We start from the raw sequence: 48,280 nt of genomic DNA on the forward strand, positions 1-48,280 counted from the left end.
GGACGCCAAGCGCGCCGTGGCCATTGCCTTGCGCAACCGCTGGCGCCGCCAGCAGCTGGAAGGCCAGATGCGCGAAGAGGTAATGCCGAAGAACATCCTGATGATTGGCCCGACCGGCGTCGGCAAGACCGAGATCTCGCGCCGCCTGGCGCGGCTCGCCGGCGCGCCCTTCGTCAAGGTCGAAGCGACCAAGTTCACCGAGGTCGGCTATGTCGGCCGCGATGTCGAGCAGATCGTGCGCGACCTCGTCGAGGTCGCCATCGGCCTGACCCGCGAAAAGATGCGCGAGGACGTCGCGGCGCGCGCCCAGATCAACGCCGAGGAGCGTGTGCTGGAAGCCCTCGTCGGCAAGACGGCGAGCCCGGCCACGCGCGATAGCTTCCGCAAGAAGCTGCGCGACGGCGAGCTCGACGACAAGGAGATCGAGATCGAGGTGGCCGACACCGGCACCGGCGGCATGCCAGGCTTCGAGATCCCCGGCATGCCCGGCGGCAATGTCGGCGTGCTCAACATCAACGACATGCTGTCGAAGGCGATGGGCGGCCGCAGGACCAAGACCCGCAAGACCACGGTCCGCGATTCCTATGCGCTGCTCGTCAACGACGAATCCGACAAGCTGCTCGACCAGGACGAGGTCGTGCGCCGCGCGCTGGAATCGGCCGAGAATGACGGCATCGTCTTCCTCGACGAGATCGACAAGATCGCGGCCAGGAGCGACATTTCGGGCGGCCCGTCCCGCGAGGGCGTGCAGCGCGACCTGCTGCCGCTGGTCGAAGGCACCACGGTCGCGACCAAATACGGGCCGATCAAGACCGACCACATCCTGTTCATTGCTTCCGGCGCCTTCCATGTGTCGAAGCCGTCCGACCTGCTGCCCGAGCTGCAGGGCCGGCTGCCGATCCGCGTCGAGCTGCGCGCGCTGGAGAAGTCGGATTTCGTCCGCATACTGACCGAGACCGAGGCGAGTCTCATCAAGCAATATATCGCGCTGATGAAGACCGAGGGCGTCGAGCTGACCTTCACCGACGACGCCATCGATTCGCTGGCCGGCATCGCGGTCGACCTCAACGCCAGCGTCGAGAACATCGGCGCGAGGCGCCTGCAGACGGTGATGGAGCGCGTGCTGGACGAGATTTCCTATGACGCGCCGGACCGCAACGGCACGGCGGTCACCATCGACGCCGCCTATGTCGAGAAGCATGTCGGCGACCTGTCGCGCAACACCGACCTGTCGCGCTTCATCCTCTGATTTTTGAAGTCGGGCCGGCCTCAGTTCCGGCCCGACTTGTCCGGCCGACCAACTTCGGGTGTGGCCAAATGGAAGCATCTGGCCACCATTCTTGGGGGCAGTTGGTAGCCTTCTCTCGACTCTGCCGGTCGCTTTACCTAGGTTGCCGCGCGTTCTGGAAGCAATTTCAGGAAAAGTGTCCAGCGGTTTTCCGTCTGAAATTGCGTTCAACCAAATGGTTGGGGTGGAGCGGCGATAGCCGAGCCGCCCCAAAGCGGCGGCGGATGAAGAAGTATCTGTTTCTTTTTGTGTGTCTTGCACTGGCGGTGGCGGTGACGATCGCCGATGCCGCGACCATGGTGCCTCCGGGCAATCGCAACGCCGTGCAGCCGGACATTCCGGGCGCGTCCAGCCGGCGCACCCAGGCAACCAACACCACCTTCCAGGCCAAGTACCGGAAAGTCTACGCGTTGCTGCAGAACGATGCCGAGCTGCGCGGCAAGATCAGGAAAGTGGCGGCTGCCTATGGCATCGACCCGATGCACATCGTCGGCGCCATCGTCGGCGAGCACACCTACAATGTGGACGCCTATGATCGGCTGCAGACCTATTACGTCAAGGCGATGTCCTATCTGTCGAGCAAGCTTACCTTTGCCTATGAGGGCGAGGATGTCAGCGATTTCGTTCAGCGGCCGGAATTCAAGAAATGCGCCGGCATGGACGACAGCTACGATCTGTGGGAATGCCGCGAGCAGGTTTGGAACCATGCCTTCCGCGGCAGGTCCGTCGGCGGCACAAGCTTTCCCAACGATCGCTTCGGCGCCACCTTCTTCCAGCCCTATTATGCTGGCCAGACTTTTGGCCTCGGCCAGTTGAACCCGCTGACCGCGCTGCAGATGAGCGACCTGGTGCACAAGGTCTCCGGCCTGCCGAAGCTCGATGTCGATGACCCGAACACGGTCTACAAGACCATCATGGACCCGGACCTGACGCTGCCTTACGTCGCCGCGACGATCAGGAAGTCGATCGACGCTTACCGCAGCATCGCCGGCTTCGACATCTCCCACAATCCGGGGCTTACCGCGACGCTCTACAATGTCGGCAACCCCGAGCAGCGCGCCTATGCGCTGAAGGCCGAGAACGACAGGCGCCGCGCCGCCGGCGAACCGGAAAAGCTGCCCGAGGAGAACTATTACGGCTGGCTGGTCAACGACAAGCTCGATGAGCTGAAGGCGCTGTTCTAGGGCGCCAGGCTTCGAGACCGGAGCCAGTTGAAGCTCAATCCTGGGGCGTTTGCGCCGCCCCTCATTGCCCTGCCGGGCATTTCCCCCGTGAACGGGAGAAAGAAGCCGTGACGACGCTTTCGCCAATCTCAAGCGTTGCAGAATGGGCGCCGATGGCCGCGAAAGCCTCTTCTCCCCACGAAGGTGGCTACGCCATGCACACATTTGCGAGCTGCTGGTCTTTGGCGATAACGTGCATGGCTGCGGGCGCGTGCATTGTCTAATCGTGCATTGACTAATGTAGCGCTGGTCGACCCCCACTCCGTCTCGGCTTCGCCGAGCCACCTCTCCCCGATCGACGGGGAAGAGGAAAGGCGCCGGGCTTTTGGCCGTCGACGCTCGTCCAGCAAGGCTCCCTTCCTTTCCCTCCGGAGGGGGAAAGGTGGCGCTGCGAAGCAGCGACGGATTGGGGGAACCACGTGGCAATCAAGCCTCGGCCTGATCAGTCACGCCAGTCACAGAAGATGCGTACATGCCGTAGCCCGTTCGCGGGGAGAATGCCGGCAGGCAGATGAGGGGCAGCGCCGAGATCAACAATTGGCGCAACAGCTCAAGCAGCCAGCAGCGATTTCAGCTTGACTGCTTGCGATCCCAGCGCTTCCGGCGCCGGCTTCGCCCGTTTGGCGATCAGCATTTCCGCCAGGCGGATGTCGCGCGCCACCGCATTGCCGGGGCCGATCCCGCTGGCGGCGACCAGCCTGCCGTCCTCGGCCAGATGGAACAGGATGAAGGCAGCGTCGTCGAGGTCGCGCCGCACGATGCTCCTGCCCTCGTCCGACAGCCCGGCGATCTGCAAAGTGAGCCCATACTGATCCGACCAGAACCAAGGCACGGCGGCATGCGCCTCGTCGGCGCCCAGCATGTTCCTGGCGGCCAAAGCGCCCTGTTCCTGCGCGTTGCGCCAGGCCTCCAGACGCACGCGCCGTCCGCCATAGACGGCGAGCGGGAACGAGCAGCAATCGCCGGCGGCGAAGACATCAGGATCGGTGGTGCGCAAATGCTCGTCCACGGCGATGCCGTTGTCGATCGCCAGACCCGCTTCGGCGGCAAGCGCCGTCACCGGCACGGCGCCGATGCCGATCACCACCAGGTCGGCGACGACCTTCTGCCCGTCTGCCAGCGTGATAGCGACTTCCTTCTCGTCATCGGCAATTGCGGCGAGCCCCTGGCCGGTGCGGATCGCAACGCCTTCAGCCTCATGCGCCTTGTGGATGATCTCGGCGATCTCGGCCGGCACGCCGCGCATCAGGATGCGCGGTTGCGCCTCGATGACCGTGACGCCCGCGCCCAGCTTGCGCGCCGAGGCCGCCAATTCAAGCCCGATGAAGCCGCCGCCGATGATGGCGATACGATTTCCCGCGCCGAGATGAGCGCGGATGGCGAGCGCGTCGCTGAACGTCCTCAGATAGACGCAGCGCGACCCGAGGCCCGGCATCGGCAACTGGCGGGGCACGGAGCCGGTCGCCAGCAGCAGCTTATCGTAGGGAAGGGAAGAGCCGTCGGACAGGTGCACCACATGCGCGGCGCGGTCGATCGCGACGGCGCGGACGGAATGGATGTGCCGGATCGCGCTTTCGGCGAAGAGCGCGTCGGTGGCGATCGCCTTGACGGCCGGAGCCTCGCCGGTCATCGCGTCCTTCGACAGCGGCGGCCGCTCATAGGGCAGATGCGGTTCGTCGCCGACCAGCGTCACCGGCCCGTCATAACCGAGATCGCGGAGCGCAAGCGCCGCCCGCCCGCCGCACTCGCCCGCACCGATGATCACCATCCCCGCCATTGTCTCACCCGATCTGGATCAGGATTTTTCCGGCGTCGACCTTGACCGGATAGGTCCTGAGGTTGACGCAGACCGGCGCGCCGCGGGCGTCACCGGTCTTGTAGTTGAAGCGGCCATTGTGCTTCGGGCATTCGATGATGTCGTCCATCACCAGCCCGTCGGCCAGATGCACCTTTTCATGCGTGCACAGGCCGTCGGTCGCGAAATACTGGTCGTCCGGGCTGCGGTAGATGGCGAAGGTGCGGCCGGCATGGTCGAACCGCATCACGTCCTCTTCATCGATATCCCCGGCCGCGCAGGCCTCGACCCAGTCGCTCATCTCGTCCTCCGCGAAAATCGGTTGATTAAGCCCTACGGCAGATTACTCGGCCGCCACCGCCACCGGTTTGTCGTTGTGCAGGTCTTCCCGGTAGGGCTTCGCCGTCGGCGGCAGCGCGCGCTTGAGGAAATAATCCTCGTTGCGCAGCTGGCGCAGGAAGGCCGGGATCATCTCTCGATAGCCGGCGAGGATCGACGGCGTGGGCGCCGGCAGGTCGTGCTTGATCATCTCGTGCAGCTTGGGCAGTGCGTGATAGGGCACCATCGGGAACATGTGATGCTCCACATGATAGTTCATGTTCCAGTAGATGAACCGGCTGATCGGGTTCATCAGCACCGTGCGGCTGTTGAGGCGGTGGTCGATCACGTTGTCGGCGAGGCCGCCATGCTGCAGCAGCCCGGTCATCACGTGATGCCATGCGCCGTAGAGGCGAGGCAGGCCGACAAGCATCAGCGGCAGCCATGAATGCAGATAAAACGCCAGCGCGATGGTCGCGAAGTAGATGGCGAGCCAGATGCGTGCCACACGGATCGCCTTCGGCTGCTCCTGTTCGGGAATGAAGGTCTTTTCCGCGGCGCTGATGACGCCGGCGGCATTGCGCAGCATGTCGACCATTGCGTGCCAGGCGTCGAAAATACCGAAGAAGTTCAGGACGACGCGCAAAAGGTCCGGCGGCCGCATGACGGCGATCTCCGGATCGCGGCCGACGATGATGGTGTCGGTGTGGTGGCGCGTATGGCTCCAGCGCCAGGTCACCGGATTGCGCATGATCATGAAGCAGGCGAGCTGGTAGATGGCATCGTTCATCCACTGCGTGCGGAAGGCCGTGCCATGGCCGCATTCGTGCCAGCGGGAATCGGTCGAGGAACCGTAAAGCGTGCCGTACACGAAGAAGAAAGGCACGCACCACCAGCTACCCCAGAACCAGATGCCGCCCGCGGCGCTGACGACGAAAGCGGCGAGCCAGATGACGGTGTCGCGGATCGCCGGCTGATCCGAGCGCTGCATCAGCTCCTTCATCTGCTTGCGCGGGATATCGGTGTGATACCACTCCGCCGCCGCGAGACCGTTCTCGACCGCCAGCCTGGTGTCTCGTCCGGTCAGGCTGTAGTCGCGCGGCGACGCCGCCGAAGACGTGATTGCCGTCATTGGGGTTCCTCCGCCAGCGCCTTGGCGAACCGCCCCGACCATGCGGGGCTCGCGCATCGCTGACTTTCGATTTCAGCATAGCCGCAAGCTCTGATAGTCTCAACATCACAAAGATAGTTTCTATCATTTCCTATCATAATGATATATCTTGGGCCGGATATTCAGAGTGGGACACAAGCGAGGAAGCATCCATGGCAAAGCGGCCGACCATTACCGATCTGGCGCGCGTCTCGGGCGTCAGCGTCGCCACCGTCGACCGGGTGCTGAACAGCCGTCTGCCGGTGCGCGAGGAGACGGCGCGCCGGGTCCACGACGCCGCCACCGAGATCGGCTATCACGCCGCCGGGCTGATCAAGCAGCGCATGCGCCAGGAATTGCCGGAATATAGGCTCGGCTTCCTGTTGCTGAGGGGCAATGACGTTTTCTATGGCGATTTCGCCCGGGAACTGGAGCTGGCGGTCGCGCAGTCGCAGCGTTTCCGCGGCGTTGCAACCGTCGAGTTCGCCGCTTCCCTGGCGCCGGATGAAATCGCCGGCCAGATGCGCAGGCTGGCGGCCAAGTCGAGAGCCATTGCCGTCGTCGGCCCGGACCATCCCAACCTCACGGCGGTCGTGGAAGCGCTGAAGGCGAGGGGCCAGCCGGTCTTCTCGCTGCTGTCGGATTTTGCCGCCGGCATCCGCGAGGGCTATGTCGGGCTCGACAATCGCAAGGTCGGGCGCAGCGCGGCGTGGATGATCGCCAAGGCCGCCCGGAAGCCGGGCAAGGTGGCGCTCTTCGTCGGCAGCCATCGCTTCCACGGCCATGAATTGCGCGAGATCGGCTTTCGTTCTTTCTTCCGCGAGCACGCGCCGGACTTCACCGTGCTGGAGACGCTGGTCAACCTCGAGGCCAATGACGTGACGCATGACGCGATGCTCGATCTCCTGGCGCGCCATCCGGATCTCGCCGGCTGCTATGTCGCCGGCGGCGGCATGGAGGGCGCGGTCTCGGCGCTGCGGGCGGCAAACCCGGCCGAGATGCCGGTCGTCATCTGCAACGAGATCAACGCGGCCTCGCGCGCGGCACTTGCCGACAACATCCTCACCATGGTGATCTCGACGCCGCTTGCCGCGCTGTGCCGCGAACTCGTCGGGCTGATGGCGCATGCCATCGAAAGCGGCGCCGCCAATGCGCCCGGGCAGACCTTCCTGCCCTTCGACATCTATCTGCCGGAAAACATCTAGACCTGCCCAGCACAGGGATTTTGGCGGTTTGCATCAGCGTTTGCGATGATTTCGCGGATCCGAACGGAAAATCTAGCACCGTGACAAACGCCAGCCTTTCAAAAATCCCGGTGTCGCGGAGCTGACCCCGAAGCGATGGGGTCATCGTGAAAGAACCCATCAGGCTGATAGATTCTTTCATAGTGGTTCACCCAGGCTACGACGCAAATTTCGACGATTTCGGTCCCCGCCCCGCCTATGGTGATCGAAAAACCGGCCGCCCCGGTCGGAATCGCCCTTGACGTTTCCCAAACGAAATGGAATAAATATTTCACTAACTAGGCTTTTTGGTTCTTTCGTTCCGGAGTGTCTGTTCGAACGGAGGAAGAGGCGTCCCAATCGAATTGGCGGCGCCGCATGGCCGCAGGGAGAGATTCCCCGGGCAAACCGGGGATTCCGGTTCAATGGGTGCAGCCGGACACCAAGTGGAGGAGAATAAAATGAAGAAACTTCTTTTGGGCGTCGCGCTTTCGGCGCTGATGTGTTCATCCGCCTTCGCCGCCAAGATCGGCGTTTCGATGGCCCTTTTCGACGACAACTTCCTCACCGTGCTGCGCAACGGCATGATTGCGCAGGCCAAGGGCATGAGCGGCGTCGAGCTGCAGGTCGAGGACGCGCAGAACGACGTGGCCAAGCAGCTCGACCAGATCAAGAACTTCGCCGCCTCGGGCGTCGACGCCATCATCGTCAACCCGGTCGATACCTCGGCCACCCAGGCGATGTCGGATGCGGCCGCCGCGGCCAAGATCCCGCTGGTCTATGTCAACCGCGAGCCGGTCAATGTCGACAAGCTGCCCGACAACCAGGCCTTCGTCGCTTCCAACGAGGCCGAATCCGGCACGCTCGAAACCAAGGAAGCCTGCCGCCTGTTCAAGGAAGCCGGCAAGAAGGAAGCCAATGTCTATGTGATCATGGGCGAGCTCTCGAACCAGGCCGCGGTGCAGCGCACCAAGGACATCGAGGAAGTGATCGCCACGCCGGACTGCAATTTCATCAAGATCATCGACAAGCAGACCTCGAACTGGAAGCGTGACGAAGCGCAGAACCTGATGACCAACTGGCTGTCATCCGGCAAGGCGTTCGACGGCGTCATCGCCAACAACGACGAAAGCGCCATTGGCGCCATCCAGGCGATGAAGGCCGCCAACATCGATATGAAGTCGGTCGTCGTCGGCGGCGTCGACGCCACCCAGGATGCGCTGGCCGCGATGCAGGCGGGCGATCTCGACGTCACCGTCTTCCAGGATGCCGCCGGTCAGGGCGCCGGCGCGCTCGACGCCGCGCTGAAGCTCGCCAAGGGCGAAAAGGTGGAACACAAGGTCTACATCCCGTTCCAGCTCGTCACCCCGGCGAACATCGACAAGTTCTTGAAGAAGAACTGAGACGCGCCTGCGCAAGCCCGGAAAACCTTGCCTCGGTTTCCGTATGGACTTGCGTGAAGACGAACCGCGGAGTGGCGCCGCCACGCATCGGACTGGCTGAAACCGGCTGCTGACGAAGCGGCGCCGCTCCACTCCCTCCCGCCCGGCCAGGCGGGAGAACGGGCGCGGTCATTCGGAGGAAGAAGACGTGTCACAGACATCGCATGGCATTGGCGGGCTGAGCTATGACGCCAAGAAGCGCCCATGGCCGGCAGAGTTCAACGTGTTCCTTGCGCTGGTCATCCTGGTCGGCGCCTTCGAGCTGATCGGCCGCGTCTTCCTCGGCGACAGCTTCCTGTTCAACACCCGCGAGAACGTCTCCGGGCTCTTCAACGAGCAGCGCCTGCAGATCATCATCCTGCAGGTGTCGATTGTCGGCATCATCGCCATCGGCGTCACGCAGGTCATCATCTGCGGCGGCATCGACCTGTCCTCCGGCTCGATCGTCGGCGCTACCGCCATGATCGCCATGAGCTTCGCCCAGGTCGCGACCGTCAACGGCAATCCCAATCCCAAGGCGATGTTCATCGACTATGGCTGGACCGACCTGCCGGTGATCGTGCCGCTGCTGGTCGCGATCGGCTGCGGCCTGATCGCCGGCCTGATCAACGGCCTCTTGATTGCCTACACGCGTATCCCGCCCTTCATCGCCACGCTGGGCATGATGGTCACCGCTCGCGGCATCGCCAAATGGTGGTCGAAGGGCCAGCCCATCTCGTTCCCGACCGACAGTTTCGCGGCCATTGGCAAGGGCCTGATGCCGGTCGTCATCTTCATCTCGCTGGCGATCCTGTTCCAGCTGATCCTGACCTACACGAAATACGGCAAGCACTGCTACGCCATCGGCTCCAACGAGGATGCCGCCCGCATGTCCGGCATCAAGATCGCCAACCACAAGGTGCTGGTCTATGCCATCGCCGGCATCCTGGCCGCGATCGCCGCGGTGGTGCTGTCGTCCAAGAACCTCACCGCCCAGGCCGGCATGGGCGTCATGTACGAGCTCGACGCCATCGCCATGGCCGTCATCGGCGGCGTTTCGCTGTCAGGCGGCCGCGGCTCGATCATCGGCACGGTGATCGGCTCGCTGATCTTCGGCGTCATCATTTCCGGCTTCACCTTCCTGCGCCTCGACGCCTACTATCAGGAGATGGTCAAAGGCGTAATCATCGTCGGCGCGGTCGTTCTCGATCAATGGCGCCAGCGCCGCCGCGCGATAGGAGCTTGACCATGTCCGATATCGTTCTGAAGACCGAAAACCTCACCAAGCACTATGGCGGCGTGCACGCGTTGCAGGAGGCGAATTTCGAGCTGCGCAAGGGCGAGCATGTCGCCATCATGGGCGACAACGGCGCCGGCAAGTCGACCTTCGTGCGCCAGATCACCGGCGTCGAGCAGCGCACCAGTGGCAAGATCTGGTTCGACGGCAAGGAGGTGAACTTCACCGGCCCGATCGAGGCCCGCGAGGCGGGCATCGAGACCGTGTTCCAGAACCTTGCCCTCGCCGACGATCTCGACGTCCCGTCGAACCTGTTCCTCGGCCGCGAGAAGGTGCTGTTCAATCTCGGACCTTTCTCGATCCTCGATCGCAAGGCGATGCGCAAGGCGACCGAAGCAGCACTTGTCCGCACGGCGGTGAAGATACCCAACCTCTCCAGCACCATCCGCCACATGTCGGGCGGCCAGCGCCAGTGCGTGGCGATCGCCCGGACGGCGACCTTCGCCTCCAAGCTGATCATCATGGACGAGCCGACCGCGGCGCTCGGCGTGCAGGAGACGGCGCAGGTCGAAAACATCATCCGCACGCTGAAGGAGAACGGCGAGCCGCTGATCCTGGTCAGCCACAACATGCGCCAGGTGTTCGACCTGGTCGACCGCATCGTCGTCTTCCGCCGCGGCCGCATCGTCGCCAATTTGCGCAAGCAGGACACGGACGGCAACGATATCGTCGCCTACATCACCGGCGCCAAGACCGGACAGGCGGAGCTTCAAGCCGCCTGACGAGGCATCACGACGGGATTAAACAATCATACGCGCCGTCAGGCGCGGACAGCTTTCTGAACCACCTCGAAGGACATTCCATGACACTCCGCTTCGCTCTCCTCGGCGCCGGTCGCATCGGCAAGGTGCATGCCCGCGCCGTCGCCTCCAATTCCCAGGCCAAACTGGTGGCCGTGGCTGACGCCTTCGAGAAAGCGGCGACGGAATTGGCCTCCGCCTATGGCGCTGAAGTGCGCACGATCGACGCCATCGAGAAGGCCAAGGACATCGACGCCGTGATCATCTGTACGCCGACCGACACCCACGCCGACCTGATCGAGCGTTTCGCCAAGGCCGGCAAGGCGATCTTCTGCGAGAAGCCGATCGACCTCTCCGTCGAGCGCGTCGAAAAATGCCTGGCGGTGGTCGAGAAGACCGGCGCCACGCTGATGGTCGGCTTCAACCGCCGCTTCGACCCGCATTTCGCCGCCGTGCGCAAGGCGATCGACGATGGCGCGATCGGCACGGTCGAGATGGTCACCATCACGTCCCGCGATCCCGGCGCCCCGCCGCTCGACTACATCGCCAGGTCCGGCGGCATTTTCCGCGACATGACCATCCATGATTTCGACATGGCCCGCTTCCTGCTCGGCGAGGAGCCGGTTGCCGTCAGCGCCCACGCCTCGGTGCTGGTCGACAAGAAGATCGGCGAAGCCGGCGACTTCGATTCGGTCAGCGTCATCCTCGAGACCGCGTCCGGCAAGCAGGCCGTCATCTCCAACTCGCGCCGCGCCACCTATGGCTACGACCAGCGCATCGAGGTGCATGGCTCCAAGGGCATGGTCGCGGCCGAGAACCAGCGACCGGTCTCGATCGAGCTTGCCAACGACAAGGGCTACACGCGTCCACCGCTGCACGACTTCTTCATGACCCGTTACATCGACGCCTACGCCAACGAGATCGCCTCCTTCATCGCCGCCGCGACTGCCGGCAAGAAGGCGGCCCCGAGCGGCAAGGACGGGCTGATCGCGCTGAAGCTGGCGGATGCGGCGCTGCAATCGGCCAAGACGGGCAAGACCGTCCGCATCGATTGACCGTTTGAACGTAGATTACAGGAGCACGGCGATGAGCGGTTTGGCCGGTCGCAATTCAGAAACGCGCGCCGTCGTTACAGGCGGCGCGCAGGGCATCGGCTTCGCGGTTGCCGAGGCGCTTGCCGATGAAGGCTGCCGCGCGCTGGCGTTGATCGGCCGTTCGCAGGAGAAGGGCGACAAGGCGGTGGCAGTGCTGAAGAAAAACGGCGTCGACGCCATCTTCATCAGCGCCGATGTCGCCAAGGTCGCCGACTGCAAGCGCGCGGTGGCGACGGCCATCACTCATTTCGGAACCTTGAACGCCCTGGTCAACGCCGCCGCCACTTCGGCGCGCGGCTCGCTGGTGGAGACCACCGAGGAGCTGTTCGACCAGATCTTCGACACCAATGTGCGCGGCCCCTTCTTCCTGATGCAGGGCCTTGTCGCGCATCTGCTCGAACGCAAGGCGCCGGGCTCGATCGTCAACGTGCTGTCGATGTCGGCGCATGCCGGCCAGTCCTTCCTCACGCCCTATTCGACCAGCAAGGGCGCGCTGATGACGCTGACCAAGAATGTCGCCAGCGCCTATCGGAAGAACCGCATCCGCTGCAACGCCGTGCTGCCGGGATGGATGGACACCGAGGGCGAGGCGATCGTGCAGAAGAAGTGGCACGGAGCGTCGGATGACTGGCTGGAAAAAGCAGAGGCCGCGCAGCCAATGGGCCAGCTGGTGAAGCCGGCGCAGCTTGCGCGGCTGATCACCTACATGCTGAGCCCGCAGGCCGGCGTCATGACCGGATCTCTGGTCGACTACGATCAGAACATAGCCGGCGTGATCGGGGAGTAGTGACAACCGCCCTCGCATCGACTATATGAGCCGCATGATCCACCTGACCGCCTCGTTTTGGTACTTTAGCTACGGTAGCTCGCTGGCGGCGGGAGGATTGCGCTCGATCTGAAAACTCCAGATCAAAATCCGACAAGCCGCCAGACCTGGCGGCTTTTTTGTTTCAGCCGGCAGGTCTCCTAAACCAGGAGCAGAAAGCCGTGTTGACCACCACAGACGACCTTAGGGTCACCGAAATCAGAGCCTTGAGCACGCCCGACGAGGTGATGCGCGAGATACCGCGCTCGCTCACTGCGACGCGCACCGTTGCTGCTTCGCGCAACGCCATCCATTCGATCCTCACGGGGGCCGACGATCGACTGCTTGTCATCGTCGGCCCTTGCTCCATCCACGATCCGGTCGCAGCCGTTGACTATGCCAGCCGTCTGGCGGCGCTGCGCGAGACCCTGGCCGACCGGCTCGAGATCGTCATGCGCGTCTATTTTGAGAAGCCGCGCACAACGGTCGGCTGGAAGGGCCTGATCAACGATCCCGACCTCGACGGCAGCTTCAACATCGAGAAGGGCCTGCGCATGGCGCGCAATGTGCTCTCGGCGGTCAACAATCTCGGCCTGCCGGCGGCAACCGAATTCCTCGACATGACGATCCCGCAATACATCGCCGATCTCGTCGCCTGGGGCGCCATCGGTGCGCGCACCACCGAAAGCCAGATCCATCGCGAGCTGGCGTCCGGCCTGTCCTGCCCGGTCGGCTTCAAGAACGGCACCGACGGCAATCTCCGGATCGCCGGCGAGGCAGTGAAGTCCGCCGCCCAGCCGCATCATTTCATGGCGGTGACCAAGGGCGGCCGCAGCGCCATCGCGGCGACCACCGGCAATGAGGATTGCCATGTCATCCTGCGCGGCGGCATTCAGCCGAACTACGATGCCGCAAGCGTCGATGCCGCTGCTGCCGAGCTAGGCCGCATCGGTGTCGCGCCGCGGCTGATGATCGACGTCAGCCATGCCAACAGCGGCAAGAAGCCGGAGAACCAGCCCAAGGTAGCGCATGATGTAGCGGGCCAGGTCGCGGCGGGCGACGAGCGCATCATCGGCGTCATGATCGAGAGCAATCTCGTCGCCGGCCGCCAGGATGTCATGCCCGGCAAGCCGCTTACCTATGGTCAGAGCATCACCGATGGCTGCATCGATTGGGCGACCACAGAGACCGTGCTGCACGGCCTCGCCGGCGCCGTCGAATGGCGCCGGTCGGTGAAGCGCGAGATGCTCGCCAGCCGTCAGGGCGCGGCATAAGCCGAATGGAGAGGGCGGCGGTCACGCTGCCCTCAACCCTTCCCAGGCTGTGAACAGCGAAACTGCAAACAGCAGCAGCCCCGCGGCTCGCCCGGCGAGGATGGTCGCGCCTGGATTGTCGACCAGCAGTCCCCGGCTGCGGCCGGCGGTGACGGCGAGCCCGCCATAGATGGCCGCCTGCGTGGCGACCGTCAGCAATCCCATGATCATCGCCTGCATCCAGATCGGGCCGTAAGCCGGCTTCAGGAATTGCGGATAGACGGCGAGGATGAAGAGATAGGCCTTCGGATTGATCAGGCAGGTGACCAGGCCTTGGCGAAACGCCTTCCAGGCCGAGCGGCTGCCGGCCGGGCCGTCATCGCCGACGGTGATCGAGCTGCGCATCAGCGAAATGCCGATATAGGCCATGTAGGCGGCGCCGGCGACCAGCAGCGGCGTGAACAGGATCGGCACGAAATGCATGAGCAGGCCGACGCCGATCGCGCCGTTCAGCGTGTGCACGGCGCCGCCGAGCATGATGCCTGCGGTCGCGGCCAAGCCCCTGTTGCTGCCGCCGGTGAGCGCATTGGCCAGCACGAACAGCATGTCCATGCCCGGAACGGCTATGATGCCGAACAGAAGCACGAAGAACAGCCAGAGATTTTCGGTGTAGTTCATGTCAGTTGCCTGTCGCCTCGTTCGCTTGGGTGCAAAGGAATCTATTGATTTTCAAGCGGGTAGGCGGCCCTATAGGTCACGCCAACTGACGGGGATGTGTCAGTTGCGTTTCCGTCGGGTGGAAAAATGCGCAAGGCCTCGCGCCTGTTCGAGATCATCCAGATCCTGCGGCTGGCCAGGAAGCCGGTGACGGCTGCGACGATCGCCGAGCGGCTGGAGGTGACGGTGCGCTCGGTCTATCGCGACATTGCCGCCCTGCAGGCGATGCGCGTGCCGATCGAGGGCGGGCGCGGCATCGGCTACATATTGCGCCCCGGCTTCGACCTGCCGCCGCTGATGTTTTCCATCGAGGAGATGGAAGCGATCGTGCTGTCGTTGGCGCTGCTCGAGCGCACCGGCGACGACGAGTTGAAGCAAGCGGCGAAACGCGTCGGCGCCAAGATCGCCGGCGCCGTGCCGCCGCCCTTGCGGCAGACGCTCGATGCCAACGCGCTTCACGCCTGGGGTTTTGCCGCCCCTTCCGCTTCGGCCGTCGACCTCGCGCTGGTCCGCCGCGCCATTCGCGACGAGGAGAAGCTCAGCCTCTCCTACCGCGACGAGGCGGGACGGCCGACGGAGCGCATCATCCGTCCGGTCGCGCTGATCTATTATGCCGAAACCGCCAACATCGTCGCCTGGTGCGAGTTGCGCCAGGCGATACGCAACTTCCGAAGCGACCGCATCGAGGACTGCCGGCCGGCAGGCCTATGGTTCAAGGGCGAGGGCGACCGCCTGCGGCAGGTCTGGGTCGACGGCTGGGAGATCAATGCCGCAGCCACCGTCAATTGACGCATTGCCCGACTTTCAGGGCACGATGCCGCGACAGGCCCAGGCGACATTGGCGAAGGATCGCGGGCCGTCGGGCCGGCCGGCCTGGTAGGCATCGCGCACGGCGGCCTCGACGCGTCCCCGCTCGGCCGCGTCCAGCGTGGTCATGTATTTGCCGAGCGGCCCTTCGCCCGCGCCGATCGGCGCCCAGAAGTCGTCGAAATTCGCGTAGTCCATGCGGATCATCAACTCGGCCTCGCCGACATCGGCCAGGCCTTGCTCGACAAAGGTCCGCTTCATCTCGCCCGGCTGCATCATCGGCTGGAAACAATAGCGGCTGCGCATCTGGCGCCCGCTTTCGCTGAGCGCCGCGACCGTATCGATCATCATGCGCATGCCGGTCATGCCGCCGTAATGGTCCCAGACGACGGCCGCGACCACGCCACCCGGCCGCACCACCCGGCGCATCTCGGCTACCGCCTTGCCGGCCTCTGGCACGAAATGCAGCACCAGCAGCGCCAGCGCGCGGTCGAACGCATTGTCGGCGAATGGCAGCGCCGTGGCGTCAGCTTGACTGATCGTAACGCGCGGATCGGTGTTTCTCTCCTTCACCGCCGCAACGAAGACCGGGGAAAAATCGATGGCCTGGATTTCCGCGAGATCGGCCGATTTCGCCAGCTCGAAAGTCAGGCTCCCGGTGCCGCAGCCGACATCGAGGATTGTCTCGCCGGCGGCCAGACCGGCGAAGTCGATGAACTTGGGCGCGAGCCTGCGGCTCCAGCGCCCCATCAGCTGCTCATAGCCGGACGCAGCATGGACGGTGAAGGTGGACGTCATCTGAGCCTCCCATTCATGAGCTTAAGCTAAACGACGGCGCAACTGCTGCATAGGCGCGGGGCTATCCCGTTGTCGGAATAAGGATAGCGTAGTGAACACCAGCGTTTATGTGGGCGACCTCACAGCTGCGCCACACTTAGTTCGGGGTTGGATTTCTGCGGGTGAGTGACGGAATTCGTGCGGCCCAACCAGCCGATACTAAATTAGTTCCCCGACATAGGGATTTTGAAAGGTTGCCGTTTGTCTTGGTGCAGGATTTTCCGTTCATTTCCGTGAAATCAGCGCAAACGCCGGGGATAGGTTGAAGCCGCCCCAACCTCGTCATTCTATGGCGGAGCAAGGAGCGAAGCGACGCGCCGCAGACCATAGAATCCATGCCGTGACTTGTAAGCGCCGCCACGGTGCAGAATTCTGCTCCGTTGCACGCCTCGGCGAAGGTAACGGCATGGATTCTGGGGTCTTCGCGACTGAGCTTCGCTCCTGCTCCGCCCTAGAATGACGATCGCGATGGGCGTTTCGGCTAATCTCCAACGCATGCCGCCTGCCAAGGCAAACAGAGCCGGCCGGTCAAAATCCCCGTGCAGTGTGCAGCGCCACTAGCGCTCCCAGGCGGGCCTGCGGACCATGCGCCCGTGAAGTTCTTCGGATGGCGTATTCGGAGCATCAAGCAGATCAAGAAATTTTTGATGCGCATCGGCATCAAGGAGGAAGATGCGCTGATCGAGAATGGTTTCCTCGGCTTGTTTGCGGGCGCTGTCCAGCACGAACTCCGACAATCTCATCCCGCGTAAATTTGCGGCGCGGCCAAGCACGGCCTTCGTCCCCGCCGGTGCCCGAATCTGAATGACATCCTTTTGTGCTGCATCCTTACGGGGCTTCATCCTGCTCATCCCTTCACATCCGCCACGCTCTCCCGTTCCACCAGCGGGCATTCCAGCTTGGTGATGGGATAGCGGCCGCGGCCGGGCGTCGGCGGGGTTTCGAGCTGCTCGATCGCCCATTGGCCCATTGCCAGGTGCGGCAGGATCGAGGTGGTCAGCGGCGGGAAGAGATGGCGGGCGATCTCCTCGTCGTCATAGCCGACCACGGAAATGTCCTGCGGGATATGCAGGCCGGCTTCCTTCAGTGCCTCGTAGCAGCCGATCGCCGTACGGTCGTTCTGGCAGAAGATGGCGGTGGGACGCTCCTTCAAGGCGAGCAGCTTGACCGTCGCGGCGTAGCCGGCGCTGGCCGACCAGTCGCCCTCGACCACCAGCTCGGGGTCGAAGGGAATGTCGGCGGTGGCCAGGGCGCGGCGATAGCCTTTCAGCCGGTCCTGCGCGGCCTGCATCCACGGCTCGCCGGTGATGGTGGCGATACGGCGATGGCCATGCGCGATCAGGTGCCTGGTCGCGCTCTGGCCGCCGGCGATCTCGGAGGGAACCACGGCCGGGAAGGCATAGTCGGCGGTGTAGCAGTTGAGCAGGATGACCGGGATGTCGAGGCTGTAGAGGAAATCCGGCGCCGTGATCTCGCGGGTGAAGATGGTCATGTAGATCAGCGCCGAGATGCCGCGCCGCGTCAGCGCCTGGATGGCGCGCGGCTCCATCACCGAATCACCCATGGTCTGTGCCACCAGAAGCACATTGCCGGCGTTCCACGAGGCCTGTCGCGCGCCCTCGATGGCGACGACCGCCTCGGGGCTGGTGGCGAGCTGGTCGACCGCGAAGCCGATGACGCCGTCCAGGCCTTCGAACGGCGTCACCGGCGGCCTGAGCGCCGAGAACACGGGTGGCGAATAGCCCAGCGCTTTGGCCGCCTCGATAACCCGGTCGCGTGTCTGTTGCGACAGCCTGATGCCCGGCGAATTGTTGAGCACGAACGACACCGTCGCCTGCGAGCAGCCGGCGGCGCGGGCAATGTCGGTCATGGTGACGCGGCCCTTGGGCTTGGTGGCCGGCTTGCGGCGCCTGGAAGCCCCGGGAGGATCGCGCAGTTCCGTCGGTTCACTCATGGTCGTTTCCCAAACCCAGCCGGCTCTAAAGCAAAGGCGGCGGCAACGGCAAGATGGTCGAGGTCGATGCGTTTATCAAAAATACACATGGATAATAAGTATTAGCATATACGGCGCAGAGAGTCACTGGCGCGTCGCCTCACGACGAAAGTCTGGCGACAAGGTCAACGATGCTGACAAATCCCGAGTTTCCCGCGCCACCGCAGGCCCAAGCGCGCTGGCTCTCCTCACTCCCGGCGCGTCTTTCGATTAGCGTCCCCTCCGCGTCGAAAGCGCGCTTCATGAGCTCACAACTAATAGTCTTTACTAATAGTCGTAAGCGTTCTACTGTCAACTCGTCGTGACCGACCGGGCCTTCGTTCGGCGCGGTAGGTGCGACGGACGCTCGCTCGAAACCCGGCTTTGTCGCCGGTCTGGGCCTGCATCCATTCTCACGAAAATGTCAGACAAATCGGACTATTTACGAACGCCACATGAGTGTCTAGTGTCTCGACCGCGGCCCGATCGGCACCGTTCTTAAGTCGGCGGACCTTTGCGCCAGACCCTTGAGGAGGAGGGTTGTCCGGACCGCGGCCGAGACATCGGCGACGAGTTCTACAGTCAGGTTCTACAAGGGAGGTTGAACTATGAAATCCATGATTCGTAACGCATCTGTCGCCGCTGCGGCCCTGCTCATCGGGCTTGCGGCCACGGCGGTTACCCGCGCGGACGACAAGCCGACGCTGGCCTTCGTCGTCAACGGCGCGTCAGACTTCTGGAAGGCGGCGGAAGCCGGCGTGAAGAAGGCGCAGGGCGAATTGCCCGACTACAATCTCGAGCTCAAGTATCCGGAACAGTCCTCTGTCGCCATCCAGCAGCGCCTGATGGACGATCTGGTGACGGCAGGCGTCAAGGGCATCATGGTCTCGGCCGTCGATCCCAAGACCTCGACCGACGGGCTGAACAAGATCGCCTCGGAAACCGCGCTGTTCACCACCGACTCCGATGCGCCGCAGACCAAGCGCGTCGCCTATATCGGCTCGTCGAACGTCGATGCCGGCAAGCAGGCGGCCGAGATCGCCAAGAAGGCGATGCCGAACGGCGGCAAGTGCCTGGGCTTCGTCGGCCTGCTCGGCGCCGACAACGCCAAGGAACGCATCCAGGGCATGAAGGACGGGCTCGCCGGCAGCAAGATCGAGCTGGTCGACGTGCGCGGCGACGATATCGACCAGGCGCGCGCCAAGAAGAACGTCGAGGACGCGCTGGTCGCCAGCCCCGACATCACCTGCATGGTCGGCTTCTACTCCTACAACACGCCGCGCATCTATGAAGCGCTGCGTGACGCCGGCAAGCTCGGCCAGATCACCGTCGTCGGCTTCGACGACGATCCGATCACGCTGGGCGGCGTCAAGGAAGGCACCGTTGCGGCGACCGTGGTGCAGCAGCCCTTCGAATGGGCCTATCAGGGCATGAAGCTGATGGCCGCCTATCTGAAGGGCGACAAGTCGGGCATTCCGGCCAACGGCCTGATCATCATCCCGACCAAGATCATCGGCAAGGATGATGTCGACGCCTATGCCGCCAACCTCAAGGCGATGCAGGGCAAGTAAGCCCGGCACAGTTGCGCCGGCTCGAGGGGTTCCTTGAGCCGGCGTTCGTATTGACGGACCCGCCAAGGCCGGTCAGTCTGTGGCCCACCGGCTGCTATCAGGCGCGATGACCTCTACCGATACCACTCACCCAGACACCGCTCCGTTCCTGAGCCTTGAGGCCGTGCGCAAGACCTATCCGGGCGTCGTCGCGCTGGACAGGTTCTCGATGGAGGTCCGGCCGGGCGAGGTCATCGGCCTTGTCGGCGAGAACGGCGCCGGCAAATCGACGCTGATGAAGATCCTTGGCGGCGTGACGCGGCCGGACAGCGGCACCATCACCGTCGACGGCGTGGCGCATGACGGGCTGACCGTCGAGCAGAGTATCGGCTCCGGCATTGCTTTCGTGCACCAGGAATTGAACCTCTTCGAAAACCTCGACGTCGCCGCCAACATCTTCTTCGGCCGCGAGCCGCTGCGCGCCGGGCCGCTGAAGCTGGTCGACCGCGCCAGGCTGCGCGAAATGGTGGCGCCGCTTCTGAAGCGCGTCGGCGCCAATTTCTCGGCCGACGCGCCGGTCGCATCGCTGTCGCTCGCCCAGCAGCAGATGGTCGAGATCGCCAAGGCTCTGTCGATCAGGGCCCGCCTTGTGATCCTCGACGAGCCGACCTCCAGCCTGCCGATGGCGGAAACCGAAAAACTGCTCGACGTCATCAAGGGATTGAAGGCGCAAGGCATCAGCGTCATCTTCATCTCGCACCGGCTGCATGAGATCGAGCGCGTCGCCGACCGTGTCGTGGTGCTGCGCGACGGCACGCTCGCCGGCACGCTGGCGAAGGACCGGATCAACCACGACGAGATGGTCAGGCTGATGATCGGCCGCATGCTGAAGGAGCGCGAGAAGGCGGGCGAAGCCACGCGCGAGCCGGGCGGCGTCGCCCTGTCGGCCGAGGCGATCCGCACCAGCACCTATCCGGACCGGCCGGTCAGCATCGAGCTGAGGCGCGCGGAGATCCTCGGCCTTGCCGGCCTTGTCGGCTCCGGCCGCACCGAGCTCGCGCGCGTGCTGTTCGGCATCGACGAGCGGCTCGGCGGCAGCGTCGCGCTCGACGGCAAGCCGCTCAATGTCGGCTCGGCCGCCGATGCTGTGGCGAACGGTATTTTCCTCGTGCCGGAAGACCGCAAGCTCACCGGCATATTGCTCGATCTGTCGATCGCGCAGAACATTTCGCTGCCCAACCTGCCGGCCCATGCCAGGCGCTCGCTGGTCTCGGCCGGCGCCGAGCTTGCGACGGCGGAAAAGCAGAAGAAGAACCTCGGCATCAAGGCGCCGTCGGTCTTGACCCGCACCGGCACGCTTTCGGGCGGCAACCAGCAGAAGGTGGTTCTCGCCAAATGGCTGGCGATGAATCCCAAGGTGATGATCCTCGACGAGCCGACGCGCGGCATCGATATCGGTGCCAAGGCCGAGATCTACGGGCTGATGCGGGCGCTGGCCGATGCCGGCGTCGCCGTGCTGATGATCTCCAGCGACATGGAAGAGGTGATCGGCGTCTCGGACCGCATCGCGGTCATGCATGAGGGGCAGATTTCCGGCATCCTCGACAAGGACGATTTCAGCCAGGAGAACGTGCTCTTGCTGGCGGTCGGCAAGAAGCCGAAACTGCTGCAAGCGGCGGGAGGAGTCGAATGAGCAAGAAAGATCTCGGCCTGCTGATCCTGATCCTGGTGGTCGGCGCGGTGGTGACCGCCATCAATCCGCGCTTCCTGTCGGCGATCAATCTCGCCAACACCTCCAATCTCGTTGCCCTGTTCGGCATCCTGTCGATCGGCCAGGCTTTCGTCATCATCACCGGCGGCATCGAATTGTCGGTCGGCTCGCTGATCGCCCTGCTCGGCACGCTGTTCATCGACTTCATCGCGGTGCGCGAATTGGACTGGCCGCTGGCCTTCGTGGTGATCATCGTGCTCGGCGCAGTCATCGGCTTCGTGCATGGCTGGTTGATCACGCGGCTGAAACTGCAGCCTTTCGTGGTGACCCTGTGCGGCCTGCTCATTTATCGCGGCGTGGCGCGCTTCTACACCGCCGACGGCACGGCGGGCTTCGCCTTCGGGCAGAATTTCCCGACGCTCGAATTCCTGACCGCGGGGCGCTCCTACGGCCTGCCGAACTCCTTTATCGCACTGATCGTCATCGCCATCGTCATGTGGGTGGTGCTGCATCGCTCGGTGTTCGGCCGCTATCTCTACGCCATCGGCAAGAACGAGGAAGCGGCGAAATATTCAGGCATCCGCACCGGCCGGATCATCATCGCGGCCTATGTCATCTGCGGCGTGCTGACGGCGCTGTCGGCGATCTATTTCGCCATGTACACGCGTTCGATCTCGCCGGCGAGCCACGGCCAGTTCTACGAGCTCTATGCCATCGCGGCCGCCGTGCTCGGCGGCTTCTCGCTGCGCGGCGGCGAAGGCTCGCTGGTCGGCGTCATCCTCGGCACCGTGCTGCTGCAGGAGCTGCAGAACCTCGTCAATCTGCTCGGCATCCCCTCATCGCTCAACTTCGCGGTGATGGGCGGCGTGATCCTGATCGGCGTGCTGGTCGACCAGCAGTGGGGCGTCTTCCGAGCCCGGCGCCGCATGATCGAAGCGACGCGCCAGAACGTTGCGGGCGCGCCGGCGGAGTAGTCCCGCCGTTTGGCCTACGGCCCTGATTGAGCCGATGCTCGCGGTGGAAGCCGCGAGGCGCGTTTGGATTCACGAGCGGATTGCAACAACACGTGAACCGGAAAACTGCCCTTGTCGCAGAATTGGGGCTGGGCTAAGCAATTGGTATCTGAGGGTTCCAAGAACAAAAAATGGGAGACACACCTGTGACATCATCACGTTGGATCGCGCTGGCCGCGCTGGCATTGACCTGTTCGACGCCTGCAATGGCCAAGGACTGGAAGACCGTTTCGGTCGCCATGGAAGGCTCCTATGCCCCCTGGAATCAGACGGATGCCAGCGGCAAGATCGTCGGCTTCGAGGTGGACATTTTGAACGACGTCTGCGCCCGCGCGAAGCTCGAATGCAACATCGTCGCTCAGGACTGGGACGGCGTCATTCCCGGCCTCACGGCAGGCAAGTTCGACATCGTCATGGACGGCATGTCGATCACCGAAGAGCGCATGAAGACGATCGACTTCTCGATCCCCTACGCGTCCTCGCCGGTGGCTTTCCTGGCAGACAAGAACGGTCCGCTGGCCAATATGTCCAACAAAGGCAAGATGATCGACCTGTCGAAGGACGACGCCGAATCCAAAGCAGCGCTCGACACGCTGCGCAAGGAGCTCACCGGCAAGAATCTCGGCCTGCAGGTCTCGACCACCGAGGCGACCTTTGCCGACAAGTATCTCAAGGACGTCGCCAACGTTCATGAATACAAGACCACCGACGAGCACGACCTCGACCTGATGGCCGGCCGTATCGACGTCGCCTTCGCCGACACCACCTACTTCCTCGGCACGCTGGCCAAGCCCGATGCCAAGGACCTGGAATTCGTCGGCCCGCAGTTCAAGGGTGGCCCGATCCTCGGACCGGGCATTGGCGCTGCTTTCCGCAAGACCGACAAGGACCTGCAGGACATCTACAACAAGGCGCTCAAGGCCGCCATCGACGACGGCTCGGTGTCGAAATACAGCCTGCAATGGTTCAAGATCGACATTACCAAGTAATGTCGCGACGGGAGCAGCCAAGGCTGCTCCCGTTCTTGCATTGAGATAAGCAACCGTCGCCGGGAGGGAAGGCGTACGTGGAGTTTCTCAACGATCTCAAGGACCAGGTGTCGACGGCCTATGAGCTGCTGGCCGCCGGTTGGGGCGTGCAGCTGCTCTGGGGCATCGCCTGGACGCTCGCCGTCACCGTCGTCTCGATGCTGATCGGGGCCGTGCTGGGCTCGCTGGTGGCGGCGGCCAAGCTCTCGCATCGCGGCGGGTTGAGGTTCATCGGCGAAAGCTACACCACCGTGTTCCGCGGCGAACCGGAACTTCTGATCATCTACCTGTTCTACTATGGCGGTACGCAGGTGCTGACCGGCGTGGCGCGGTCCACCGGGTCGATCGGATCGACCGACATCTTGAACATGCCGAGCTTTCTGGGCGGCGTGCTCGCGGTCGGCATCATTTCCGGTGCCTACCAGGCCGAGGTTTTTCGCGGCTCGTTCCTGGCGATCCATCGCGGCGAGCTGGAGGCCGCCCGCGCCTACGGCATGTCGGCCTGGCTGCGGTTTCGCCTCGTGATCGTGCCGCAGGTGCTGCGTCTCGCAGTGCCGGGGCTGGGCAATGTCTGGCAATTGACCATCAAGGATTCGGCGCTGATCTCGGTCACCGGCGTCGCGGAGCTGATGCTCACCGCGAACAAGGCGGCGCGCTCGACGCATCATTCGCTGCTTTTCTACACGGTCGCCGGTATCCTTTATTTGGTGATGACCTCGGTCTCGACGCCGATTTTCGAGAAGGCCGAGCGTTATACCTCGCGCAGTTTCACGCGGCCGAAGTGAGAGGTGGCGGTGGCTTTCGACTTCTACCTTTCGACCATGTGGAGCGTGCTCAAGGCGCTGCCGCTGACGCTCGAGATCTGGTTCTTCGGCATCGCCTTCGGGCTCCTCATCGCCACCGGCCTGACCTGGCTGCGGGCTTCAGGTTACAAACTGGGCGAATATTTCACCCGCGCCTATGTCTTCATCTTCCGCGGCTCGCCGCTCTTGGTGCAGCTCTATTTGATTTATTTCGGCCTCTCCCAGTTCGACTTCGTTCGCCACAGCCCGATCCTGTGGCCGATCCTGCGCGATCCGATGTATTGCACGATCGTCGCCATGGCCTTGAACACGGCCGCCTATGAGAGCGAGATTTTCCGTGGCGCGCTGCGGGCGGTGCCGGTCGGCCAGATCGAAGCGGCCAAGGCGTTCGGCATGTCGGCCTTCACCCGTTTCCGCCTCGTCACGCTGCCGATCGCGCTGCGGCTCGCCTTGCCCGCCTATTCGACCGAGATCATCCTGATGACCAAGGCGACCGCGCTCGCTTCCGTGGTCACGATCATGGAGATGATGGGAACGGCGCAGAAGATCCAGCACGACACGTTCCGGCCGATCGAGGTGCTGACCTGCGCCGGCGTGATCTACCTGCTGCTCAATCTGTCGATCGCGCGGCTGTTCGCCTGGGTCGAATACCGGCTTTCGCCGCATCTGCGGCCGCCGCCCGAGCAGAGCCAGCAAATCAGACCCGTACCGGAGGTGTTGTGATGTCGGCAAATGTCGCTGCTGCCGCGCAAGCGGCATCGTCCCCGGAGGACAAGTCGGCCATCAGCGTCAAGGACATGCGCAAATGCTTCGGCGACCATGAGGTGCTCAAGGGCATTTCGCTCGAAGCTCACAAGGGCGATGTCATCTCGATCCTCGGTTCGTCGGGTTCCGGCAAGAGCACGATGCTGCGCTGCATCAACCTGCTCGAGACGCCGGACTCCGGCGAAGTGCGGGTCGACGGCGAGCTCATCCGGATGAAGCAGGGGCGGGATGGCCGTCAGATGCCGGCCGATATACGCCAGGTGGAGCGCATCCGCGCCAACCTTGCCATGGTTTTCCAGAGCTTCAATCTCTGGTCGCACATGACGGTGCTCGAAAACCTCGTCGCCGCGCCGACGCATGTTTTGAAGCGGCCGCGCGCGGAGTGCCTGGAGCAGGCCGAGGCATTGCTGAAGCGCGTCGGCATATGGGAGCGGCGCAACTACTACCCGCCGCATATGTCGGGCGGCCAGCAGCAGCGCGCCGCGATTGCCCGCGCCCTGGCGATGAACCCCAAGGTGATGCTGTTCGACGAGCCGACATCCGCGCTCGATCCGGAACTGGTCGGCGAAGTGCTGCGCGTCATGCGCTCGCTCGCCGAGGAAGGGCGCACCATGCTGGTCGTCACCCACGAAATGGGCTTTGCCCGCGACGTGTCCAGCAAGGTGATGTTCCTGCACAAGGGCGAGGTGGATTCGGTCGGCGAGCCGAAGGAGATGTTCGCCAGGCCGCCGACGCCTCAGTTCAAGCAGTTCATCGCCAACTTCAACAAGTGAAGACGGACATTGCTCGGCGCCAAGATGGGCTGAGATTCAGGTCAGGCCGAGCCGAAAGGGGTGGCTTCCGAGAACCGGAGCGGAGCGTACATTCAGTACGTGAGCACCGGAAGCGCAGAAAGCCGCCATTTGCAGGCCGGCCTCACCTGAATCTCAGCACATCTTAGATCATGTCCGACAGATCGGAAAACGCCATCGCCTTGCGCAGCACCTCGGCGAAGCGTTCGCCGGCGACCTGCTTGTCGCCGCTGTTATCGATCGAGGTGACGTCCGGTCCCGTCAGCTTGACGCTGGTGCTGCGCGCCAGGCGGGCAAGCACCTCGCCGCGCGATTCGCGGCCGCGGGCCGCCAGCCGTTCGGCGAGAATCTCCGGCGCCGCGGTGATCTCGACCACGGCCAGATTGGCGTAGCGTTCGCGCAGCGCCGGGATGACCGCGCGGGAGACATTCGCCACAGCAACATGGCCGTTCGCCACGGCCCAGTCGACATCGGCCGGCAGGCCGTAGCGCAGGCCGTGCGCGTCCCAGCATAGCGAGAAGGCGCCGTCGGCCTCCGCCTCGGCAAAGGCCGCGTCCGCCAGCGTGTCGTGGTCCTCGCTTGCCGTGTCGCTCGGCCTGGTGATGACGCGGCGCACGAATTCCAGCCGCGTCTCGCCGGCGAAGCGTGCCTTCGCGTAGCCGATCACCGTGTCCTTGCCGGCGCCGCTCGGGCCTACCACCGCGACAAAGACGCCGTTGCGGATCGGCAGGCTCTCGGCCAGCTCGCGCTCGATGAGGGCCGAGACCATCACGCGACCCGGCGGCCCTGGCGCCACACGGTGCGCACGACCGGCACATGGTCGTCGACGCGCACGCGCACCAGGTCGGCGCGGCGGCCGGGCTCGATGATGCCGCGGTCGGTGAGGCCGACCGCTTCGGCCGGGTTCTTGGAGACCATCGCCACGGCCTGGGGCAGCGTGATGCTTTCGACGACATCGCCGAGGAAGAAGGCCGACTGGATCAGGCTGAAGGGGATGTAGTCCGACGACAGGATGTCGAGCAGGCCGTCGGCGGCAAGCGTGCGCGCCGACACATTGCCGGAATGCGAGGCGCCGCGCATGACGTTGGGCGCGCCCATCAGCACGCCGAGGCCCGCCGCCTTCGAGGCCTTGGCCGCTTCTTCCGTCGTCGGGAACTCGGCGACGCGCACGCCTTGCTCGATCGCTTCGTCGACATGGCCCGCGGTCGCGTCGTCATGGCTGGCCAGCACGATGCCGCGTTCCCGGCAGGCGGCCGAGATGAAAACCCGATTTGGGCCGGAATTGCGGGCCGATTCCGCCATCCGCTTCTCGCAGAATTTCTGGAAGTCGCGGTCCGTCAGCTTCAGCTTGCGCTGGTAGTAATAGGCATAGGTCTCGAGATTGACGAACTGCCGCTGTCCAGGCGCATGGTCCATCAGCGAGGCGAGCTTCACCCGATCGTCGGTTTCGAAATTGGCGAAAGCCTCGAGGCAGTCCGGCGCCGAGACCTCGCAGCGCAAATGGATGAAATGGTCGGCCCTGAGCCGATCCTGGCGCACGCTGTCCTCGATCGCGTCGGCCAATTTGCGCACGTCGTCGGATTTCAGGTCGGCGTCCTCGTCCATGCCGACGCGCAAGGCGTCGAGCACGGTGGTGATGCCGGCGGTCGCCACCTGGGCGTCATGGGCAAGCACCGCGGCGATCGGGTTCCAGCGCACTTTCGGGCGCGGCGCGTAGTGGCCTTCGAGATGATCGGTGTGCAACTCGACCAAACCCGGAATGATATAGTCGCCGCCCATATCCTCGCCGGTGCGGGCAGCGCCCGGTTCGACGGCGGCGATCAGGCCGTCGCGCAACAGAAGCGAGCCCTCGACGATTTCGTCGGGCAGCACGATGCGGGCATTGGTGAGAACGGTTTCGGCGGTCATCTCGGGCGGTCCTGTCTCAAGCGGTCATTTCAGAGCAATTCCGGTGTTTTGCGGTTTTCCGTCCGGAATTGCGTAAAACAAAAAGATAGGGCGGGTCAGCGTTTCCGCTGACCCGCCCTATGCGGTCCTGCGGGCCTGGCCACGGCCAAGCGCATGGTGGGAAAGCACCATGAACGGCGCGCCGGGCTCGCTTTCGACGAACAGGGTCAGCGCATCCACCGGCACCGGCTGGCGCAGCACGTCGGCGAACAGGCCGTCGATTGCTGCGCGAAGGCGTGGGCTTTCTTCGGGCCCGACGCGCCCCGACAGCGTCATGTGGAAGCGGAACGTGTCGAAAACGTAAGGATAGCCCCATTGGCAGAGGTTGCGGAACTCATCCGGTTTCAGCGCATCGGGGCTGCGGCGCTCGATCTCGGCCTCGGTCAGCGGCGCGCGGAAATTGTCGAAGGCGCGCACCACCTCGCCGGCGAAGCTGTTGAGCGGCGCGAACTGCGTTTCCGGCACCAGCGCGAAGAAGCCGTCGATCTGCCCGACGACCAGGCGCGGTATGACGACGGGCGGCGTCACCTCGGCAAAAGCGTCGAGCGCGGCGCGCAGCGAAGCCTCCGTCTCGTTCGGCGCCAGCCGGAAAGGCGCCTTCAGCGTCGCGTGGAACCCGTAGCGTCGGGCGGACGCGGTGTGGAAGGCGACTTCCGCGGCCGACAGATCGCCCACCGCCTCGACCGACCGCGTCGCCGCGCCGAACGGGTCACGGCCCAGCCAGTTGGCGGCAATGCGCGCCAGCTTCTCGTCCTGCCCCGGTGTGTAGTAGATGGCGTAGCGCATCGGTGTTCCTCGTCAAGCGCGCCGCGCCCGAAGGATCATGCGACGCGCTTCAAGTCATTGTCCTGGCAAGTCGTGGGCCCAAAAACGCGGAAGCGCTTGCGGCGACATGCATCAGACCCGCTGCCATAGGTGATTTCCATGACGGATTGACGAAGCTTTCATGGGTTTTCGAAGGCAAGTCCAGCCGCAAGCTCGTTAGCCGACGATTTTTTCCCGGCTGGACCAACGGCTACTTAGGGTGCGTTGAGGTTCAGGTCAGGCCGAGCCGGAGTCGAAGACGGGCGCGAAGCGACCAAACTGGGCGGCTTCCGAGAACCGGAGCGGAGCGTACTTGAAGTACGTGAGCACCGGAAGCGCAAGAAGCCGCCATTTGCAGGCCGGCCTCAGCTGAATATCAACACATCCTGATCAGGTCTTCATCAGCCACTCGTGCTCGGCCGCGTTGTGGAATTTCCACGTCCGCTTCGGTCCGGCCATGACGTTGAGGTAATAGAGGTCGTAGCCGTGGCAGGCCGCGCAGGGGTGATAGCCCTTCGGCACCAGCACGACATCGCCGTCCTCGATCGCCATCGCTTCGTCCAGCTCGCGCACGCCATTGCGGTCGGCGTCGGTGTAGACGCGTTGGAAGGCGAAACCCTGCGGCGGGTTGAGGCGATGGTAATAGGTCTCCTCGAGATAGGATTCCGCCGGCAGATTGTCCTGGTCGTGCTTGTGCGGCGGATAGCTGGACGTGTGGCCGCCGGGCGTGATCACCTCGACCACCAGCAACGAATCTGCCGGCTTGCCCTCGGGCAGGATGTTGGTGACATAGCGCGTGTTGGTGCCCTTGCCGCGCACCTCCTGGCCGAGATCGTCGGGCCCGATGACGCGCACCGGCAGGCCGCCGTTCAAGCCCGGCGCCGAGCAGACGGCGAGTTCCAGCTCGGTGTCGGCGGTCACCGACCAGTCGGAGCCTTGCGGCACATAGACCGACCAGGGCTTTCCCTCGAAAGGCGACATGCGCTCGCCGAGCAGGCCGAGTTCCTTGCCGCCGGCCGAGGCCTTGCCCTTGCCCGTGACGAAGACCAGGCAAACCTCGCGATCACCCGTCTTGCCGGCCACCGTCTCGCCCGCTTTCAGCCGATGCAGATCGAAACCGACATAGGTCCAGCCGGCGCTTTGCGGCGTGACGTGAGCGACGTGGCCGTGGCCCTTGTCGGCCTTGACGATGAGTTTCGACATTTTTTGTCTCCTATCCCTATTCGCTCTGGCGGGTTGGCGACCCAGAGATTTCATCAGCTGAGGAGTCCGACGCGAACCTTCGCGATTGGCCGTGGCCTCCAAACTTCGTCATCCTAGGGCGAAGCAGGAGCGAAGCTCCGTCGCGAAGACCCTAGGATCCATGCCGTTCCCTCAATCGAAGGGCGCAGCGGAGCAGAATTCTGCACCGTCACACTACCTTCAAAGTCATGGCATGGATCCTAGGGTCTGCGCTGCGTCGCTGCGCTCCTTGCTCCGCCCTAGGATGACGAAGCGAGAGACGTTGCGGCCAATCGCCATCGTGTGCGATCCGCCAGGCACGCAGTATCCGATCGGTAGAAGCATCCGGGCCATGGAATCAGTCATTCCTTTGGTTCAGCGTTGGCCTTGTTCTCCTCGACCGGCTTGTAGAGATAGAAGAACTGCCACACGGCGTAACCGGCGAAGCCGAGCGCGATGACGCCCCAGAATGGCGTGCCGGAGGCGAACTCGATCACCGACCAAACCAGGCAAACCGCCACGACGGCGACGCGCCGCCACAGCGGCCGGAAGAAGGGGTGCTCATAGTCTTTCATCGCGCCAATCCTGGATTTGCCCAAAGCGCAACGGATAAACCGGGCGCCCCGACTAATCCATCATCCATGACGAATCCGCCGTTCAGGCCGGAAACCCTTGCGTCTCCACCGTATAGCCGGCGGCCGTCATCACCCGCATCAGCTCCTTGTGACCGACCTGCGCCATCTTGAGCGGCGGGTTCTTCTTCGGATCCTGCTCGGCCTCGACCACGAACCAGCCCTCATAGCCATAATCGGCGAAGCGCTGGACGATGGCGCCGAAATCGAGCGAGCCGTCGCCCGGCACGGTGAAGGCGCCGAGCGCCACGGCGTCGAGGAAGGACTGTTTCGACCGGTCGAGCCCGTCGATCACGCCCATGCGCACGTCCTTCACATGGACGTGGTTGATGCGCTTGTGATGGTTGTCGATGGCGCGCAGCACGTCGCCGCCGGCAAACGCGAGATGGCCGGCGTCAAGCAGCAGCGGAATGCCTTCGCCGGAATGGCGCATGAAGGTGTCGAGCTCCGGCTCGGTCTCGACCACCGCCGCCATGTGATGGTGGTAGGACAGCGGCATGCCTTGGTCCGCGCACCATTCGCCGAATTCGGTGACGCGGCGGCCATAGGCCTTCATCTCGTCGTCCGAAAGCTTCGGCTTGGTGGCCAAAGGCTTGGAGCGGTCGCCCTGGATGGAACGGCCGACCTCGCCATAAACGATGCAGGGCGCGTCGACCGCCTTGAACAGATCGATCATCGGCTGGATGCGGTCCTTGTTCTTCGCCAGCTCCTCGTTGACCAGCGTGCCGGAGAACCAGCCGCCGCAAAGCGTGACGTCGGCTGCTTTCAGGATCGGCAGCATCACCGAGGGATCATCGGGAAAGCGGCGGCCTCTTTCCATGCCGGTGAAGCCGGCCGAGCGCGACTGGCGCAGGCATTCCTCCAGCGACACGTCATCGCTCAGTTCCACGAGGTCGTCGTTCCACCATGCGATGGGGGACATGCCCAGTTTGGCTTTCAAGTCGTCACTCCAATGTCGGTTCGTTGCGAGGCGGGTTCAGCCCTGACGGCTGCCCACGGCTTCCTCATATTTCCTGCGCGCGGCGTTCACCTGCGGCCGCGACGAGACTTCCGGCACGGCGACGTCCCACCAGTGGCCGCCGGCCTCGGTCGAAACCAGCGGATCGGTGTCGATGACCAGCACCGTCGTCTTGTCGTTCTTCTTCGCCTGGGCCAGCGCCGTTTCCAATTCGGCGATCGAAGCGACCTTCTCGGCATTGGCACCCATGCTTGCCGCATGGGCGGCGAAGTCGACGTCGGGCAGCACTTCGTGGCGCGCGTCCTTGAGCAGGTTGTTGAAGTTGGCGCCGCCGGTCGCCATCTGCAGCCGGTTGATGCAGCCATAGCCGCGATTGTCGAGCAGTACGATGGTGAGCTTCAAGCCAAGCATCACCGAGGTGGCGATCTCGGAATTGAGCATCAGATAGGAGCCGTCGCCGACCATGACGACGACCTCCTGGTCGGGCTTCGCCATCTTCACCCCGAGACCGCCGGCGATCTCGTAGCCCATGGTCGAGAAGCCGTATTCGGCATGGTAGGAGCCCGGCGCGCCGGCCTGCCACAGCTTGTGCAATTCGCCCGGCAGGCCGCCCGCGGCATGCAGCAGCGTGACGCCGGAACCCATGGCGCGCTGCACGGCGCCGATCACCTGAGCGTCCGACGGATAGGCGGCGTTGGTCGAGGCCGTGACCTTGGCGGCGGCGGCCTGCCACTCCTTCTTGCCCTTCAGCGCATTGTCGGTCCAGGCGCCAGGGGCCTTCCAGCCCTTCAGTGCGGCGGACAGTTCTGCCAAGCCCTCGGCGGCGTCCGCGACCAGCGGCAGCGCCCAGTGCTTGCCGGCGTCGAACACCTGGGTATTCAAGCCGATGATTGTGCGGCCGGCATTCTTGAACAGCGCCCAGGAGCCTGTGGTGAAATCCTGCAGCCTGGTGCCGACCGCAAGGACGACATCGGCCTCTTCCGCCAGCCGGTTGGCAGCCGATGTGCCTGTCACGCCGACGGCGGCCATGTTGAGCGGATGATCGTCGGGCAGCGAGGATTTGCCGCCCTGCGTCTCGCAGACCGGAATGCCGGCGCCCTGCACCAGCTTGGCGAGCTCGCTTGAGGCCTGCGAGTACAGAACGCCGCCGCCGGCGATCACCAGGGGCTTTTTCGCCCCCTTCAGCGCCGCGACCGCGGCGGCCAACTCGTTGCGGTCCGGACGCAACCTGCGCGGCGTCCAAACACGCTCGGCAAACAGGCTTTCCGGATAATCATAGGCCTCGGCCTGCACGTCCTGGCAGAGCGAAAGCGTGACCGGGCCGCATTCGGCCGGATCGGTCAGCACCTGCATGGCGCGGTTGAGCGCCGGGATGATCTGCTCCGGCCGCGTGATGCGGTCGAAATAGCGAGATACCGGGCGGAAGCAGTCGTTGACGCTCGCCGTGCCGTCGGAGAAATCCTCGGCCTGCTGCAGCACCGGGTCCGGCAGGCGGTTGGCGAAGACATCGCCGGGCAAGAACAGGACGGGCAACCGGTTCACATGCGCGAGCGCCGCCGCCGTCACCATGTTCAGCGCACCGGGGCCGATCGAGCTGGTCGCGGCCATGAAGCGGCGGCGGAAATTGGCCTTGCCATAGGCGATCGCGGCATGCGCCATCGCCTGCTCGTTATGGGCGCGGAAGGTCGGCAGCTCGTCGCGGACCTGGTAGAGCGCCTCGCCGATGCCGGCGACATTGCCATGGCCGAAGATCGCCCAGACGCCGCCGAAGATCGGCACCGTCTTGCCGTCGATCACGGTCATCTGCCGGCTAAGGAAGCGGGTCACAGCCTGCGCCATCGTCAGGCGAATGGTCTTGCTCATTTGTCGTTTCCTCCGGCTTTTGTTGGCGCCGTTTTTCTTATGCTGCCCGTGCTCTTATGCTGCTTTACGCCCGCGCGCGGCAAGCCACGCTTCGGTCAACTGTTCGAAGCGGGACGCCATGTCGGCGACAGCCTCGTCGTCCGACATCCGGCCTCCCAGCCATTGTTCGGCGGCGTTGATGAAGATGGTGCGGCCGACGGCAAATCCTTTCACGATCGGCGCATTTGCGGTGGCGGCGAAGGCCGCGACCAGCTCGTCCTGCGGCGCCTCCAGCCCGAGCAGCACGACGCCGCGGCACCACGGATCGTTCTTGACGATCACCTGTTCGATCTTCGCCCAGGCGCCTGCGGAAGCCTGCGGCTCGAGCTTCCACCAGTCCGGCTTGATCCCCAGCGCATAGAGCTCTTCCAGCGCGCGCGGAATGGTGGTGTCGTCGAGCTTGCCATGCTTGCCGGCGATGATCTCGACCAGCAGTTCTCGGCCGACTTTCCGCGCCGCCTCGAACAGCGCGCGCAGCTTCTGCTGCTGCTCAACCTTCAGCGCCTCGGGATCGTCGGGATGGTAGAAGCACAGGCATTTGATGCAATGATCGACAGGCCATTCGGTGAGCTGCGAGCCGATATCCTGCGAGAATTCGAAGCGCAGCGGCCGCGATCCGGGCAATTCGACCGGACGTCCGAGCCAGGCGAACGGATGGCGCGCGAATTCGAACATGGCGTCGCGGCCGTATTTCTCGTCGATCAGCATGCCGTAGCCGTCGCGGCCGGCGGCGACCTTTGCCGCCGCCTTGACCGTCAGCACCTTGAAATCCGGAATGCGCGCAACATCGGCGCCGACTTTTGCCGCGACGTCCTCGAGCTGGACGCGATGGTCGCAGGCCAGAGCCATCAGCGAAGGAATGTCGCGCCTGCGCGTCGTTGCCCAATGGATATGGTTGATCGCCTCGTCCTTGCGCAGCGCCAGGTGCTTGCTGCCGTTCTTCAGGAAGAACTGCAGCTCCTCGAAAGTCGGATATTCCGGCGCGCAGAGCAGGCGCGACACGGCAAAGGCGCCGCAGGCATTGGCCCAGGTCGCGGCGGTGGCAAAGCTCTCGCCGCCGAGCCAGCCGCGCAGGAAGCCCGACATGAAGGCGTCGCCGGCACCGAGCACATTGTAAACCTCTATCGGAAAACCCTTGCCGACGATGCCGTCCTCGAGGTCGTCGCTGATCGGGCCGTCATAAACGATGCAACCCTTGGCGCCGCGCTTCAGCACGATCGTGGCCGACGACAGCGCGCGGATCGCCTTCAGCGCGCTCAGGCAATCGTCCGCGCCCGACGCGATCATGATCTCCTCTTCGGTGCCGACGATGAGATCGCAGTCCGGCAGCACCGTCTTCAGCTGCGCCGAGACGCGGTCGGATTTGACATAGCGCTCGAAACCCTCGGCATGGCCGGCAAGGCCCCAGAGGTTCGGGCGGTAGTCGATGTCGAAGATAACCTTGCCGCCCTTGGCTTTCATCAGGCGGATCGCTTTGCGCTGCGCGGCATCGGAATTCGGGCGCGAAAAATGCGTGCCGGTGATGACCACCGAGCGCGCCGAGGCAATGAAGGCCTCGTCGATATCCTCTTCGGCCAGCGCCATGTCGGCGCAGTCGGAGCGGTAGAAGATCATCGGCGAGACGCCTTCGCTCTCGACCGAAAGCAGCACCAGCGCCGTCAGCCGCTCCTTGTCGGTCTTCAAGCCGTCGACCGAGACGCCCTCGCGCCGAAGCTGCTCGCGGATGAAGCGGCCCATCTGCTCGTCCCCGACGCGCGTCAGCAGCGCCGAACGCAGGCCGAGCCTTGCGGTGCCGACGGAAATATTGGCCGGGCAGCCGCCGACCGACTTGGCGAAGGAGGTGATGTCCTCCAGCCGCGAGCCAATCTGCTGGCCATAAAGATCGACCGAGGCGCGGCCGATGGTGATGACGTCGAGCGGCGGGTATTTCCCTTCCACGGCTTCGCCCATTCGATCCTCCCATCGGCCTTGTTGTGCAGAGCAGCGTCGTTTTGGACAGCACGCGCCAACGGCAGCGTGGTATCGCCAATATGAAATATTAATTCCAATCTATAGTCAATATGGAATGAGTGTTCCCGACGCGAAAAGCGTTCGTGTGCGAGGCTCAGCCCTTGCGCCGGCGCCCGGCTTCGCGGCGCTTCTCGCCGACGGCGACGGTCAGCGCCATGGCCAGCGCCATCGTCGCCGAGATCGAGCGGAAGCCGCCGAAATCGGCCTCGGAGACCTCGAACCAAACCTTGGCGAATTGCGCCAGCGGCGAGAAGGATGAGTCGGTGATCGCCACGATCGGCACGCCCTGTTCCGCGATCGCGCGCGTCTCCTCGATGGTTGCCGGCGCGTAGGGCGAGAAGCTGATGGCGATGACAGCATCGCGCGGCGTGGCGAAGCCGATCATCTCGGCATTGAGGCCTGCGGCCGATTCCACCAGCTGGTTGCGGATCTTGAGCTTGCCCAGCGCATAAGCGATGTAGGACGCGACCGGATAGGAGCGGCGCTTGGCCAGCACATAGATGGTCTCGGCTTTCGCCAGGAGCGCGATCGCCTCTTCGAAATGCGCATCGTTCAACGCACGCGAAATGTCGCTGAGCGAGGTGCTGGCGGCGGCGACGAAGCCGTCGAAGATCGCCCGGTGACCGGCGCCTTCCTCCGCCTTGGCGCGCAGTGCAGCCAGCCGCTCGTCATAGGAGGAATTGCGCTCGCGCAGGCGCTCGCGGAAAACCTGCTGCAAGCTGGTGAAGCCATCGAAGCCGAGCTGCTGGGCAAAACGGATCAGCGTCGAGGGCTGCACGCCGGCCGAGGCGGCTATGCTCGCCGCCGTGCCGAAGGCGATGTCGTCGGGGTTGTCGAGCGCATAGGCGGCGATCTGCGCGATCCGCTTGGGCAGGCTCGCGCGCCTGTCCAGGATCGTCGCGCGCAGCGTTTCGAAATCACGAGGCACCCGTTTGTCCATCGTCGCTCCGTCCGCGCCCATATGGTCTGTCCCTCTCCTGCCTCATCATAGCGAGTTCGCGCAAGAACACCATAAAAAATGATTTGTATGTTCCATTCGATTCCAAAATGGACTAATTCATCCATACCGTATTTCCCTTATCTCGGAGACAATCGACATGGTCGGAGTGGGCCTCATCGGCACGGGCTTCATGGGCAAGTGCCACGCCATCGCCTGGAACGCGGTGGGCACCGTCTTTCCCGATGTCGACAAGCCGAAACTGGTGCATCTGGGCGAGGTGAATGACGAGCTCGCCCGGCGCAAGGCCGGCGAATTCGGCTTCGCCAAGGGCTCCGGCGACTGGCGCGCCGTGGTCAACGATCCGGAGGTCGATGTCGTCTCGCTGACAACGCCCAATCAGTTCCATCCGGAAATGGCGATCGCCATCCTCGAGGCCGGCAAGCATCTGTGGTGCGAGAAGCCGATGGCGCCAAGCTTTGCCGAGGCGGAAGCGATGGCGAAGGCCGCCAGGGCATCCGGCAAGGTCGCCGGGCTCGGCTACAACTACATCCAGAACCCCGCCATTCGCCACATCGGCGCGCTGCTCGAGGAAAAGATCATCGGCGACGTGAATCTCGTGCGCGTCGAGATGGACGAGGACTTCATGGCCGACCCGGAAGCGCTGTTCTTCTGGAAGCACGAGGCTTCGTCCGGCTATGGCGCGCTCGACGATTTCGCCGTGCATCCGCTGTCCTTGATCAAGGCGCTGTTCGGCCGTGTCAGCCGCGTCATGTGCGACATGGTCAAACCCTATGCCGACCGCAAGACCGCGTCCGGCACCCGCCGCGCCGTCGAGACCTACGACATCGCCAGCGTCTTGATGCATCTCGAGAACGGCGTTGCCGGCACGCTGCTGGTCAACCGCTCGGCCTGGGGCCGCAAGGGCCGCATCGCCATCCAGATCTTCGGCTCGAAGGGTTCGATCCTCTACGACCAGGAGCGGATGAACGAGTTCCAGCTCTACCTCACCGCCGACAGGCCAACCGAGCAGGGCTACCGCACCATCCTGGTCGCCCCGCACCACAAGCCTTACGATTCCTTCCTGCCGGCGCCCGGCCATGGCCTCGGCTTCAACGACCTCAAGATGATCGAATGCCGCGAGCTTTTGATGCGCATCGCCGGCAAGCCGGCCCGTATCATCGACTTCGACGAGGGGCTGGAGATCGAGCGCACCGTGCATGCCATGGCACGCTCCTTCCAGGAGCAGCGCTGGGTCGATGTGAGGTGATCGAGCCGAAAACCGGCGCGACGGCTGGCACCGGTGGCGGCACCGGTCTGGGCGACGACGCCTCGGATCGGCCGCCTCAAGCCAGGTTGATGGCGACATTGCGCAGCAACGCTACGGATTTGCGCATGCCTTCCATCGGCGACAGCATCATGTCCTCGTGCTCGATCGAGAGCACGTCGTCGTAGCCTGCCTGCTTCAGCGCGGTGCAGAACTGCCGCCACCATGTCTCGCCATGGCCGTAGCCGAGCGTGATGTAGTTCCAGGCCCTTTCGGCATAATGGTTCGGCGGGCGCGCATCGAGCACGCCGTCGATGGCCGCCGGTATCGGCTCGACACGCGTATCCTTGGCGTGGACATAGTAGATCGCCGAGCCAAGCTTGCGCACGGCGGCGATCGGATCGGCGCCCATCCACATAGGATGGCTCGGATCGTAGTTCGCGCCGACCGTCTCGCCGACGGCGTCGCGAAGCCTGAACAATGTCTGGACATTGTAGACGGCCTGGTGGCCGTGCAGTTCCAGGCAGAGCTTGCCGACGCCGAGATTGTTCGAAAATTTCACCAGATCGCGCCAGTAAGGGATGATGCATTCGTCCCACTGGTAGCGCTGGATGTCGGCGCATTCGGGCGGCCAGTCGGTGATGATCCAGTTGGGATTGGCGTCGCCCGGTCCGCCGGGCAGCCCGGACATCATCACCACGCGGTCGATGCCCATCAGGCTCGCCAGCCGGATCGTGTCTTCCGTCACCTGGCGGTGCTGCTTGCCCTGCGGTCCCGGATGCAGCGGGTTGCCCGAGCAATTGAGCGCGGCGATCGTCAGCCCGTGGTCGCGGACCTTGGCGACGAATTCGGCGCGGGTCGCAGCACTGTCCAGCATCGCCGCCAGATCGATATGCGGCGCCGACGACCAGTTGCCGCAGGCGAACTCCAGCGTCTCCAGCCCGAGCTCGGCCGAGGCGCGCAGCATCTCGTCGAAGGACAGGTTGCCCAGGCTGTCGGTGATCATGCCAATCCTCATGTCGGTGACTCCTGCTTGCCTTCAGACCATCCGCTCAGAGCTTTACCGGCTCGAACCTGCCGGACCGCGCCGACGCAAGCGCCGCCTCGCAAAGGATCATGGCCTTGCGGCCGTCGCTGGCGGTGACCGCCGGGCTCCTGCCGGTTTCGACGCAGCTGATGAAGTGATCGATCTCGGCGGCGTAGGATTCCGCATAGCGTTCGACGAAGAAGTAGTAGGGCTTGTCGCGCGATATGCCATTGCTCCCATACATCTCCACCGAGGTCGGCAGCCGGTTGCCGGCCTGCAGCATGCCGTCGGCACCGTGCACCTCGATGCGCTGGTCATAGCCATAGGCGGTCCTGACGCTGTTGTTGATGTGGCATTGCCGCCCCGACGCCGTGCGCAGGATGAACATCGCGGTGTCGTAGTCGCCGAGCTTCCTGTATTGCGGCGCCACCAGCGAGGATCCGGTCGCGAACAGTTCCACCGGCTCCTCGCCCAGCATGTTCCGCGCCATGTCGAAGTCGTGGATGGTCATTTCGCGAAAGACGCCGCCGCCTCCGGCAAGCGCTTCCTCGGTTTCGGGTTCGGGATCGCGGCTGGTGATGATGACCTGCTCGACGGCGCCGATCTCGCCGCCGTCGAGGCGCTCCTTCAGCGCCCGGAAGCTCGGATCGAAGCGACGGTTGAAACCGATCTGGAAAGGCACGCCGGCCTTCGCGACCGCCGCCAGGCACTCGTCGGTGCGCTTGAGATCGAGATCGATCGGCTTCTCGCAGAAGATCGCCTTGCCTTTCGCCGCCGCTGCCATGGCAAGCTCGGCATGGGTGCGCGTCGCCGAGGCGATGAACACCATCTTCACCGCCGGATCGTTCATCACCGTCTCGGTGTCGGCGATCTCGGCGCCGGTCGCGGCTGCGACCTTGGCGGCGGCCTCCCGGTTGGGATCGACGATATAGCGCAGCCTCACCTTCGGGTGGCGCGCGAGATTGCCGGCATGCACCCTTCCGATCAGTCCCACCCCGAACAGACAAACATCCATCATGCGTTCAACTTTCCTGTGCGGCCGTCCGCGACGGCCAGTTCAACATGCCCGGCTGGCGGTCACTTCACGGCGCCCATGGTCAGGCCGCGAACCAGGTGCCGCTGCACCAGCAGCGCGAAAAAGACGATCGGCAGCGCTCCGATGACGCCGGCGGCGGCCATCGAGGCCCAGTCGGTGTCGATGCGCCCGATGAGCGTGGCGGTGCCGCGCGGCATGGTCATTGCCCGCGGCGTCGCGGTCAGCGCCAGCGCGAAAAGGAATTCGTTGAAGGTGACCAGCACGGCGAAGATGGCGGTGGCCGCCAACCCCGGCGCTGCCAGCGGCAGCGTGATGCGGCGGAAGGCGCCGAAGCGTGAATCGCCGTCCACCATGGCCGCCTCCTCGAGGTCGACGGGAATCTCGCGGAAGAAGCTCTCCATCATCCAGACGCAAAAGGTGACGTTGAAGGCGGTGTAGGTGGCGATCAGGCCAAGCCAGCTGTCGAGCAGCCCGAGGCTCAGCATCAAGAGATAGACGGGTATCAGGATCACCACCGGCGGGATGATGCGAAGCGTCAGCAGGAAGAGACCGATCTTGCGCTCCGCGGCGAACGGCAGGCGGAATCTCGCGATCGCGTAGGCGCCCATCGCGCCGAAGACCAGCGCTATCGCGACCGAGAAGAAGGTCACCACCACCGAGTTCGCCAGGTAGGAGCCGAACTGCTTTTCGGTGAACAGCCTGACGTAATTGTCGAGCGTCGGCACATGCGGGTAGAGCGTGCCTTCCTGGGTGATCTCGCGGTTCGACTTGAGCGAGGTGGAGACCAGCCAGTAGATCGGCAGCAGCACGACTGCGAGCACGAAGATGGTGGTGAGGATGCGCGCCAGACGGGTGCTCATGACGCGTCGACCCTGCGCAGGAGCCTGATGGCGCTGAAGGCGAGCGCGAGCACGACGAGGCCGATCGTCACGAACAGCGCCGCCGCGTATCCGGTCTGCTGGAACTTGAACGCGGTGTCATAGCCATAGATCGAGATCAGCCTCGTCGCTTCGCCCGGCCCGCCTCGGGTCAGCACGAAAACCTGGTCGAAGGTGCCGAAGGCGTCGATGGTGCGCAGCACGATGGCGACCGCGAGCACCGGCCGCATCATCGGAAAGGTGAGATCGGCGAAGACGCGCCAAGGCCCGGCGCCGTCGACGCGCGCCGCTTCGAACGGCTCGTGCGGCAGCGACTGCAGGCCGGCGAGCAGGATCAGGAACATCAGCGGCGTCCATTCCCAGACGTCGAGCACGACAAGGCCGATGAAGGCATTGAGCGGGTTGCCGAGGATCTGGACCCCGCCGCCGCCCATGGCTTCCGAGAGCGCCGTCAGCATGCCGGCGTCGCTGGCGTAGATCAGTCGGAACAGGATGGCGACGACGACCGGCGTGATCACCATGGGAATGATCAGCACCGTCCTCAGCAGCCGTATGCCGCGGAATTCATGCAGGCAGAACAAGGCCAGCGCGAAGCCCAGCACCGCCTCGATCGACACCGAAAGCGCCACGAACTTGACCGTGACCCACAGCGAGTTCAGGAACTGCGCGTCGCTCCAAAGCTGCACATAGTTCTGGAAGCCGACATCTGCGACCGGCGACCCGTAGCGATAAGCCCGGGTGCTGGCGCGCAGCCCGTCCCAAAGCGGATAGACGAGCACGCCGAGCACGACCATCAGGCCCGGCGCCAGCATGAGATAGGGGAGGGCGAGGTCGAGCCCCGCCCCCTGCAGGCGATATTTGCGCGCCTGCGTGCCGGTTCGCATCAGTAGTACCCGACCGTGGTCAGGTAGTCCTTGACCTGCTTGGCCGCCGTATCCAAAGCGGCACCGCCGCCGGAGCCTGCCTGCAAGGCCTTGTTGAGCTCGATGCCGAGCAGTTCCTCGACCTTCGCCCAGTCGGGCGTGCGCGGCCTGGGCAGCGCGCCGGCGTCGAGCTGCTGGAGCGCGATCGGTATCAGCCGGTTGCCGGGCTTGGCGACACCGAAGGCGCTGCGCTTGACCGGAATGGAGCCCGCTTCCGATAGCTTGGCCTGCGTCTCGGCGCTGACATACCACTTCAGGAACTCGATGGAGTTCGCCTTGTTGGGCGCCGATTTTGGCACGCCGGCGATGAAGATGCCCATCTGGGCGATCGCCTTTTCCTGTTTCGGCACGACCCCGAAATCGAGCTTGCCCGCGACCTTGGTCTGGGCGGGATCATCGGCCTTCAGCGCGTTGCCCGAGTATTGGATGATGGCGCCTGCCTCGCCGCCGAGGATCGCCGCGCCCTCCTGGTCGGAATCGAACTCGACCACGCCGCTCGGTGCGTTCTGCTTCATCGTGCCGACGAAGAAATCGGCCGAGGCCTTGCCTTCGGCGGAATTGAAGATCGGGTTCCACTTGTCGTCGAAGAAGGAGCCGCCGAACGACAGGAAGACCGGATACCAGCTGGTGACGATCGGGTTGCCGGAAACGCCGCGGAAGACGACCGGGTATTTGATCTTGCCGGCGGCGACGCCTTCCTTGCCCTTGGCGATCACCTCGTCCCAGGTCTTCGGCGCGCCGCCGGTGAAGACGTCGTTGCGATAGGTGAGCGTCTGCAGGTCGCCGACGAAGGGCACGCAGATCAGCGTCGGCTTGGCGTTCTCGAAACCCTTGACGCGAGGCCCCTTCTGCGGCGGCCAGTAGCCCATGTCGATCATCGGGCCGATCCAGTCCTTGTCCGACCCATCGATGCCGCCGGCGCCAAGGTCCTCGAGCACGTTGGCGGCGCCGAACTGCGGCACCCACGGGTCGTCGAGCAGATAGAGGTCGTACTGGCCGGCGCCGCTCTGGGCGTCGGCGAACCACTTCTCGAGCGTCACTCCGTATTCGTCCTCGAGGAACTGGATGTCGAAGCCCTGTTCCTTGGCCAGCGGGATGATCTTTTCCTTGAACGGCGTCAGGCCGCCATCGGCGAAGGCGCCGATGATCACTTTCTTGCCGGCCGCCTTTGCCGGCATCGGCAGGCCGAGCGTGGTCAGCGCGGTGGTCGCCAGGGCCATGCCAAGCCCGGCCTTGATGACGGATCGGCGAGTAAGTCTGCTGGAATGCATCATGTCACTCTCCCATTGTTGTTGACCCTGTGGACGGCCGTCAGGCCGGCCGAATTGAAGAAACAGGCGTTCGCCGGGTCGAAGGCGACGCCGATGCTTTCACCCACCACACCCCTGAATTCGCGGCCGGCCCGGACCGAGACGTTGCCGCCTTCCAGGCGGACATTGACCAGCGTCTCGTTGCCCATCGGTTCGACGACGTAGATTTCGCCCTGCAGCGCATCGGGTGTGTCGGCGGCGGCAGCGCTGCAATCTTCCGGCCGCAGCCCGATTTCGGCGACGGAGGCGGCGCGGCAGGCGGCGAGCCGCGCGGCGTCCAGCGGGACGACCTTGCCGGCCACGATGACGCCTTTCTCCGAAAGCGCCGCCGGCAGGATGTTCATCGGCGGGTTGCCGACGAAGGTGGCGACGAAGCGGTTCGCCGGGCGGTCGTATATCTCGATGGGCGGCGCCATCTGCTGCAGCTCGCCGCCATGCATGACGGCGACGAAGTCGGCCATCGTCAGGGCCTCGACCTGGTCGTGGGTGACGTAGATGGTGGTGGCGCTGAGGCGCTGGCAGAGCCGCTTGATCTCGCCGCGCATGGTGAGCCTGAGCCGCGCGTCGAGATTGGAGAGCGGCTCGTCCATCAGGAAGGCCGCCGGATCGCGCACGATGGCGCGCGCCAGCGCGACGCGCTGGCGCTGGCCGCCCGAAAGCTGGCGTGGCCTGCGGTCGAGCAGGTGGCCGATTTCGAGAATGGCGGCGACCTCGCCGATCTTGGCCTTTCGCCCGGCGTCCGGCGTGCCGCGGATCCACAACGGATAGCCGATGTTTTCGGCGACCGTCATCTGCGGATAGAGCGCGTAGCTCTGGAAGACCATAGCGATGTCGCGGTCGCGCGGCTGCAGCCGCGTGACGTCGCGCTCACCGATGAAGACCTTGCCCGCGCTCGGCATGTCGAGCCCGGCCAGGATGCGCAGCGCCGTGGTCTTGCCGCAGCCCGACGGGCCGAGCAAAGCGAGGAATTTGTGATCCGGCACGGCAAGGTCGAGCGATCGCAGCACGTTGAGCGCGCCGAAGCTCTTGACCACCTTCTGGTACAGAACCGAACTCATCTCCCTCCCCGGCGCCCCATGCTTTCCTCAGCCCTTGCGCTCGTGGACATAGAAGCCCGCGCCCTCGGCCAGCTTCTTCAGATTGCGATACCCCATCGTGGCATAGGTCAAGGGGTGCGCCTTGGCCGGGTCCTGCTCGGCCTCCACCACCAGCCAGCCGGAATAGCCGTGGTCGGCGAGGATCTTGAGCAGCGTCGGATAGTCGATCGCGCCGTCGCCGGGCACGGTGAAGATGCCTTCCATCACCGCGCCCATGAAGCTCATGTCGGTGTCGCGCGCCTTCTTCAGCATGGCCGGGCGGACGTCCTTGCAGTGGACATGCACGACGCGCACGACATGCCGGCGCAGCAATTGCTCCGGATCGCCGCCGGAAAAGGCGCAGTGCCCGGTGTCGTAGAGCAGGCCGACCGCCTCGCCGGTTGTGTGCATCAGCCTGTCGATTTCCTGGTCGGTCTCGACGATCGTGCCCATGTGATGGTGGAAGGCCATGCCGACGCCGAAATCCGAAAATCGCTCGGCGAGCCTGGTGATCTTGGCGCCATAGGCCTTCCATTCGCCGTCCATCAGCTTCGGCCGCCGCGAGATCGGATCGTGGATGGCGCCGTGCCGGCCGCGCGAGGTGTCGGCATAGACGACATGCCGGGCGCCGAGGTCGCGCAGCAGCGTCAGATGCGGCCGGATCGCCTCGAACTCCTCGTCGACCTCCTTCTCGCAGATGCGCCCGTCATACCAGCCGGAGACCAGCGCCAGCCCGTAATGGTCGAGGATGGGCCGAAGCGTGCGGCTGTCGCGCGGAAACTTGCCGCCAAGCTCGGTGCCGGCATAACCCGCTTCCGCGGTTTCGCTCAGGCACGTCTCGAGCGGCGTGTCGCCGCCCAGTTCCGGCACGTCGTCATTGGTCCAGGTGATCGGGTTGATGCCAAGTCGAACTGTCGTCATTGCTCGCTTTCCGCCCCGCACCCAGATGGCTGCGGGGTGCTCATTTCGGGAGGGAAATGGCTTCATGCCTGCGGCGGGCGATGCATCGCCCTGCCTTGCCTGTCCGGCCGGCAGCCTCCCAGTTGCTAGCCCGGACTTGTGTTCCCCGTCTTGCGCCGACGTCTCACCCCAACGTCACAGGGCAAAGTCTACGCCGCTCTGTCTCCATCGCGAGGGCCAGTTTTCCGGAAAATGAAGGAACCAGTTTGTGCTGGGAGGTGGGTGTGGCAGGATGCGGGGATGGGAAATCTGGAAATCATCGAGCGGCAGCGCGAGGCCCCCCTCTCTGGCCTGCCGGCCATCTCCCCCTCAAGGGGGGAGATCGGATGTCACGCCGGCTTTCGCCAATCACCAACGTTGCAAGGAGAAGCGAGGCGCTCGAACTGCCAATCTCCCCCCTTGAGGGGGAGATGTCCGGCAGGACAGAGAGGGGGGCGAAGAAACTCGACCTTGGAAGCCAAGTTCCTCGCCCCCACGAAGTGGGGGAGAGGTGGCTCGGCGAAGCCGAGACGGAGAGGGGGAGCGCCCTATGCGATTGCCCTCCGCCGCCGGGTCAAGAGCACACACCTCCCGTCCAACGCCAGAGCGCGGTGAAAATGCGCCCGCACCCCAAACCGCAGGCCTTCCCGCTCGACACGCTCACCGTGAACCGCTCGAGCCCCGAGCATCTCTCGCGCCAGCTCTATCACGGCCTCGTCGCCATCATCCGCAGCCGCGCGCTTCCCCCCGGCTCGGAGCTGCCTTCCACCCGCGCTCTGGCCGCCGAGCTCGGCCTTGGCCGCAACACCATCGTCGCCGCTTACGACCAGCTCGTCACCGAAGGTTATCTCGCCAACCGCCAGGGCGCCCGCCCGGTCATCGTCGACCTGCCCGAAGGCCCGCGCGAGTCGCCGCGCGAGGAACCGCCCGTGCCGCTGCGATCACCTTCGCTGCGCGGCCGGCTGCTGCTCAGCCAGCCCTACCATCACGGCAGGCCGGGGCATGTCGCCTTCCACCCCGGCATGCCGGATGCGCAGAGCTTTCCCTTTGGCGTCTGGGGCCGGCTGGTGGCGCGTCGCGCCAGCCATGGCGGCGAGACGCTGTTCGGCACCTATGACGTCACCGGCCACCCGGCGCTGAAGGAGGCGATCGCCGGCTATCTCTATTCCGCGCGCGGCGTGCGCTGCCGTCCGGAGCAGATCGTCATCACCACCGGTGCGCAGGCCGCCTTCGATCTTCTGGCTCGGCTTCTGCTCGACCCCGACGACACGGTGTGGATGGAGGAGCCCGGCTATTACGGCGCCAAGGCCGCCTTCACCGTGGCCGGCGCCAGGATCCTGCCGATTGCGGTCGACCAGGAGCGCGGCTGGCGTCTCGACATTCCAAGCTTCTCGCCCCGCCTCATCTATGTGACGCCGGCCTGCCAGCATCCGCTCGGCATCACCATGCGCATGGAGGAGCGGCTGCGCCTGCTCGACATCGCCGAGACCGCCAATTCATGGGTGATCGAGGACGATTTCGACGGCGAATACCGTTTTCAGGGTCGCCCCGTGCCGGCGATCCAGAGCATGGACCGCTCCGGCCGCGTCATCTATGTCGGCACCTTCGCCAAGCTCCTGTTCCCGGCCCTGCGCATCGGCTTCATGGTTCTGCCGCCGGAGCTTGCCGGCCGCATCGTCAACGCGCTCTCCACCACCGGCCAGTTCGCGCCGCTGCTGCTGCAGGCCGCCCTCGCCGATTTCATCACCGAAGGCCATATGAGCCGGCATCTGAAGCGGATGCGCCGCATCTACGCCCAGCGCCGCCAGCTCTTCCGCGACATCGTCACCGAGCGCCTGCGCGACGAGATCACGCTCTCCCCCGCAGAAGCCGGCATCCAGGTGGTGGGCTATCTCAAGGAAGGCATAGACGACATCAAGGTCAGCCAGGCCGCGGCCAAAAGGGCCATCAACGTCTCGCCGCTGTCGAAATATTTTCAGAACACGGCGCCGACCCAAGGCCTGGTGCTGGGCTATGCGGCGTGTGACGCGGCGCAGACGCGGGACGGGGTGGAGAGGCTGGCGCAGGCGATAGGGGAGGTGGTGGGGTGAGGAACAGTGGCGCCAACGAATGGCGCACCCGACAAGATTCGAACTTGTGACCTCTGCCTTCGGAGGGCAGCGCTCTATCCAGCTGAGCTACGGGTGCTTCCCGGGGAACCGGAAAACGAACCGGCCGGTGAGCCGGCCAGCCACGGCTTCTTAGCGGAAGCCGCTGCGGGCTTCAACGGGCAATTGGCGATTGTGCGGGGGCTGATGAGGCGATTGGCTGACCGATGGGCTGTCGGATAGGGCGCTCCCCTCTCCGTCTCGGCTTCGCCGAGACACCTCTCCCCACTGCGTGGGGCGAGGAAACGCGCTCACCCCTCCGCCCCCACCTTCGCAGTCTTCCTTCGCACCGCCCGTGTCGCGCGCTTCGGCTTCTTCGCGCCGGTCAGCTCGTGCATGGCATCGAGCTGCATCTGCTGCATTTCGGCCAGGCGCTGCCATTGGCGCGAGATGAGGTAGTCGAGCTTTTCGTGCAGGTGCCGCACTTCCAGCTCGGCCTTGAGGTTCACCCGGTAGTCGTTGAAGGAGCGCAGCCGGTCTTTGGCCTCCTGGCGCTTCTGGCTCATCATGATTACCGGCGCCTGGATCGCGGCGATGCAGGAGAGCAGCAGGTTGAGCAGGATGAACGGGTAGGGGTCGAAGGCGTTGGTCGTGCCGGCGACCAGGTTGATGCCGATCCACAGCAGCAGCACCGCCGCGAAGGAGATCAGGAACCACCAGCTGCCGCCGAACTCGGCCATCGTGTCGGAGACGCGGTCGGGGAAGGAGCGGTGCTCCTCATATTCCTCTTCCGAGTTTTCCGAGATCGTGTCCTGCTTGGCGATCGATTCCACCACCTGGCGGTCGAGCTCGGAAAACTCGCCGTGCTCCTGCTGCAGCAGCTCCTCCATGTAGCGCATGCGGTAGCGGCCGAGCTCCTCGCGGCTGATGCGGGCGCCGCGCGGCAGGTCGGGGTGGTCGGAGCGGATGCGGTCGGCGAGGCTGGGCCTGAGATCGTCGATGCGCACCAGGTCGCGCTTGCGGAATTTGCGCCCCGATATCGCCGAGGGTTTTTTCTTGGGCTTGATCCGGGCCGTGCCCGGAACATGCGGTTCCGTTTGCGGCTCGGAATCCGGCACCTCCGGCGCTTCGAGGATCTCGTCGGCGGCTGCCTGGGCATCCTCCGGCACGGTTTCCGCCTCGAGATATTCGCCGGCGACGTCGTTCTCGTCATCGGCCTGGATTTGCGCGGATGCCTTCGGGTCGCCTGCCATGGTCGCTGCTCCTGTTCGAGGCTTTGCGGGTACGATACGCCAAGCCGGCGCGGCATATCCATGGTGAGTGTGAAGGTGATGTGACGGAACAAGTTCTTGTGATGGGGCAGGGCGGGCTGCTGAGGCAATTGCATAGGTCGGCGCAGCCCCCGCTCCGTCTCGGCGCTGCGCGCCGTGTCCAGGGGATAGATGGGTAACACTTTGAACCGGATACATAGGTAACAGTTTTCTCCCCCTATGATGCGGTCGCCGCAGCGCCAAGCGGTCGTCTTGGCGCGGCGCTGCGGCGAACCAGTTTCATGTGCTTCTCATCGATGAAGCCGAGCGGATGGGTGTGGAAGCGCATCGTCCACTCGCCATCCTCGGTCTCTTCAATGGCAATCGGTTCGCCGGCCAACGTGGCCGAGACATAGATCTCGGTGCCCCGCCATTTGACGGCGCCGTTCTGGCGCACGCCGCGCACCGCTGCCTC

The 48,280-nt window shown here is 64.4% G+C and carries 43 protein-coding genes, 1 tRNA gene and 1 pseudogene (1 of these 45 running past the window's edge); 19 read left to right on the top strand and 26 right to left on the bottom strand.

Annotation, left to right across the window (positions count from 1 at the left end):
- Both hslU and DPM35_RS20455 read left to right on the top strand, forming a co-directional pair.
- On the top strand, positions 1-1,249 hold the 3' portion of the coding sequence (gene hslU, locus DPM35_RS20450; RefSeq protein WP_112129027.1) for an ATP-dependent protease ATPase subunit HslU. 62 nt of this gene lie to the left of the window's left edge; only the last 1,249 of its 1,311 coding nucleotides appear in the window; its start codon lies beyond the left edge, outside the window; its stop codon occupies positions 1,247-1,249.
- 263 nt (positions 1,250-1,512) lie between these two features.
- Complete coding sequence (locus DPM35_RS20455; RefSeq protein WP_112129028.1) at positions 1,513-2,472, top strand: DUF1402 family protein; 960 nt, start codon at positions 1,513-1,515, stop codon at positions 2,470-2,472.
- A 589-nt stretch (positions 2,473-3,061) separates the two neighbouring features.
- Here the strand turns inward: DPM35_RS20455 and DPM35_RS20460 are convergent.
- From DPM35_RS20460 to DPM35_RS20470, 3 genes are read right to left on the bottom strand one after another with little or no spacing between them, the layout of a single operon-like run.
- The gene (locus DPM35_RS20460) at positions 3,062-4,279 is read right to left on the bottom strand and encodes an NAD(P)/FAD-dependent oxidoreductase (protein WP_181592088.1); all 1,218 of its coding nucleotides are present in this window, start codon (positions 4,277-4,279) and stop codon (positions 3,062-3,064) included.
- Positions 4,280-4,292: 13 nt separating this feature from the next.
- Positions 4,293-4,607 (bottom strand): MocE family 2Fe-2S type ferredoxin, encoded by a 315-nt coding sequence (locus DPM35_RS20465; protein WP_112129030.1) that lies wholly within the window; start codon positions 4,605-4,607, stop codon positions 4,293-4,295.
- 42 nt (positions 4,608-4,649) lie between these two features.
- Positions 4,650-5,756, bottom strand: coding sequence for a fatty acid desaturase family protein (locus DPM35_RS20470; protein WP_112129031.1), 1,107 nt, complete (start codon positions 5,754-5,756; stop codon positions 4,650-4,652).
- Positions 5,757-5,947: 191 nt separating this feature from the next.
- Here DPM35_RS20470 and DPM35_RS20475 point away from each other — a divergent pair, with 191 nt between their 5' ends.
- From DPM35_RS20475 to DPM35_RS20505, 7 genes are all read left to right on the top strand, one after another.
- Positions 5,948-6,979, top strand: a complete 1,032-nt coding sequence (locus tag DPM35_RS20475) for a LacI family DNA-binding transcriptional regulator (RefSeq protein ID WP_112129032.1) — start codon at positions 5,948-5,950, stop codon at positions 6,977-6,979.
- 479 nt (positions 6,980-7,458) lie between these two features.
- On the top strand, positions 7,459-8,400 hold the full coding sequence (locus tag DPM35_RS20480) for a sugar ABC transporter substrate-binding protein (protein ID WP_112129033.1): 942 nt from the start codon (positions 7,459-7,461) through the stop codon (positions 8,398-8,400).
- 187 nt (positions 8,401-8,587) lie between these two features.
- The gene (locus DPM35_RS20485; protein WP_112129034.1) at positions 8,588-9,664 is read left to right on the top strand and encodes an ABC transporter permease; all 1,077 of its coding nucleotides are present in this window, start codon (positions 8,588-8,590) and stop codon (positions 9,662-9,664) included.
- Positions 9,665-9,666: 2 nt separating this feature from the next.
- Positions 9,667-10,437, top strand: coding sequence for an ATP-binding cassette domain-containing protein (locus tag DPM35_RS20490; RefSeq protein ID WP_112129035.1), 771 nt, complete (start codon positions 9,667-9,669; stop codon positions 10,435-10,437).
- Positions 10,438-10,517: 80 nt separating this feature from the next.
- A complete protein-coding gene (gene iolG / locus DPM35_RS20495; RefSeq protein WP_112129036.1) occupies positions 10,518-11,510 on the top strand; it encodes an inositol 2-dehydrogenase in 993 nt (330 codons plus the stop codon).
- 31 nt (positions 11,511-11,541) lie between these two features.
- A complete protein-coding gene (locus DPM35_RS20500; protein WP_112129037.1) occupies positions 11,542-12,336 on the top strand; it encodes an SDR family oxidoreductase in 795 nt (264 codons plus the stop codon).
- A 200-nt stretch (positions 12,337-12,536) separates the two neighbouring features.
- Complete coding sequence (locus tag DPM35_RS20505) at positions 12,537-13,628, top strand: 3-deoxy-7-phosphoheptulonate synthase (protein WP_112129132.1); 1,092 nt, start codon at positions 12,537-12,539, stop codon at positions 13,626-13,628.
- Between the two features lie 21 nt (positions 13,629-13,649).
- On the opposite strand, the gene DPM35_RS20510 is transcribed toward DPM35_RS20505, so the two are convergent.
- On the bottom strand, positions 13,650-14,285 hold the full coding sequence (locus DPM35_RS20510; RefSeq protein ID WP_112129038.1) for a LysE family translocator: 636 nt from the start codon (positions 14,283-14,285) through the stop codon (positions 13,650-13,652).
- 126 nt (positions 14,286-14,411) lie between these two features.
- Here DPM35_RS20510 and DPM35_RS20515 point away from each other — a divergent pair, with 126 nt between their 5' ends.
- Entirely contained in the window at positions 14,412-15,113 is a 702-nt protein-coding gene (locus DPM35_RS20515) for a helix-turn-helix transcriptional regulator (protein WP_112129039.1), read from the top strand.
- A gap of 15 nt (positions 15,114-15,128) precedes the next feature.
- Here the strand turns inward: DPM35_RS20515 and DPM35_RS20520 are convergent, their stop codons facing one another.
- From DPM35_RS20520 to DPM35_RS20530, 3 genes are all read right to left on the bottom strand, one after another.
- Entirely contained in the window at positions 15,129-15,929 is an 801-nt protein-coding gene (locus DPM35_RS20520; protein WP_112129040.1) for a class I SAM-dependent methyltransferase, read from the bottom strand.
- Positions 15,930-16,525: 596 nt separating this feature from the next.
- Positions 16,526-16,819, bottom strand: a complete 294-nt coding sequence (locus DPM35_RS20525) for a type II toxin-antitoxin system TacA family antitoxin (RefSeq protein ID WP_112129041.1) — start codon at positions 16,817-16,819, stop codon at positions 16,526-16,528.
- Entirely contained in the window at positions 16,816-17,922 is a 1,107-nt protein-coding gene (locus DPM35_RS20530) for a LacI family DNA-binding transcriptional regulator (protein WP_181592081.1), read from the bottom strand. Before DPM35_RS20530 ends, DPM35_RS20525 begins: the two co-directional genes overlap by 4 nt.
- 626 nt (positions 17,923-18,548) lie before the next feature.
- Between DPM35_RS20530 and DPM35_RS20535 the strand changes: the two genes are divergently transcribed.
- The 7 genes from DPM35_RS20535 to DPM35_RS20565 all read left to right on the top strand — a co-directional run bounded on the left by DPM35_RS20535 (position 18,549) and on the right by DPM35_RS20565 (position 25,583).
- Positions 18,549-19,511 (top strand): sugar-binding protein, encoded by a 963-nt coding sequence (locus tag DPM35_RS20535; protein WP_112129042.1) that lies wholly within the window; start codon positions 18,549-18,551, stop codon positions 19,509-19,511.
- A gap of 106 nt (positions 19,512-19,617) precedes the next feature.
- Positions 19,618-21,183, top strand: coding sequence for a sugar ABC transporter ATP-binding protein (locus DPM35_RS20540; RefSeq protein WP_112129043.1), 1,566 nt, complete (start codon positions 19,618-19,620; stop codon positions 21,181-21,183).
- Positions 21,180-22,175, top strand: a complete 996-nt coding sequence (locus tag DPM35_RS20545; RefSeq protein ID WP_095819149.1) for an ABC transporter permease — start codon at positions 21,180-21,182, stop codon at positions 22,173-22,175. Before DPM35_RS20540 ends, DPM35_RS20545 begins: the two co-directional genes overlap by 4 nt.
- Positions 22,176-22,360: 185 nt before the next feature.
- On the top strand, positions 22,361-23,203 hold the full coding sequence (locus DPM35_RS20550) for a transporter substrate-binding domain-containing protein (protein ID WP_112129044.1): 843 nt from the start codon (positions 22,361-22,363) through the stop codon (positions 23,201-23,203).
- 77 nt (positions 23,204-23,280) lie between these two features.
- A complete protein-coding gene (locus tag DPM35_RS20555; protein ID WP_245431591.1) occupies positions 23,281-24,027 on the top strand; it encodes an ABC transporter permease in 747 nt (248 codons plus the stop codon).
- A 9-nt stretch (positions 24,028-24,036) separates the two neighbouring features.
- Positions 24,037-24,768: an ABC transporter permease gene (locus tag DPM35_RS20560; RefSeq protein WP_245431592.1), complete on the top strand. Its 732-nt coding sequence runs from the start codon at positions 24,037-24,039 to the stop codon at positions 24,766-24,768.
- Positions 24,768-25,583 carry an ABC transporter ATP-binding protein gene (locus DPM35_RS20565; RefSeq protein WP_112129045.1) on the top strand — a complete coding sequence of 272 codons (816 nt, stop codon included), beginning with the start codon at positions 24,768-24,770 and terminating at the stop codon, positions 25,581-25,583. Before DPM35_RS20560 ends, DPM35_RS20565 begins: the two co-directional genes overlap by 1 nt.
- A 163-nt stretch (positions 25,584-25,746) precedes the next feature.
- On the opposite strand, the gene phnN is transcribed toward DPM35_RS20565, so the two are convergent.
- From phnN to DPM35_RS20610, 9 genes are all read right to left on the bottom strand, one after another.
- Positions 25,747-26,373 (bottom strand): phosphonate metabolism protein/1,5-bisphosphokinase (PRPP-forming) PhnN, encoded by a 627-nt coding sequence (phnN, locus tag DPM35_RS20570; RefSeq protein ID WP_181592082.1) that lies wholly within the window; start codon positions 26,371-26,373, stop codon positions 25,747-25,749.
- Positions 26,370-27,509: an alpha-D-ribose 1-methylphosphonate 5-triphosphate diphosphatase gene (locus tag DPM35_RS20575; RefSeq protein WP_112129046.1), complete on the bottom strand. Its 1,140-nt coding sequence runs from the start codon at positions 27,507-27,509 to the stop codon at positions 26,370-26,372. The genes phnN and DPM35_RS20575 overlap by 4 nt, the downstream gene beginning before the upstream one ends.
- Positions 27,510-27,626: 117 nt before the next feature.
- Positions 27,627-28,334: a DUF1045 domain-containing protein gene (locus DPM35_RS20580; protein ID WP_112129047.1), complete on the bottom strand. Its 708-nt coding sequence runs from the start codon at positions 28,332-28,334 to the stop codon at positions 27,627-27,629.
- A 408-nt stretch (positions 28,335-28,742) separates the two neighbouring features.
- Positions 28,743-29,555 (bottom strand): 5-deoxy-glucuronate isomerase, encoded by an 813-nt coding sequence (gene iolB, locus DPM35_RS20585; protein WP_112129048.1) that lies wholly within the window; start codon positions 29,553-29,555, stop codon positions 28,743-28,745.
- A 380-nt stretch (positions 29,556-29,935) separates the two neighbouring features.
- The gene (locus tag DPM35_RS20590) at positions 29,936-30,148 is read right to left on the bottom strand and encodes a DUF3329 domain-containing protein (protein ID WP_112129049.1); all 213 of its coding nucleotides are present in this window, start codon (positions 30,146-30,148) and stop codon (positions 29,936-29,938) included.
- Positions 30,149-30,230: 82 nt separating this feature from the next.
- Entirely contained in the window at positions 30,231-31,145 is a 915-nt protein-coding gene (iolE, locus tag DPM35_RS20595) for a myo-inosose-2 dehydratase (protein WP_112129050.1), read from the bottom strand.
- 36 nt (positions 31,146-31,181) lie between these two features.
- Positions 31,182-33,026, bottom strand: coding sequence for a 3D-(3,5/4)-trihydroxycyclohexane-1,2-dione acylhydrolase (decyclizing) (iolD, locus tag DPM35_RS20600; protein ID WP_112129051.1), 1,845 nt, complete (start codon positions 33,024-33,026; stop codon positions 31,182-31,184).
- Positions 33,027-33,080: 54 nt separating this feature from the next.
- Positions 33,081-35,015 carry a bifunctional 5-dehydro-2-deoxygluconokinase/5-dehydro-2-deoxyphosphogluconate aldolase gene (locus DPM35_RS20605; protein WP_112129052.1) on the bottom strand — a complete coding sequence of 645 codons (1,935 nt, stop codon included), beginning with the start codon at positions 35,013-35,015 and terminating at the stop codon, positions 33,081-33,083.
- 154 nt (positions 35,016-35,169) lie between these two features.
- Positions 35,170-36,015: a MurR/RpiR family transcriptional regulator gene (locus tag DPM35_RS20610; protein ID WP_181592083.1), complete on the bottom strand. Its 846-nt coding sequence runs from the start codon at positions 36,013-36,015 to the stop codon at positions 35,170-35,172.
- A 157-nt stretch (positions 36,016-36,172) separates the two neighbouring features.
- Between DPM35_RS20610 and DPM35_RS20615 the strand changes: the two genes are divergently transcribed.
- Complete coding sequence (locus DPM35_RS20615) at positions 36,173-37,282, top strand: Gfo/Idh/MocA family protein (protein ID WP_112129054.1); 1,110 nt, start codon at positions 36,173-36,175, stop codon at positions 37,280-37,282.
- A gap of 76 nt (positions 37,283-37,358) precedes the next feature.
- On the opposite strand, the gene DPM35_RS20620 is transcribed toward DPM35_RS20615, so the two are convergent.
- The 7 genes from DPM35_RS20620 to iolE (DPM35_RS20650) are packed head-to-tail and all read right to left on the bottom strand — an operon-like array spanning position 37,359 to position 44,450.
- Positions 37,359-38,297 (bottom strand): sugar phosphate isomerase/epimerase family protein, encoded by a 939-nt coding sequence (locus DPM35_RS20620; RefSeq protein WP_112129055.1) that lies wholly within the window; start codon positions 38,295-38,297, stop codon positions 37,359-37,361.
- A 34-nt stretch (positions 38,298-38,331) separates the two neighbouring features.
- Positions 38,332-39,324 (bottom strand): inositol 2-dehydrogenase, encoded by a 993-nt coding sequence (iolG, locus tag DPM35_RS20625; protein ID WP_112129056.1) that lies wholly within the window; start codon positions 39,322-39,324, stop codon positions 38,332-38,334.
- 59 nt (positions 39,325-39,383) lie between these two features.
- Positions 39,384-40,202 (bottom strand): carbohydrate ABC transporter permease, encoded by an 819-nt coding sequence (locus DPM35_RS20630; protein WP_112129057.1) that lies wholly within the window; start codon positions 40,200-40,202, stop codon positions 39,384-39,386.
- Complete coding sequence (locus tag DPM35_RS20635; RefSeq protein ID WP_112129058.1) at positions 40,199-41,104, bottom strand: carbohydrate ABC transporter permease; 906 nt, start codon at positions 41,102-41,104, stop codon at positions 40,199-40,201. Before DPM35_RS20635 ends, DPM35_RS20630 begins: the two co-directional genes overlap by 4 nt.
- Complete coding sequence (locus tag DPM35_RS20640) at positions 41,104-42,417, bottom strand: extracellular solute-binding protein (RefSeq protein ID WP_112129059.1); 1,314 nt, start codon at positions 42,415-42,417, stop codon at positions 41,104-41,106. Before DPM35_RS20640 ends, DPM35_RS20635 begins: the two co-directional genes overlap by 1 nt.
- Positions 42,414-43,511, bottom strand: a complete 1,098-nt coding sequence (locus DPM35_RS20645) for an ABC transporter ATP-binding protein (RefSeq protein WP_112129060.1) — start codon at positions 43,509-43,511, stop codon at positions 42,414-42,416. The genes DPM35_RS20640 and DPM35_RS20645 overlap by 4 nt, the downstream gene beginning before the upstream one ends.
- Before the next feature lie 27 nt (positions 43,512-43,538).
- Entirely contained in the window at positions 43,539-44,450 is a 912-nt protein-coding gene (gene iolE, locus DPM35_RS20650) for a myo-inosose-2 dehydratase (protein ID WP_112129061.1), read from the bottom strand.
- A 635-nt stretch (positions 44,451-45,085) separates the two neighbouring features.
- On the opposite strand from iolE (DPM35_RS20650), the gene mocR reads away from it, so the two are divergent.
- Positions 45,086-46,558: a rhizopine catabolism transcriptional regulator MocR gene (gene mocR / locus DPM35_RS20655; RefSeq protein WP_112129062.1), complete on the top strand. Its 1,473-nt coding sequence runs from the start codon at positions 45,086-45,088 to the stop codon at positions 46,556-46,558.
- A 20-nt stretch (positions 46,559-46,578) separates the two neighbouring features.
- Here the strand turns inward: mocR and DPM35_RS20660 are convergent.
- From DPM35_RS20660 to DPM35_RS20670, 3 genes and pseudogenes are all read right to left on the bottom strand, one after another.
- Positions 46,579-46,655 (bottom strand) — tRNA-Arg (locus DPM35_RS20660).
- 211 nt (positions 46,656-46,866) lie between these two features.
- Entirely contained in the window at positions 46,867-47,808 is a 942-nt protein-coding gene (locus DPM35_RS20665) for a DUF1003 domain-containing protein (RefSeq protein ID WP_112129063.1), read from the bottom strand.
- 235 nt (positions 47,809-48,043) lie between these two features.
- Positions 48,044-48,280: pseudogene (locus DPM35_RS20670) on the bottom strand (integrase); the annotation flags it as partial.

Origin of the sequence: Mesorhizobium atlanticum (genome assembly GCF_003289965.1) — a bacterium.
In the GTDB taxonomy this organism is placed as follows: Bacteria; Pseudomonadota; Alphaproteobacteria; order Rhizobiales; family Rhizobiaceae; genus Mesorhizobium; species Mesorhizobium atlanticum.

Coding starts and splice junctions, on each gene's coding strand:
- DPM35_RS20455 (WP_112129028.1), top strand. CDS start 1,513: ATGAAGAAGTATCTGTTTCTTTTTGTGTGTCTTGCACTGGCGGTGGCG.
- DPM35_RS20460 (WP_181592088.1), bottom strand. CDS start 4,279: ATGGTGATCATCGGTGCGGGCGAGTGCGGCGGGCGGGCGGCGCTTGCG.
- DPM35_RS20465 (WP_112129030.1), bottom strand. CDS start 4,607: ATGAGCGACTGGGTCGAGGCCTGCGCGGCCGGGGATATCGATGAAGAG.
- DPM35_RS20470 (WP_112129031.1), bottom strand. CDS start 5,756: ATGACGGCAATCACGTCTTCGGCGGCGTCGCCGCGCGACTACAGCCTG.
- DPM35_RS20475 (WP_112129032.1), top strand. CDS start 5,948: ATGGCAAAGCGGCCGACCATTACCGATCTGGCGCGCGTCTCGGGCGTC.
- DPM35_RS20480 (WP_112129033.1), top strand. CDS start 7,459: ATGAAGAAACTTCTTTTGGGCGTCGCGCTTTCGGCGCTGATGTGTTCA.
- DPM35_RS20490 (WP_112129035.1), top strand. CDS start 9,667: ATGTCCGATATCGTTCTGAAGACCGAAAACCTCACCAAGCACTATGGC.
- iolG (WP_112129036.1), top strand. CDS start 10,518: ATGACACTCCGCTTCGCTCTCCTCGGCGCCGGTCGCATCGGCAAGGTG.
- DPM35_RS20500 (WP_112129037.1), top strand. CDS start 11,542: ATGAGCGGTTTGGCCGGTCGCAATTCAGAAACGCGCGCCGTCGTTACA.
- DPM35_RS20510 (WP_112129038.1), bottom strand. CDS start 14,285: ATGAACTACACCGAAAATCTCTGGCTGTTCTTCGTGCTTCTGTTCGGC.
- DPM35_RS20515 (WP_112129039.1), top strand. CDS start 14,412: ATGCGCAAGGCCTCGCGCCTGTTCGAGATCATCCAGATCCTGCGGCTG.
- DPM35_RS20520 (WP_112129040.1), bottom strand. CDS start 15,929: ATGACGTCCACCTTCACCGTCCATGCTGCGTCCGGCTATGAGCAGCTG.
- DPM35_RS20525 (WP_112129041.1), bottom strand. CDS start 16,819: ATGAGCAGGATGAAGCCCCGTAAGGATGCAGCACAAAAGGATGTCATT.
- DPM35_RS20530 (WP_181592081.1), bottom strand. CDS start 17,922: ATGAGTGAACCGACGGAACTGCGCGATCCTCCCGGGGCTTCCAGGCGC.
- DPM35_RS20535 (WP_112129042.1), top strand. CDS start 18,549: ATGAAATCCATGATTCGTAACGCATCTGTCGCCGCTGCGGCCCTGCTC.
- DPM35_RS20540 (WP_112129043.1), top strand. CDS start 19,618: ATGACCTCTACCGATACCACTCACCCAGACACCGCTCCGTTCCTGAGC.
- DPM35_RS20545 (WP_095819149.1), top strand. CDS start 21,180: ATGAGCAAGAAAGATCTCGGCCTGCTGATCCTGATCCTGGTGGTCGGC.
- DPM35_RS20565 (WP_112129045.1), top strand. CDS start 24,768: ATGTCGGCAAATGTCGCTGCTGCCGCGCAAGCGGCATCGTCCCCGGAG.
- DPM35_RS20575 (WP_112129046.1), bottom strand. CDS start 27,509: ATGACCGCCGAAACCGTTCTCACCAATGCCCGCATCGTGCTGCCCGAC.
- DPM35_RS20580 (WP_112129047.1), bottom strand. CDS start 28,334: ATGCGCTACGCCATCTACTACACACCGGGGCAGGACGAGAAGCTGGCG.
- iolB (WP_112129048.1), bottom strand. CDS start 29,555: ATGTCGAAACTCATCGTCAAGGCCGACAAGGGCCACGGCCACGTCGCT.
- DPM35_RS20590 (WP_112129049.1), bottom strand. CDS start 30,148: ATGAAAGACTATGAGCACCCCTTCTTCCGGCCGCTGTGGCGGCGCGTC.
- iolD (WP_112129051.1), bottom strand. CDS start 33,026: ATGAGCAAGACCATTCGCCTGACGATGGCGCAGGCTGTGACCCGCTTC.
- DPM35_RS20605 (WP_112129052.1), bottom strand. CDS start 35,015: ATGGGCGAAGCCGTGGAAGGGAAATACCCGCCGCTCGACGTCATCACC.
- DPM35_RS20610 (WP_181592083.1), bottom strand. CDS start 36,015: ATGGACAAACGGGTGCCTCGTGATTTCGAAACGCTGCGCGCGACGATC.
- DPM35_RS20615 (WP_112129054.1), top strand. CDS start 36,173: ATGGTCGGAGTGGGCCTCATCGGCACGGGCTTCATGGGCAAGTGCCAC.
- DPM35_RS20620 (WP_112129055.1), bottom strand. CDS start 38,297: ATGAGGATTGGCATGATCACCGACAGCCTGGGCAACCTGTCCTTCGAC.
- iolG (WP_112129056.1), bottom strand. CDS start 39,324: ATGATGGATGTTTGTCTGTTCGGGGTGGGACTGATCGGAAGGGTGCAT.
- DPM35_RS20630 (WP_112129057.1), bottom strand. CDS start 40,202: ATGAGCACCCGTCTGGCGCGCATCCTCACCACCATCTTCGTGCTCGCA.
- DPM35_RS20635 (WP_112129058.1), bottom strand. CDS start 41,104: ATGCGAACCGGCACGCAGGCGCGCAAATATCGCCTGCAGGGGGCGGGG.
- DPM35_RS20640 (WP_112129059.1), bottom strand. CDS start 42,417: ATGATGCATTCCAGCAGACTTACTCGCCGATCCGTCATCAAGGCCGGG.
- DPM35_RS20645 (WP_112129060.1), bottom strand. CDS start 43,511: ATGAGTTCGGTTCTGTACCAGAAGGTGGTCAAGAGCTTCGGCGCGCTC.
- iolE (WP_112129061.1), bottom strand. CDS start 44,450: ATGACGACAGTTCGACTTGGCATCAACCCGATCACCTGGACCAATGAC.
- mocR (WP_112129062.1), top strand. CDS start 45,086: ATGCGCCCGCACCCCAAACCGCAGGCCTTCCCGCTCGACACGCTCACC.
- DPM35_RS20665 (WP_112129063.1), bottom strand. CDS start 47,808: ATGGCAGGCGACCCGAAGGCATCCGCGCAAATCCAGGCCGATGACGAG.